The sequence below is a fragment of the Sorangium sp. So ce367 genome (assembly GCF_051520455.1).
Taxonomy (GTDB): Bacteria; Myxococcota_A; Polyangia; order Polyangiales; family Polyangiaceae; genus Sorangium; species Sorangium cellulosum_B.
On sequence record NZ_CP150334.1, the window covers coordinates 5,088,661 to 5,145,471 of the forward strand.

Here is a 56,811-nt window from a genome sequence, read left to right on the forward strand (position 1 = left end):
CACAACTGGAAATCTGCATGTCTCTTCGTTCGCGGGTTCCCGAGGCCGAGCCATCTGGTATTGCCAAGCCATCCGAGGGCGTTCCTCCGGAATCCCAGCTCTTCGACCAGCGCCTGTCGGAGGTCGAAGAGATCCGTCGGAATCGCCGGCTCTTGGACAGCTATTCCGAGGCCGTGATCGTCCAGCATTATGATGGGAGAACCGGTGTATACAAGCCTGACGAATGGCCGGATGACGGCGATGGGTACATCGTCGCGCGCAAGTTGCCCAGCGGACGGCTTGGATTTTATGCAGGGCCAGACGCCGGACCACGCACAGATCCCGACGCATTCCGCCACTGGAATCCTCCGATCCCCCCGCGACCCGTCTGGAAGCGTGATCCGGATGGGACGATCACAATCAATGGAGAGCCTGCGAGCCCTGGCGTGCAGTTCATGTTCGGCGGAAAGATCGAACAACCGTCGAAGCCGCCGCAGTGAGAATGCGCCATGACGAGTTCTCGCACCTTCGGGTTCGTCATCATTGCCGGGGCTGGCATCCTTGGCGTCTTCCTCGGGCGCGCCGTACCACACGATGCGCCGGGTGTCGCAGCGGATGCTAGCAGGTCACCCACCTCTCCGGACGCGACGCCTGCCGACGATGAGTGCGAGGCCGAACGAAGCGCCTTGGCCGCGACCAGGGCAAAACTGGAACTCTGCATGACCATTGGCACGGCGGAACCAGAGGCCGCGCCGTCCAGCGTTCCCGAGACCCCCGAGCCCGAGCCTCCAGCTTCCAACGTCGAACCGACCGTCCAAGAGATCATCGCCGAAGAGATCAGGAGCTATCACGGTCGTCTGGACAGCCTACCCGAGGCTGTGATCGTTCAAGAGGCGGATGGAACGATCGGCATCCATAAGCCCGACGATTGGCCGAGCGACGGTGACGGCCTCATCATCGGACGAAAGCTCCCAAGCGGAGAGATTGGATGGTATGCCGGGCCAGATGCTGGACCACGCTCCGATCCTGCCGCGTTTCGACCAACCAAGTCCACAATCGTCCTTGCGCCCGAATTTGTGCGTGAAGCAGACGGGGCGATCAGAGTACGTCGAGGTGCTCCAGCTTGGATAAAGCGCAGGCTCGGCGAGAGGGTCGATGTGCCTGCGAGTCCGTAGCTCATCGAGATCGGTGCAGAACCGCTCTTCGGTCGCGCCGAGGCGCCGGCACGTTGCGCTCGGGCCAGGGCGGCGTGGGCGCGGAGCGACACCGCGCCGTGACGCGCGCTCACTCCAGCAGAAAGTAGCGTGCGTCTCGCTTGATATCGAAATGGAAGTGGTCCGCGTGCGCATCGTTCGCGTTGGGCGTGAGGACGACGTTGAACAGCCCGCTCGTCGAAATGGAACAGACGATCTCCCGCAGCTCGAGGGCGTGGGGGCTGGGCGCCTTCGGCTCCGACCCGGGGCCGCACGGCGGCGCGCCGATGGCGCCGAGCCAGTCGGTCTTCACGTCGAGTCGAGTCCCGTCGGCCTTCACGAAGGCGGCCACGTCGATGGCGAGCCCGAGGGCGTGCTGGTTGGGGCGCCCGGGCGCCGCCGCCGGCTTCTTCGCGGCGCGCTCGCCCGGCTTCGCCGCCTTGCCGGTGGCCTTCGGGGTCTTCTTGCCTGCCAGCGGCTTCGCGGCCGCCTTCGTCGGCGCGACGGCGCCTGCTGGACCGGGCCGGTGCATGCTGAAGTGCACAACCTCGACGATCCCGCGCGTCGCGAGGAAGGCGGCGAGCTCGTCGAGCGCGAGGGCCAGCCGGCAATCTGCGATGTCGAACGGGGAGGCGGACCTCGGCTTCGCCACGCCGTCGCCGCGGAAGGTGACCCCGTGCAGCGCTCCGGTGAGCCTGATCGGCCGGTCGACCAGCGGAGCGCCGCGCGCCGGGGCGTACGGGATCCCGCGGGCCCTCATCTCCCTGTCGCAAGCGTCCGCCGAGAGCCCTCCGTACGTTGCCGCGCGCGACGCGGCGGACCACGCGGGCAGCTCGAACCGCGCGCCGCCCGCGTCCCCGCCGCCCTCCGCTGCGCCGGCCCCGCCGCCGTCCGCCGGTGAGCGGGCCTCGCCGCCTTCCAGGCCCGCCCCTGCGTCCGAGAGCGCCATCGCGGCGCCGGCGGAGCTGGACGTCGCCGCTGCTGGATCCCCCGCCTGCGCATCGACCCGCTCCGCCCGGGCGCGGCGCAGGGAGGCAATGCCGAGCGGGGTCAGCAGCGCACCGCCGAGGAGCACCGCCCCGAGGGCCAGCGCACGGCGAGAGCGGGAAGGGAGCGCGCTCATCCTCGGCGCAGCTTACCTCCCTCCGGCGTGAGGGAGCACGCCTTGCCGCTCTCCGCGGAATTTGCTCGACTCCCGCGATGTTTCACCCCCGCGCCGCGCTCCTTCATCACGCCGCCGCCCTCGGGATCGCGCTGGCCGCGCTGCTCGCGCCCCGCCAGGCCCCGGCGCGCGGCGCGCCGGCCGGCGGCGGGCCAGCGCCGTCTGCGCGGCCCGAGGCGCCGTCGCTCGTCACCGAGGCCGAGCGGACCGGCTTCCGGCGCACCGGTCGTTATGCCGAGGTCGAGCGGCTATGCCGCGACTTCGAGCAGGCCTATCCGGGCCGCGCACGCTGCGTCCGTTTCGGCACGACGCCCGAGGGCAGGCCCATGCTCGCGATCGCCGCCTCCGACGACGGCACGCTCGACCCCGCGGCGGCGCGCGCGAGGCGGCGCCCGGTGATCCTGTTCCAGGGCGGCATCCACGCCGGCGAGATCGACGGCAAGGACGGCGGCTTCTGGGCGCTCCGCGAGCTGCTCGACGGCGCGATGGCGCCCGGCGCCCTCGCGGCGGCCACGGCGGTGTTCGTGCCGGTGTTCAACGTCGACGGCCACGAGCGGTTCCGTCGAAACCAGCGGCCCAACCAGCGCGGCCCCGAGGAGATGGGCTTCCGCGCCACCGCGCAGAACCTCAACCTGAACCGCGACACCATGAAGGCCGAGGCGCCCGAGATGCGGGCCATGCTGGCGCTGCTCGACGCCTGGGATCCGGTGGTCCAGGTCGACCTGCACACGACCGACGGCGCGAAGTTCCAGCACGACATCGCGGTGGTCGTCGAGCCCTCGGTGCCTCACCCCGGCGGGCTCGACGCCGTGGCGCGCGCCCTCTCGGGGGAGCTCCAGGCGCGCCTCTCGGCGCTCGGTCACCTGCCGCTCCCGTTCTACCCGGCCTTCCGCGAGGACGACGACCCCTCGTCGGGGATCTCCACCGAGCCGGGGCCGCCGCGCTTCTCGCAGTCCTACAGCGCCGCCCGCAACCGCATCGGCGTGCTCGTCGAGACGCACAGCTGGGCCACCCACGCCGAGCGCGTGCGCGCGGTCCACGACCTCCTCGCGGCGCTCTTCGAGCGCGTCTCCTCCGGTTCCGGCGCGGGCGCCCTCCGCGCCGCGGCCGAGCGCGCGGACGCCGCGAGCGCGCGCCTCGCCGGCGTCCCCTTCGCCCTCACGCACCGCGCGGGGCCGGTCTCGCGCATCTTCCCGTTCCGCGGCTTCGCTTACGAGAAGCGCGCCTCGGAGATCTCGGGCGGCACGTGGACCCGTTACGACGAGTCCCGCCCGGAGATCTGGCGCGTGCCGCTGTTCGACCGCCTCCAGCCGGACCTGACGGTCACCGCGCCCGAGGCCGGCTACGTCATCCCGGCGGCGCACGCGGCGTGGGTAGCCGACAAGCTGCGCCTGCACGGCGTGCGTTACCAGATCCTCCCCGGGGCTCGCCCCGGCTTCGCCGTCGAGGCGTTCCGGGCCGACGCGGTGACGTTCGAGCGGCCCTTCGAGGGTCGCACGCGCGTGAAGCTCCAGGGCGCCTTCCGGTCGGAGCGGCAGGATCTTCCGGCAGGCTCGCTGTTCGTTCCCATCGCGCAGCCGCGGGCGCCCCTCGTCCTGCACCTCCTCGAGCCGCTCGCGCCCGACTCCCTCGTCGCCTGGGGCTTCTTCAACGCCTCCTTCGAGCGCAAGGAGTACATGGAAGCCTACGTCGCCGAGGAGGAGGCCCGCCGCATGCTCGCCGCGGATCCGGCGCTGCGCAACGAGTTCAATGCGCGCCTGCGCGATTCTGCGTTTGCGAACGACGCGAAGGCTCGCCTCGATTTCTTCTACAGGCGCCATCCGTCCTGGGACGAGCGCGTGAATCTCGTCCCGGTATTCCGCGTCGCCGCGCCGCCGTGACAGGCCTCTCCTTCGTTTCGTCTGCTTCGTCTGCACTCCGGCTCTGGTCGAATGTCCGTGAGCCCCACAGGCCTCACATCATTCGATGGATTCCGGCCAGTCTGCGGCGCCGCGCCGTGCGAGGGGGCTAGGCGCGGGTTGCGCGGAGCGCGCCGCGATCGCATGCTCGTCACGACATGTCGGCCGGCGTGCGATAGCGGTGACGCGCGCGCCTACGACGACGCACGGCGACGTGATGTCGCCTGACGGCGAAAGGGGGGGACGATGTTCCTGCGATGGGCGTTCGGCTTTTGTTCGGTGTTTTTCTTCGCCTTTCCTGCGCTGGCGCAGAATACGCGGATCGCGAACTTCACCTATGCTGGCAGCGGCTGCCCTGTCGGCTCCGCCGCGGGGGTGATCTCGCCTGATCAGAAGGCGTTGACAGTCATCTTCGACCAGTTCGAGGCGCACGCCGGCCCGGGAATCGGCCGCGCCTCGAACCGCGCGTTCTGCCAGCTGGCCGTGGATCTGCGGTTCGATCCGGGGTGGCAAGTCGCGGTCTTCGACGCCACGTACCGGGGGTTCGCCGACCTGGAGGGCGGCGTCCAGGGGCTCCACGAGACATCGTATTATTTCTCGGGGTCGCCGCTCACCTCGGGGCCGCTCACGTGGAGCATGATCGGGCCGTTCACGAGCGACTTCTCTCGCACGGACACCTTCACGACCACGGTCTGGTCCGAGTGCGGCACCGTGCGGCCGCTCAACATCAAGACGAGCCTCTACGTCACGAACCGGCTTGCGCCGTCGAGCTCCGGGGTGTTGACCAACGACACGACCGACGTCCAGGTCCGGATCGAGTACGGCCTCGTGTTCCGCCCCTGTCCCGGTCCCTGAGGTCGGCAGGGCGCCCGGCGAGCCTGGCGCGGCGGTGCCGCGCCGGGCTCGCTCACGCCATCAGGCAGCCGGCCGACGATCCTTGCATCGGCACGATGGCCAGGATCTCCCCGGTCTCCCCGAAGATCAGGAGCCGCGCGACGATGGCCTCCTTGCCCGTGCCGCACAGGGGCAGGAGCGCGAGCCGGACCGCTGGCCCGTTGCCCCCCTCGAACTTGAGGGCGAGCAGCTGCTTCTCGTCGCACTCCTCGAGGAGCTCCACGTCCGCCTCGATCTGGACCGGCGCCACCCGCGTGCACGCCTTGGCCTCGCCGAAGCTGTCCACCGTGCAGCGGTTGGGATCGAGCGAGATCCGGACCCGAGACGACCCCTGTTCGCCCACCGTGGTGATCTGGATCTGATGAACCGAAATCCCCTTCTGGAGCGGGATGGGCTCCACGAGATAGCCTGTTTCCAGCCGCAGATTCTTGATTTTCATCGGACCCCCGCCTCTCGGCCGTGCGTCCCGCGATCTCCGCCCATCGCGGCGCCGCGGCGGCGCGCCTGCTTCCACGAGAAGCACCGGTTGTGCCGGCGCGCGCGCGCGGAGCCCGCACGCGCGCCCTGCGCCGCCATCGCGCTCGGCGGAGCGCCGCCGCGCCGCCGTCCGCTCGTCCAGGCTCAGACGAGCCCGAATTTGTAGGTATCAAGGAGTCGGGCGAGGAGCGCCGCGTGCGCCGGATCCGCGAGGGAGCCGAGCCGGGTCACCTCGAGCTCCGCGCTGACGCGCTCGAAGAGGGCGGCGCAGACGCGGGTCGGATCGTGGCGCGCGACGTACGCGATGCCGTCGGGTCGCCTCGGGTGGTCGTGGATCGCGCGCGCCCAGCGGTGGGCGGCCCGATAGGACTCCCCCGAGGTCAGGCGGGCGTCGGCACCGAGGCGCGCCAGCCCCTCTCCCGTGAGGTTCACGAGCCGCAGCGGCCGCCGCGGCGCGATGCGCGCGAGCCCCCGCGCGGCGAGCTCGCTCTGCTCCACGAAGCGCACGCCGGTCGCGTGGCCGAACACCTCGATGAACGCGCAGCGCGCGTCCTTCCCGGCGTACAGCACGCCGAACTCGCCGTCCGGCGCGTCGAAGCGGTTGTCGCCCGAGCGACCGAAGTGCAGCGGTTCACGCGAGAGCCAGTGGATCCGGAACCAGCTCCGCCGGTAGATCGCGATGGGGAGCGGCGACGTCGCGAGGTCGAGGGGCGGGTCCGGATGCGCCCCGAGCGTCGTCGTCATCGCGGCGCGTTCTCAGGCCGCGCCTTGCTCACCGAAGGTGCGCGCGGCGAGCCGCACGGCGTCCAGCTCGCCGCGGCGGAGCCAGTCGAGCGGCCGCTCTCCGTCGAGGCGGAGGTTGCCGGAGAGGAAGAAGCGGACCTTCGCCAGCGGGGGGTGCGCTTCGAGGAGGGCCAGGATCTCCTCCATCCCCGGCAGCAGGCCCTCGTCCGCGAACTGCCATGCGGGGTAGAGGTGGCCACGAGCGCCGATGCTCACGGCCAGCAGCCTTCCTGCGGCGCGCCGCGCTTCGATCGCCTGGGGCGGGAGGTGGAGCCCCTCGCCGACCTCCTCGGCGGTGAGCGTGCCCCCTTCGGCCGCGAGGAGCGCGTCCCTCGCCTGCAGGCCGCGGAGGCGGGCCGGCGTGAGCGGATCTGCAGCGGAGAAGAGGCCGACGGCGCTCGGCTGCGTGAGCGCTGTCACCAGCGCGTCTGCGTTGCTGGGCGACGCGACCACCTCGCCAAGCTCGCTCTGATCGAGCCGCTCCGCGACCTGGGTGAGCGCGTCGATGCCGCGCGCCAGGAACTCGACCCGCAGCGGCTCACCGTCGAACTGCTGGTGGAGTCGCTCTGCAATTTCCGAAAGGGCGCTGGAGTCCCGATCCTTGGCCATGGCCGACCCAGGGACGATGCAGCGCGCGCGCAGCACCGTCAACCAAGCGCACGCCGCCCTTCTGCGTCATTACGACCATGCTGAACGGAACGTCAGTGAAAGCCATTCCCGGTGTCGCTGGTGTCGTTCTTCTTCGGTGAGCTCACCGGCTCCGAGTTTGTCGGGGGCGTCGGAAAGAGGGTCAGAGCTCGACCTGTTTCAGCATCGCGCTGGTGATCGACTGGCGCACGCTCGTGAGCTCTGCCCATGGGTCCCGGATCGTGGCGAGGCGCTGCGGCACGGTGTCGATGGTGAACGAGGCGGGATCGAGCGGCGCGTCGAGCTCGTCCCACGAGAGCGGCGTCGCGACGGCCGCGCCGGGGCGAGCCCGCGTCGAGTAGGGCGCCACCGCGGTGGCGCCGCGCCCGTTCCGCAGGTAGTCGACGAAGACCTTGCCGGCGCGCTTCGCCTTCGACATCGTCGCGGTGTACCGCGCCGGATCGGAGCGCACGAGCGCGTCGGCCACGGCCTTCGTGAACGCCTTCACCTCGTCCCAGCCCCTGCGTGGCGCTATCGGGACCACGACGTGCAGGCCTTTGCCGCCGGTCGTCTTGACGAAGCTCTGTAGCCCCAGCGACGAAAGGAGGCGCCGCGTCGTCCTCGCCGCGTCCGCCACGCGCTCCCACGGGAGATCCGGCGCTGGATCGAGGTCGAACACCATCCTGTCGGGCTGCTCGATCCGCTCCACGCGGCTCCCCCAGAGGTGCACCTCGAGCGCCCCCATCTGGACGAGCGACACGAGCCCTTCGGTGGTCTTGATATAAAGATAGGTGCGCTCGCCGTCGTCCTCCTGGACGGCCACCCGCTGGATTGCCTCGGACAGCCCCTCGGCCTCGTGCCTTTGAAAGAAGCATGGCTTGCCCTGGCCTGCGGGGCAGCGGACCAGCGTGAGCAGCCGCTTCTCGGCGTGGGTCAGCATGTGCTCGGCGATCTGCTCGTAATACCGGGCCAGCGCGAGCTTCGTGATCCCCTGCGCGGGATAGAGCACCTTGTCGGGGTTCGTCAGCGGCACCCCGGCGACTTCGACCCGCTCCGCGCCGCCGCTGCTCCGGCCCCCGCGCGGGGCCTTGCCCCCCGTCGTGCTCGCGGCTTTCCTCGGCGCCGCGCCGGCCGCTCTGCTTGGCGCCGCGCCCGCCGCCTCGCCGGGCGGCGATTGCGGCGGCGGCTGTTCGCGCTCGACGGTGACCGACTCCGGGGTGCGGTCCTCGCGGAGCCCTTCGAAGGAGGGGTGTCGCAGCCGTCCGTCGCGCGTCCACTCGGAAAAGCGGACCTCCGCGACGAGCCTGGGCTCGACCCAGCGCGCGCCCCGCATGCGCGGCGCCCCTGAACAGGCCGGCGTGGCGCGTACGATCGGATCGAGGCGGCTGCGCAGGGTCGTCAGCGTCTTGCTCGTGAAGCCCGTGCCCACCTTGCCGGCGTAGGCGAGCTTGCCCGATCTGTTCACGCCGACGAGGATCGCCCCCAGCCCTTTCCGGGCGCCGGACGGCTCGGTGAAGCCGACGATCACGAGCTCCTGGCGCCGGCCGCACTTCACCTTGAGCCAGCTGTCGCCGCGCCCGCTCCGGTAGGGCGCCTCCGGGCGCTTCGCGATGACGCCCTCGATCCCGAGCTCGCACGCGTGCTGGACGACGGCGGAGCCGTCCTCCGCGACGTGCTCCGTGTAGCGCAGGTGCCCGTCCTCGGGCGCTTCCGCGAGCAGCGCCTCGAGCGCCCGCTTGCGGGTGACCTGTGTGCACCCGCGGAGATCGCGGCCGTCGAGGTAGAGCAGGTCGAAGACGAAGTACATCAGGCGCCCCTCGCGCGTGCCATTCCCGTCGCTGAGCGCGTTCTGAAGGGCCTGGAAGTCGGTCACGCCGTCCGGCCTCACGACGACGATCTCGCCGTCCAGCACGGCCTCCCGCGCGGGCAGCTGGGCGAGGTCGTCGCGCACGCCAGCGAACCGCTCGGTCCAGTCCTGGCCGCGGCGGGTCAGGAGCGTCACGCGCCCTCCGCGGAGCTTCGCGAGCATGCGGTAGCCATCGAGCTTGACCTCGTAGAGCCACCCCTCGCCCGGGGGTGGCTCGGTGACGAGCGTCGCGAGCTGGGGCTCGATCTCGCCCGGGAACGGCCCTTTCCGGGCGCCCTCGAGCGCATCCGCGTAGGTCAGCGTCGGGCGCGGGATCGCTGCGGTGGTGTCCGCCTCTCCCGTCGCCGCGGGCGAGCGCTGGCTGTCCACGTCGGCCGCCGTTCCCCCGCGTTTGCGACGGACGGTCAGGGTTGCTTGTCGCACCGCTTGAGTCCGCCGCCCCGTGCCTTGTGCCTGTCTTTGTCCGGCCATCATCATGCCACCGTCTCTTTTGGTGGAAAAAGCAATTCCGATACCGCAATGGCATCTTCACCTGCCGGTGATTTCCCGCTCCCAGGCCGTGGCGCGGCCGGCTGAGCTCGACATGCGCGCCCCAGAATGCGGCGATCTGCCACGCACGCGTCCTCACCCGTGGCGCACCAACCGCGCCTCTGCGCAGCAAAGCTCCTCGGATCCCGGCGCACAGGCTCCCGCGCAACATCCGAGTTCCCACGCCTGCCACGGCGCCTGGAATGAACAGGTGCGCAGGGCCGCGGGGGTAGGTTCAGATCAAGGAAGGACGGACTCGAGGATATCGGCGATAGAACAAACGCTGCAACGCTGGTGCTATGCGTCGCCGCCGCTGTGATCGTCGGATGGTCGTTCCGGACGGCGTGGACAAGTCAAACGCTGCCGTGAGGGGCGAGCGATGCGGGGTACGCCCGGTGCCGGACCGAGCTACTGCAGTGCCTCGGAGGCGGTCGTCGCGGTGATGGCCTGGTCGTGCCACCGCTCCAGGGTCGCCAGCTCGACGCACGCCTCGATGCGAGCGTCGTCCAACGCGCTCAGCGCGAGCTGCCGGCGAGCGAGCACTCGTCGCAGGGCGGCGCGGGCCTCGGCCAGACGTCCCTTGCCGATGCCCTTCTCGATGCCCTTCTCGATGCCCTTCTCGATGAGCCGCTCCTGGACCTGCGGGCTCGCTTCGAGCAGCACCTCGAGGATGCGCTGCCGCCGGGCCTCCACCTCAGGGTCCTCGGCCTTGCCGAACCTCCACAGGAGCTCCTCTCGGGTCGTCGCTGACATCGCCAGGTACTCTAGCATGGCCAGCACCCAATCGATGGGCCGGCGTCCGGCTACCCACCGGCCGAACTCGTCGAGGGCTCGCCCGGAACGGGCGACCAGGAAAGCGATCAGCTCGTCACGCAGGGGGAGCTCGTTCGCTGCGACCCACAGCACCCAGTGCCCGAGCGGCTCCACGCGGTAGCAGCCGGGCGGTGGATCAGGAGCAGGCCATCACACTGCACCTTCTCGAGCCGGATCTCCGGTGGATCCTGCCAGGTGATGGCACCTCCAGTGAGGCGCTCCGTCTCTTCGGCGAACGTTCGCTTGGCGAACAGGTCCGGTTGACCCATCGCGCTGCGCGCTAGCAGAGGACGAGCGCAGGAGCCAGGGTCAATCGCAGATCAGCGAGATCGGCTGACCGCCTTTCTCACCGGCACTCGCAATCTATACACCCAAGGCCGCACCGCGACGAATTCTCAAATGAAGACGCCCCGGTCTCCGTAATACGCTTCTCGGTACGACGGCTCGCGCCCCCACACGCGACCCGTCATTGCGCGGGCGGCTCGCTCCAGTGGCGCACCAGATCAGGCAGCGCGGTCTCCGCCATGCGGGTGAGGTGCCTCACGTGATCTGGCTTCTGGGTGCCCGCATAGCCGCGGACATGGAACGCGCCCCTGTGCGCCTCGGACAGGGGGGCGAACCGGAGCTTCGCCTCGCTCGCCTCTCCGGTCAGGTCGTAGATCGCCTGCTCGTCCGCGCCCGCGCCCGGGGTGCGCTCCGCGCCCGTGAGCTTGAGGAGAGCGTCCGTGCTCTCGTGGGTGCCAGCGTAATCGCCGTTCGGGGTGATCTCCGAATGGGTGATCGACATCATCTTCTTGCCGGCGGCCGCCAGCTCGGCGAAGCGGCTGAACGGCTTGAGGCGCTCCATGTCCAGGCTGTGGTCGAGCGGCATGTAGCCGGTGTGGATGCCGTCCAGGAGAAGCACGGCGTCCACCTTGTCGGTGAACCCCGGCTGGTTCAGGAGCCCGCGAACCGCGGCGTACCCGGCGCTGAACGCCGAGAGCGCGACGCGCCGGAGCCGGGCGCCGCGCAGCCCACGGGCCTCGAGCGCCGTCTGCGCCTTCGCCATCAACGCCGGTAGATAGGAGCGGATCGAGAACTGGGTCTCGTACGCGCCAGAGCTGATGCCCAGATTGATGATCATCACAACCGCGTTGAGCCGGGCGCGATCGAACCCCGCCTGCACAACGTCGTTGACCCCGTGGAAGTGGATGACCAGATCGTACGCCCCATCTGCCGAGGCGAACGACGCGGGGATCGTGATGATCCCGTCAGGGATGGGGATCACCCCCGTTCGATCGAGCGTCGCGTCGGCCCGATCCGCGGCTGCGAGGGCCGGCGCCGCCGTTGCTGGCGTTGCCTGGAGCGGCGCGGCCGCTTCGGCCTTCGCCTCGACCCGCGCCGCCACCCCCGTCGACCGCAGGACGGCCGCGGCGGCCGCGGCAGGCTGGAGCACCGAGCCCGCGCGGAGATCGAAGCCCGCCGCGCCGAGCTGCATCGAGACGAGCCCGCCCACCACCGCCGCGAAGGCCAGGCCGGCACCCGCGCTCAAGGCGATGAGGCGCGACGTGGAACGCCGCGTCGGAGATGCCATGACCGGAGCCGGCGATTCAAACGGCATCGCCATGCCCCCAATCGACGCCGGCGGACGACGGAAAATTAAAGTGGGCTCATCCTCGTCATGCGGCAGTTGGACCTCCGCGCAAGGGGGCTCAGCGGGGAACATGTCAGCGATGATGCGAGGCCTATGCCACTCATGGCAAGAGCTAAAATTCTACATGATAGGTTCGCATGCGCATGCGTCAAGGAAGTGGACCTGGTCCGACGTAGTCCCATGGTGGTTCATCGTTTGCCCAGGGAAGCACCTTGCTTGCGCACGTAGTAGCCCCGTGGTTCCGGGATTCGTGAGCACCTCTGAGCCGCCGGTGCTCCGACGTGGCACGGCGTGGTACGACGTGAATGTTCAAGCGCCAGCAGATCAATAATGACGCGCTCCGGCAAAATCTCTCATGAATTGGCCGCTCTCACCGCCACCTTGGTCGCGCTGCGTCATCCCCTGTGCCTCATGGGAACTCGGGACACCCGAGCGCCCGGCGCGGTGCGATCGAGGCGCTGCCGAAGCAAGCCAGTCCGCCCTCCGAGGAGGATCTGGATGGCTCCTGCGCTTCGCGCAGAGCGCGTAATCGATTTCGCGCCATCCACCGCACGACCGCTCATGGCCGGACTGACCTCCATGCGCCGGGGTGTCTCGCCGGCCCTGCGCGTCGACCGTTGCACGTCCAACGGTTCACCGACGAGGGGACGCGCTGAGCGCGGCGCGCGCCCGCCGGGCGAGCTGGCGCTACAGGCGTCGCCCCGACGTTGGCGACGGACGACGCCCCGCTGCGCTCTGGAAATACGGCGCGACCGAGGCGCGGCGCACGTGGACCTTGACAGCGCGGGGCGCCTCTGGATCTCCTCTTTCCTCCCCACTCACCCGCACGGGCCCCCCATGACCAGCTTCCCCCGCGTCTACGAAGACAACACCCAGAGCATCGGCCGCACGCCGCTCGTGCGCATCCGCCGCGTGATCGAAGGCGCGCGCGCGACGGTGCTGGCGAAGATCGAGGGGCGCAACCCGGCGTACTCGGTCAAGTGCCGCATCGGCGCGGCCATGGTCTGGGACGCCGAGCAGCGGGGCGTGCTCGGCCCCGGCAAGGCGATCGTCGAGGCGACCAGCGGCAACACCGGCATCGCGCTGGCCTTCGCCGCCGCCTCGAGGGGGATCGAGTGCGTGCTCAGCATGCCCGAGACGATGAGCATGGAGCGGCGCAAGGTGCTCATCGCCCTCGGGGCCAAGCTGCTCCTGACGCCGGGCCCCAAGGGGATGAACGGCGCCATCGCCAAGGCCGAGGAGCTGGCCGCCTCCGACCCCGGCCGGTACGTGCTGATGCGGCAGTTCGAGAACCCGGCGAACCCCGCGATCCACGAGACCACCACAGGCCCCGAGATCTGGGACGACACCGCTGGCAACGTCGACGTCCTCGTCTCGGGCGTGGGCACCGGCGGCACGATCACCGGCGTCAGCCGCTACTTCGAGCGCGGCCGCGGCCGCGCCCTCCACTCCGTCGCGGTGGAGCCGGTCCACTCGCCGGTCATCTCGCAGACGCTCGCCGGCCAGCCGCTCACCCCGTCCCCGCACAAGATCCAGGGCATCGGCGCCGGCTTCGTCCCGAAGAACCTCGACCTCTCCTTCGTGGACCAGGTCGAGACGGTCTCGAACGACGAGTCCATCGCCATGTCGCGGCGCCTCGCGTCCGAGGAGGGCATCCTCTGCGGCGTGTCCTGCGGCGCGGCCATGGTCGCGGCGGGCCGGCTCGCGAAGGATCCGAAGTGGGAAGGAAAGACCATCGTGGTCATCCTCCCGGACGCCGGCGAGCGGTACCTCTCGGGGCCCCTCTTCGAAGGAATGTTCTCCGAGGTCGAGGCCATGAAGGCCTCGTGAGGTCGACGTGAGCAAGAAGTGTGATGCTGCCCCCTCCGAGGCGTCGGCCGACCTGCACGGCATCGTCGACGCGCTGATCGCGAGCTACCGGGCGGATGCGCGCGGGCATCACATCAACAAGCGCTTCACCCCGTCGCGCCAGGAGATCACCGAGATCATCGATCTCCTGCTCCAGATCTTCTACCCGGGCTACCACGGGCGGCAGGACCTGTCGGACGAGGACCTGCTCTACCACGTGGGCACCCTGGTCTCGACGCTGCGGGACAAGCTGGAGCGGCAGATCGAGCGCTGTCTGTGCTTCCAGGACGAGACCGTCGACGCGGACCGCCTCGACGTCCCGAGGTGCCGGCAGCGGGGGCGCGACGTGGCGCGGGTGTTCATCTCCCGTCTGCCGGAGGTCCGGCGGCGCCTCCTGCTCGACGTGCAGGCGGCCTACGACGGCGATCCCGCGGCGGCGTCGATGGACGAGATCATCCTGGCCTATCCAGGCCTCCTCGCCGTGACGGTGCACCGGGTCGCGCACGAGCTGTACCTCCTCGGCGTGCCGCTCATGCCCCGGATCATGAGCGAGTGGGCGCACACGAGGACGGGCGCCGACATCCACCCAGGCGCCAACATCGGTGACAGCCTCTTCATCGATCATGCCACCGGCGTCGTGATCGGCGAGACGACCGACATCGGCGAGCACGTCAAGCTCTACCAGGGCGTGACGCTCGGCGCCCTGTCCCTGCCGCAGCACTCGCGGGGCGCGCGCGGCCTGAAGCGCCACCCCACCGTGGAGGACAGCGTCACCATCTACGCGAACGCCACGGTCCTCGGCGGCAAGACGGTGCTGGGGCAGGGGAGCGTGGTGGGCGGCTCGGTGTTCCTCACGAAGAGCGTCGCCGGCGGCCAGCGCGTCGCGCTCGAGGCCCCGAGGCTGCGGGTCGCGTCGCCGCCCCACGGCACGCCCGCCGTCGGCGGCTCCGATCCGGACAGCATCCTCGACTTCGACATCTAGACCGCCGCTCTGCTCTGCATGGCGCAGGGGCGGGCGGAAATCGCTGCAGAGCGCCAGGCGCGCCTCATCGATCGGAGTGGCCGAGAGGGCGCTCCGGGGCGACGCGGTCGCGGATCGCCTGCTTGAGCTCCTTGGGCTCGGGGAAGCGCCCTTCGACGGCGCGCGAGAAGAGCGGCGCGCCGTCGAGCGTGATGTCGAAGATGCCGCTCTCGCCCGGCGAGAGGAGCACGTCGATCTCGTCAGGGAAGGTGATCAGCAGCTCCTGAGCGAGCCAGGCCGCGCGCGTGAGCCAGCGGCACTTGGGGCAATACCGGATCGCGACGAGCGGCCGTTGCGGGGCGGGGGCGGTATCCATGGCTGGATCGTAGCGCGGGCAGCCTCAGACGAGGAGCAGCACCTGTGCGGCGCGGTAGGGCTCGAGCTCAGCCCACACCACAAGGCGATCCGCCTGCGGGAGCACCTCGATGATGTGAGCGAGGTCCGCCGGGTGCAGATCCCTGAGCTTCCTCTGCAGCAGGGCGAGATTTTGCCGGTGGACCGGCGCCTCGACGAGCTCTTTGTTCTTGCTCTCCTGCTTGTGGGTCAGCGTCTCGATGACGCGTTGCTTTTCGAGCAGGGTAGTCACCAGGCTCAGGCTCTCTTGCAGTTTCTCCTGGGACCTGGGCGTGCTCATGGCGGCTCCGGGCGCGGGGGCGCGCCGAGCATAGCCCGGGTCCGCGCGGCCGGTCGTATGCCGCGTGCGGTCGCGCTCGCCGTATTGACCAGACCCCATGGCTCATGGTTCTGTCGGCCCGATGAAGCGCGCGTTCGATTTGTGCGTGGTTGGGCTCTCGCTCGGAGCGATGGCCTGTGGACCGGGCCTGGAACCCGAGGTGGTCGTGCATCCTCCCCGGCCCACTGTCTCGCCGGAGAGCACCGCCAGCACGACCAGCGGCGGGTGTCCGGCCATCGGCCACGCCGAGCCGCTCATCGTCGACTGGCTCACGACACGCCGCTCCGATCTCGGGCTCGCGATGAAAGACGGCATCGCCGTCGTCTCCTACGACTGCACGACGCTGAAGCTCCTCACGCAGTGCAAGCTCCCAGGGAGCTACTCCTTCGCTGGCGTGACCCGGGCAGAAAAAGTAATACAATTAACAAACCCTGCGGAGATGCAGGCGAACGTCCCCTTCGGGGCCCCGGCGCTGAGCACCGCGATCGAGGGCGGCGGCTCGGCCGCGATCGACGTGGCGCTCGTGCCGACGGGGAAGATGGCGACCACGGTGGCCTCCTCCTCCGCGCAGGATCTCTCGGGCAGCTGCGAGGGCGCGACGCACTTCGTGCGCGCCGCGCTCCTCGGGGCCTTCGCGATGACGCCAGGCAGCCGGGGCACGGCGCGGACGGTGGATCAGGTCTTCGGGGCGGTCGGGGCGGCCGCGACGGCGGGCCAGGGCGGCACCACGAGCAAGGAAGGGGAGCTCGAAGCCTGCCGGGCCGCGAAGCCCGACGCGCAGGCGCCGACGGAGCGCTGCCATGCGCCGCTGCGCCTGGAGCTCGTCCCGCTGCTCACGAAGAAGGCGGCGGCGGCCGAGGCTCCCGTGAAGCAGGCGGAAGACGAGTTCCCGAAGCTGTCGAGCCTGTGCCCGCTCGGGACGGTGCCGAGCGGGGCGAAGTGCTCCCCGCCTGCGCTCGCGCCCGCGCACCTGTGCGAGCCCAACGACGCCCGCTCCTGCGCGGCGGAGTGCGGGAAGGGTGATGTCGGCAGCTGCTATCACCTCGGGATTCAGTACCTGGGCGGCAAGGATTTTCCGCGCGATGACGCGAGGGCAGCGGAGCTGTTCGAGAAGGCGTGCGGCGCCGGCGTCACGCAGGCCTGCTATGCGAGGGCGAAGCAGCTCCTGCGCGACATGAAGAGCGCCAAGGTCCCCCCGGACGCCGCGGGGCGGGCCAAGGTGCGAGAGTTCGCCGACAAGGCGTGCGAGATGGGCGACGGCTGGGCGTGCTTCAGCGTGGCCGAGTGGTACCTCAGCGAAGGCCCGCAGGCGGTCCTCCCGAAGGATCCGACGCGCGCGGTCGCGTTCCTCCGGCGCGGCTGCGATCTCGGGCACGGGCCGAGCTGCAGCGCGCTGGGCAAGATGCTGGTCGAGGGGAAGCTCGCGGCGAAGGACGTGGGGGTCGCCGTCGGCGTGCTCCAGCGCGCGTGCCAGGGCGGCCAGTCCGAGGACTGCGTCGATCTCGGCGACATCCTGCGCAAGGGGCAGGGCGCGCCGAAGGACGGGGTGAAGGCGATCGCGGCGTACAGCCACGGTTGCAGCCTGGGGGACATGCGCGCCTGCAACGCCGCCGGCTCGGTCTACGCGCAGGGCGACGGCGTTCCGAAGGACGTCGCGAAGGCATATTCGTTCTTCGAGAAGGGCTGTCCGGAGAAGGGGTTCGGGGCGGATGCGTGCTTGAGCCTCGCCGGCATGTACGAGAAGGGGAACGGCATTCCGAAGGACATGTCGCGCGCCGCGGCGCTCTACGAGAAGGTGTGTGGGACGGGCGGCTGCCTGCGGGCCGCCGAGATCTGGCAGCGCGGCGACGGCGTGACGGCCGATCCGGAGCGGGCCTACTCGCTCTACGAGAAGGCCTGCACGCAGTGGGGCGAGAAGAAGGCGTGCGACGCGTTCGGCCCGCTCCTGGAGCGCAAGGACAAGGAGCGGGCTCGGACCTTCTACGCTGACCAGTGCATGCGGACGCAGGACAAGGCGGCGTGCGCAGCCCAGAAGCGGCTCGGCGGCGCGCCGCGCTAAAAGAGCTTCATCTGACGATCGGCCCCGGCGCGTGATCCCCTCTGCGCCTCGGGCGACGGGCCGGCCCGAAGGAGCAGGCGCTCCTCCACCTCGCGTACGAACGGCGACACCTCGGTCTCAACCACCTTGCCGTGCCGCGCGCGCTGCATGGACCGGGTGAGGAACAACCGCTCTCGCGCCCGCGTCATGCCCACATAAAAGAGCCGGCGCTCCTCGGCGACGTCCGTCTCGTCCCTGCCGGGGAACCGGAGCGGGAGCAGGCCGTCCTCGCACCCCACGAGGAAGACCACCCGGAACTCGAGCCCCTTGGCCGCGTGCAGCGTCAGCAGCGAGATGCGGTCGGCCCGCGAATCCCACGCGTCGATCTCGGAGCACACCGCGAGCTCGATCAAGAAGCGATCGACGTCCCCGCCGCAGCGCTCCGCGAGCGCGAGGTGCAGCTCCAGCGCCGCGTCCACGTCGGCCTCGCGCAGACACGCCGCGTTCGCCGCGCCCTCCTCGGCCGCCCCCGCCGCGGGCGGAGCGCCGGCGAGCCCGGGCTGCGCCACCTCCTCGCGGAGGCGCGCCGCGGCCGCCTTGAGGCGCGCCGTGAGCGGCCCCGGCGGTGTGCCGGCGAGCGCCCGCGCGAGCGCCTCCGAGCCCGCGCGCTCGGCGAGGAGGCGATCCGACCGCCGCTGGAACGGCATCCCCGAGCGGGCGAACGCCTCCCGGAGCCGCTCGGACTGCGCCTCGGTCCGGTAAAGGACCGCGAAATCCGAGAAGGAATGGTCGCCGCTCCCGGCAGGGTCGCCCACCCGCCCGCTATCCATCGAGAAGAACGTGGACCCGCCGAGCATCCGCTCGATCGTGTGGACCACGCGCTCGGCTTCGGCGGCTTCCGTCGGCGACTCGTGGACAGCCACGAGCTCCACGCCGCCCGCGCTCGGCAGGAGCTCCCGCGCGCCGAGCGTCGGTGAGGGCGCGATCACCTGGAGCGCCGCTTCGACGATGGGGCGCGACGAGCGGTAGTTCCGCTTCAACCGCACAACGCGGGCCGCCGGGAAATCTTGCTGGAAACGGAAGAAGAAGCCCACGTCCGCGCCGCGGAATCCGTAGATCGCCTGATCGGGATCGCCGATGGCGCAGACGTTCCCGCCGGGAGCGACGAGCGCGCGCACCAGCCGGTACTGGCGCTCATCGATGTCCTGGTACTCGTCGATCGAGAGATACAGGGCCCGCTCGCGCGCCGCGGCGAGCGCTCCGCTCTGCTGCTCCAGGAGCAGGACGGCGTGCCCGATCAGGTCGTCGAGGTCGAGGAGCCCGCGCGCGGCGAGCTCGTCCTCGTACACCTTCCACGCGCGGTCGACGTGGCGGTCGATCTCGCCGCCTGCGGGCGGCGACCCGTGCGCGTCGGCGTGGCGCGGGCAGCGCCGCTTCAGCGCGGCGATGTCGGCGAGCAACCGGGCCGCCCGCCGGTCCGGGACGCCGAGCGCCGCGGCGAGCAGCGCCGTCCGCTCGCGCTCGCCGGCGATCGCGGGCGGCGCGGCCCCCGCGCCCTGGGCGTGCTCGCGGAGCAGGGAGAGGCCCAGCGCGTGGAAGGTCATGGCGGGCACGCGGCCGCCGGCCTCGCCGAGCAGCGCGCCGAGCCGCTCCCGCAGCTCGTCGGCGGCGCGGCGGGTGAAGGTGATCGCGAGGCACTGCTCCGGCGGCACCCCGAGATCGAGGACGAGGTGCGCGATCCGGTGCGTGAGCGTGCGGGTCTTGCCTGTGCCTGGCCCCGCGAGGAGGAGCAGCGCGCCGTCCGTGATCTCCGCAGCGGCCCGCTGCTCCGGGTCGAGCGCGTCGAGCGGCGCTGCGCCGGGCGGCGCAGGCGGCGCGCCGCGGGACACCTCGCCGGCCGGGGCCGGGCGAGGCGCCGCGTCGGCCCGGCCGCGGCGCGGAGGGGGGCGCGACGCCGCGGGAGCGCGCGCCCCCGAGGGAGGCGGCTGCGGCGCCGCGGCCTCCGGCTGGAAGAGGAGCCCGCCCCCGCGGCGCTGCGCGAGCTCCTCCGGCTGGAAGACCCGGATCGCGCCGTACTCGCCGTCGTAGCCTGCGTCGCGGATCACGCGCCCTTCGCGCATCCGCGCGATCGCCTCGGCGAGCAGGGGCGTGCCGGCGCGCTCGATCTCGTCGAGCGGGGCGTCGCCGAGGAGGAACAGCTCGGGGCCGATGCGCGACAGCACCCCGTCGTAGCTCCGCTGCACCACCTTGCTGGCGGCGCCCACGCCGTGGAGCTCGGCCAGCACCTCGGGCAGCGGCACCAGGTTGCGGAACTCGCTCGCGCCCTCGGGGCGCACGCCCTCGTCGCGATCGGCGAGCTCCTCGACCCGGTGCAGCACGCCCACCGTGACCGGGTGCCCGCACACGGGGCAGGCGAGGGCGAGCGCCCGCGTCTCCGCGGGCGAGAGCACGACATTGCACTTGCGGTGGCCGTCGAGGTGGTATTTGCCCTCTTCCGGGAAGAACTCCACCGTGCCCCCGAAGCCCTCACCGGTCTCCAGGGCACGCCGGATCGCGAAGTAGTCGAGCGGGGCGTCGAAGGCCGTGGCCTCGCGCCCGAGCTTCGCGGGCGAGTGCGCGTCCGAGCTCGAGACGAGCCGGTACCGATCGAGCCCGGAGATCCGCCAGTTCATCGCAGGATCGGACGAGAGCCCGGTCTCGAGCGCGAAGATGTGGGGCGCGAGATCGCCATAACACTCCTCGACCGCGTCGAAGCCCGCCTTGGAGCCCAGCACCGAGAACCAGGGAGTCCAGATGTGCGCCGGCACGAGGTAGGAGCCCTCGCCGGCCTCCAGCACGATCTCGAGAAGGTGGCGCGAATCGAGCCCGAGGATGGGCCGCCCGTCGGCGGTCAGGTTGCCGATCTTGGCGAGCGCGCGGACGATGCGCTCCGCCGCGTCGAAGCTGGGCGCGTAGAGGAGGTGATGGATCTTCCGCGTCCGATCTCCCTTCTTGTAGATCGTCGAGATCTCCACCGAGAGGACGAAGCGCGTCTCTCCGCGGCAGGCCCCGGGGAGCCGATCCGAGACCGCGCGGCCGAGATCGTCCCGCAGGCGGAAGAGCCCGGGCTCGGCGGGCACGAGGTGCTCGCGGAGCTCGGCCATCCACGCTGGATGGGTGAAGTCCCCCGTGCCCAGCACCGCGATGCCCTTGCGCTGAGCCCAGTAGCTCAGATGCGCGAGATCGCAATCGCTGCTCGTCGCGCGGGAGTACTTCGAGTGCACATGGAGGTCTGCATAAAAACGCATGGTGTTCCGCCGTGAGGTGCCGTTTACCTATCGAGCTCCCTCGCGCTGTCAATCGCGGATACCAGCAGCCTTGATGAAATATGGCTGGAAATTGAGGTGGGCTGACCGCAATGCGTCGCGATGCGTGAGAGTCGTTGTCCTGTGGCAAAAGGTGCTCGCGCGATGCAATGCGGTTCGACGGGCTCGACGGGCTCGACGGGCTCGCCCGCGTGGCAAAAGGCGCTCGCTCGATGCAATGCGGTTCGACGGGCTCACCCGGACGACACGTTCATGGCGTGAGGGCCGACCGCGTCGCACGAGGCCGCGCGCACGGCGAGGCGAGGACCGGCCGGCGCGCACCCCGCCCGGCGCCGGCAGCTGCCGCGCCGGGCGCAGCGTTCGGGCTGGCAGGCGTCCGCGAGCCTTCGACGGCGGCGCGCCCCGAGCCTACACGCGCGGGAGCGAGCCCCGGTCCGGAGGGGACCGCCGGCCGCCGCGAGGCATCACGGGGTCGCGGTCGAGGGCGCCGGGGTCTTGCGCGTCAGGTAGAAGAAATCGCGCAGGGAGCGCTTGCGGATGTACTCGTCTTCCGAGAACTCGAAGCCGCTCGCCAGCGCGACCGGCGCGAGGGCGCCGCCCTCACCCGGCTCGTAGAGGAGGAACTTCGGGTACGACCAGTTCACGTCGAGCTGCGCCACCGCCGAGGCGCCGGCGTGCTGCATCCCGAGCGCGATGGCGGGCGCCGTCGTGTGATTGCTGATCCCGACGTAGAGGACCTTGCCGTCGCGGTCGAGCCCCACCGCGGAGCGGCGGATCACCGTGTTGCCGTCCAGCGTGGCGCCCCAGTTGCGGACCTGCGGCGCGCGGAGCAGCGGGTGCAGCTCGCCCTCGTCGACCATGCAGCTCGGCGTCTGCCGCCACCACGGCATGTCGCTCTCTCCCGCCGAAAGCCTGGTCCATGGCGCGATCTGCAGCCGCCCGTCGCCGCGCCGCGCGAGCGTGCAGCCCTGGTCCCGGGGGCGCACAAGCGTCACGCCGTCGACCCGCATCCCCCACTGGCCGTGCTCGGTCATGAAGCCGCCGTTGAACGCCGCGAGCAGCCGCCCGTGGTCCGCCTCCGGGATCTTCGCGGGCCGCTCGTAGGGCTTGCCCTCCTCGGTCGTCGCCGCCGGCTCCCGGGAGCCGGCCATGAGGTGCACATCGACCCGCGCGAGATCCACCGCCACGATGAACAGCTCCGCCCAGGAGCGGTTCGGATCCGGGTGGAGCAGCGTCTTGTGGAGGCGCGGCGCGTCGCTCGGATGGGCGCGATCCGCGATGGGCACCCACCGCCCGTCGCCGGGAGCCGACCAGGCCGCGTGCGAGGGGCCGACGTCCGTCGGCCGGAACGCCGCCGCGCCGGCGCCCCCCGCGGCCGGGCTCGGCGTTGCGGCCGCCGATGGCGAGGCGGTCGCGGCGGGGCCCGGCGGCTCGGGCACCTCCCAGTACGTCTTCGGCGGCTCGTCCTTGCGCCAGAGCTGGTGGACGCGATCCTCCAGGGCGTAGGCGGTCTCCTCGAGCGCCGTCACGTTCTCGGCCCCGATCACCGAACGCAGCCCGTTCGCGACGAGCGGGCCCATCCATGGGATGCGGTGCACCGCGATCCATAACCCGGCCCCGGAGAGCATCGGGACGGCGACGGCACCGAGAACCCAGCGCCGAAGCCGGGATCGGGGCAACCGACGTGCGGGGCGCTCCGGAGCGGAGTGCCCGACCTGAGCCGGCGTTTTCGAGGCTTCGGCGGTTTCGGCCATGGCGTGCTGCTCTGCTTCGAAGGGGCGGGAAGACGCTGGAGGTCGCGGGCGACGCGGGGCGACCTGCGAGCGCGAGCGCACGAGAAGCGGGCCCTCCGCTCGGGCGACGGTCTAGCATGGTGCGCCGCGCGCGCGGAGGGCGCTCCGCGCACCGCGAGCGGAGCGGCTCGACTTCCTCACCACGCCGTACTAGAGTCGCCGCCTCGGACTGACCTGGCACGGGTCGCGGTGCTCGGTCGCTGTCATTGGTCCTCGCAGCCCCCGCTCAAGGGGGCGCGAGGCGGCAGCTCTCCGTGATCGAACCCTCTTCGCAAGGAGGGCGCGGTGCCGCGGCGTACTTTCCGCCCTTGCTCAGGAGGGGCTGTGCTCCAGCCCGATTCCAGCCCGATGTCCATGCAATTTGCCGATCTCAAGCTCATCGAACCGCTTCTCCGCGCCATCGACGCCGAGGGGTACAGCGCCCCGACGCCCATCCAGCAGCAGGCCATCCCGCCCATCCTAGAGGGCAACGACCTCCTCGGTTGCGCGCAGACCGGCACGGGCAAGACCGCCGCGTTCGCGCTGCCGATCCTGCAGCGCCTCGCGCAAAGCGGCGGGCCGAGGCAGGGCGGGCTCCGCGTGCTCGTGCTCACCCCGACGCGCGAGCTCGCGGCGCAGGTCGCCGAGAGCTTCACCACGTACGGCAAGAACCTCGGCCTGCGGACCGCGGTCGTCTTCGGCGGGGTGGGGCAGCGCCCCCAGATCGAGGCGCTGCGCCGCGGCGTCGACGTGCTCGTGGCGACGCCGGGCCGGCTGCTCGATCTCTGCTCGCAGGGCATCGCCCCGTTCGGTCGGCTCGACACGCTCGTCCTCGACGAGGCCGATCGGATGCTGGACATGGGGTTCATCCACGACATCCGGCGCGTGCTCGCGATGCTGCCCGAGCGCCGGCAGACGCTCCTGTTCTCTGCGACGATGCCGCCGGACATCCTGAAGCTCGCGAACAGCATCCTGCGCAGCCCGGTGCGCGTCGAGGTCGCGCGGATCGCCACGACGGCCGAGAACATCGACCAGCGGGTGGTCTTCGTCGAGCGGTCCGACAAGCGCGCGATGCTGGAGCACGTGCTCAAGGATCCCGCGCTCCGCCGGGCGATCGTGTTCACCCGCACCAAGCACGGCGCCAACCGCGTGGTCCAGCAGCTCAGCCGTGCGCGCATCGAGGCGGTCGCCATCCACGGGAACAAGTCCCAGGGCGCGCGCGAGCGGGCGCTCGCGAGCTTCAAGCAGGGGACGACGAGCGTGCTCGTCGCGACCGACATCGCGGCGCGCGGCATCGACATCGACGACATCTCGCACGTGATCAACTACGACCTCCCGAACATCCCGGAGAGCTACGTGCACCGCATCGGCCGCACGGCGCGCGCCGGGGCGTCCGGGGTGGCGCTCTCGTTCTGCGACAGCGAGGAGCGCGCCTATCTTGCCGACATCGAGCGCCTCATCCAGAAGCGCCTCCCCCTCCTCGCCGACCCCGGGGTTCCCGCCTTCCAGATCGATCCCAGGCCCGCACCGCAGGCGCAGGGGCAAGCTCGCCCGCAGGCGCAGGGCCGGCCGCAGGGACAGGGCCGTCCACACCCCCAGGGGCAAGCTCGCCCGCAGGGACAGGGCCGGCCGCAGGGACAGGGCCGTCCACACCCCCAGGGGCAAGCTCGCCCGCAGGCGCAGGGCCGGCCGCAGGGACAGGGCCGCCCGCACCCCCAGGGGCAAGCTCGCCCGCAGGCGCAGGCCTCCGCGCAGGCGCAGCCCCCGGCGCGGCCGCAGCCGCGGCACGACACCCCTCGCGTCGATAACTGATCCTCACCGCGCTGCCCGCCGCGCCCGATCCGTCACGCCGCGCATCGCCTGATGCGCGCGGCGTCGCGAGCCCGGCGCTCGTTGGCGCTCGTCGCGCGCCAGCGAGGGTGAGGGCGCCGCGCCGAGGCGCGCAGGTCATCTGCAAGGCGCCCAGGTCGTCTGCAAGGCGCTCAGGTCGCTTGCGACCCGACCATGCCTGAATGACGCACTTCGACATTATCTCGTCGATGTACGGAAACTCTGGCACGATCGCCCTCATGCGCGTTCCCGTCATCGTTGTAAGTCTGCTCACGATCGCTGCCTGCGATCGCGGTGCTCCTTCTTCGAGCTCGTCCACCACGGGCGCCCAGGCCTCCGCCGATCCGGCGCCGATCGCCTCCGCCGCGCCGGTCGCCTCCGCGAGCAGCGCGCCGGTCGAGGCGCCCGACGCCAGCGCCGCTCCCGCGGCGGCCGACACCGCCGATGCCGCGGCGCCCGCGGCGAGCGCGGCGGCGGCCGACGCCGGGCCGCCCGCGGCCGACGACAGCCGCCTCTCGGTGGAAGGGCGCGCCGTCCAGGGAGGGCTCCTGCGCGCCAAGCTGAACGGCAAGCTGCGCCGCATGGCGTTCCCCGGCCATCGCGTGACCGTCAGCGACGAAGGGGAGTTCCTAATCGCCTTCTCACGCAACGCGCCAGCGCAGGAGAAGCTGACCATCACGTTCGACGACGGGCAGGTGCTCGAGAAGATCTTCGACGTGGAGCCTCGCAAGTTCGAGGTCGACAAGGTCGACCACCTGCCGGAGAACATGGTCAAGCTCGACATGGCGACGCGCGTGAAGCTCACGCAGGCCGAGAAGAAGCTCGACGCGCTCCGGAGCAAGTACACGAAGAGGAACTGCTACAAGAACGGCTTCATCTGGCCGTCCAAGGGCCCCATCACCTCGCGGTACGGCCAGCCGCGCCTGCTCAACGGCACGGACGGCGGGATCCACTGGGGCGTGGACATCGCGGTGCCCGTCGGTACGCCGGTGCGCGCGCCTGCCTGCGGCAAGGTCGTGCTCGTCGAGAAGGACCTCCCGCTGAGCGGTCACACCGTGATCATCGATCACGGGCAGGGACTGACCTCCACGTTCATCCATCTGCACGGCTTCGCCGTGAAGGTGAACGACGAGGTCAAGCAGGGGCAGGTCATCGCGACCGTCGGGATGACCGGCCGCACGAACGGACCGCACCTCGACTGGCGCATGAATCTCTTCGAGACACGCGTCGATCCAGAGCTCCTGATCTCCGCCGCGAAGTGACGCACGGCGGGGCAATGTGCCACACGAAGAGCGTTCGTGGCTGAGCTCCCCCGGGCGGAAACGTGGCTCGGGTTCCGCCCTCGAAGCGCCCGGCGCCTCCAGGCGTACGCCCGCCGTTCTTCCTTTCCCGGCCGATGATTGATCGAATGGCCGCCGAGGTCGCCGGGAGGACAAGCTCTCTCCCGCGAGCCGCTGGGCGGCATATCCCTTGCAATTTTCCGGACCGACGAAGGCACTCAATCCGGATATCGATTTTGCAAGGAGTCGGTCATGAAGATGCTGTCGCCTCGAGCTCATGGGTTTGTGGACTATGCGGTTGCGGCCCTGTTCCTGCTGGCCCCGTCGCTGTTCGGCTTCGGCGGGCTCCCCGAGACGCTCTGCTACATCCTGGGCGCCGCGCATCTCGGGATGACGCTGCTCACCGCGTTCCCGCTGGGCGCCGCGAAGCTCATCCCGTTCCCTGTCCACGGAGCGATCGAGGCCACGGTCGCCGTGCTCCTCGTCGCGGCGCCGTGGCTGTTCGGCTTCGATGAGGAGCCCGCCGCGAGGAGCTTCTATCTCGTGTCGGGCGTGGCCGTCGGCCTGGTCTGGCTCGCGACGGACTACCGTTCTTCCTATGCCACGACGACGGCCAGCGCGCGTTACCGGCCGGAGCACCGGTCGTTCTCGTGAGGGTCGTGCGCGTGCGCCTCGCGACCAACCCGGCGGTCGAGGGGGTGGTGGATCGCGCGGATTTGCGGCAAGCTCATGCGTGGCGGGAGGACAGACGCCGTGAGCGACCCGAAGAAGCCGGATCCGATGAGCCTGCGGGTGGGTGACTTCCTCGTGAAGGTGGTGCCCGTCGGTGAGACGAGCGACGCCCTCGATACCGAGGCGAACCGCGAGCGGGCGCAGCGGGCCGAGGAGGACCAGCGGGCGGCCCAGCTCGGCGCGAGCGGCGAGGGGGCAGGGGAGGCCGCGCAGGAGGCGGCGGAGGCAGCCGTGGACGAGGCGATCGAGGAGGCGCGGGCGCGCTTGAAGGGCGCCGGCGAGGACGTGCCGATCTTGGTGTGCGATCCGGTGACCGGAGCGACGTTCACCCTGGAGTGACCGAGGGCGGTACCGTCCGCCCGGTGTCCCTGCGCGCCACGGTTGCGCCCGGTTCCACGGTCCCGCGCGCACCTCGACGGCGACGAAACGGCCTTCCGGCGCATCTTCTCCGAGACTCCCATCCTGAGCGCGCCCGCCTCAGGGGGCCCTGTTTCGACCAGCACGGCAGCGATGGCTGCCGTTATCGTGGATGTTCCTCTGTTTGGTTCGGCCGTCCATCCGCTCCGTCCGAAGCCCTGTCCGCTCCCGTGGAGGAAAACACGGCGCTCCAAGTCTTCAACATTGCTCCGATCCGGTCAGGGAGTTACTCCACTTCCCGCAACGACTGACGCAGGGGAGAGCCATGATGAACATGCCGATGATGCCGATGATGCCGAACATGATGGGCATGATGCCGATGATGGGCATGACGCCGATGATGAGCGGCATGATGCCGAACATGATGGGCGGCATGATGCCGAACATGATGGGCGGCATGATGCCAAACATGATGGGCATGATGCCGAACATGATGGGCGGCATGATGCCAAACATGATGGGCATGATGCCGAACATGATGGGCGGCATGATGCCGAACATGATGGGCATGATGCCGATGATGGGCGGCACGATGCCGAACATGATGGGCATGATGATGCCCGCGATGATGATGCCGAACATGATGGGCATGATGATGCCCGGCATGAAGATGGCGGCCTGAACCGAGGAACGCCGGCGAGCGGCTCAGCCCCGATGGTCGGGAGCGGGCGCTCCGGACCTGCGCAGCGCGACGCCTCCGCTGCGAGGCGTCGTGCAAGGGCGCTCGCCCCGTCCAGTCACGCGCCGGCTGCTTCCTGCGGCTTCGGGTGCTGATCCCGCGATACGAACACCGCCGCTGCCAGGTCCCCCACCACGTTGATCACCGTCCGGCACATGTCGAGGAACCGATCCACCCCGAGGACCAGGCCGAGCCCCTCGGGCGGGATGCCGAGCATCCCGAGGATCATCGCGATGACGGGCAGCGAGCCGGCCGGGATGCCCGCCGTGCCGATCCCCCCGAGCACCGAGATGAGCATCACGGTCGCCTGCTGCCCGAAGCTCAGCGAGACGCCGTAGACCTGGGCCAGGAAAAGCACGGTCACCCCCTCGAACAGCGCCGTCCCGTTCTGGTTCATCGCGGCGCCGGCGGTCAGCACGAAGCGCGCCACGGACGGCGGCAGCTTCAGCTCCTCCTCGGCCACCTTCAGCGCGGTCGGCAGCGTCGCGTTCGACGAGGCGGTCGAGAACGCCGTCACGATCGCCGTCCGGCTCCCGCGAAAGAACGTGACCGGCGACATCCCGCCAAGGAAGCGGACCGAGAGCGAATAGACAACGAACATGTGCAGGCCGAGGCCGAGCAGCACCGTGAGCACGTACGCCGCCAGCTGCTGCATGATGCCGATGCCCATGCGGGACGTGATCGTGAAGAGCAGCGCGCCCACGCCGATCGCCGCGAACCGGAGCACCCCCTCGATGAGCCGCATCGAGACGTCGAACAGCCCCTGGATGCACTCGCGGAGCCGCGTCGCCGCGTCGGTCTGGGTGAGCGACAGGGCGATGCCGAAGAGCAGCGAGAACGTGATCACCGCGAGCACGTCGCCCCCGGCCGCCGCCTTGAAGATGTTGTCCGGCACCATCCCGATGATCATCCCCACCGGCGAGGTGTCGGCCGGCGCGGTCGCCGCCTTGATCCCCCCGCCGCGCGCGAGGCTCCGGACCGCCTCGGGCAGGCCGTCGCCCGGGCGGATCAGGTTCACCAGGACGAGGCCGATCAACACCGCGATGCTCGAGACGACGGCCGTGTAGCCCAGCGTTCGCAGGCCGAGCCGACCGACGTGCTTCAGATCGAGCTCGCAGACGCCCATCACGAGCGCCGAGAACAGGATCGGGAGCACGAGCATGAACAGCAGGCGCAGGAAGATCTGGCCCACCGGGTAGGTGATGTGATCGACGATCCAGGTGAGCGCCGGGTGCCCTGCCGCGACAGCGTTCGCCGTGAGACCGCCCGCTGCCCCGACCGCGACGCCGAGCAGCATCGTTCGATGCGATGACATGGCGCCACCTTACACAAGCCGCGGCGCCGCGATCCGCGGAGTTGATGCCACGCCCTCGGGCCCTCCACGGCCAACGGGGCGTCCTGCGGCCACGGATTGACCTCCGCGTGCGCCGTTCGCGGGCCAAGGGCCGCCTGTCCAAGCCCACGCGGATCCATTAGGCTCCCGGCCGGCAATGCTGAAGCCGGGCGATTCGTTCGAGCGGTACACGATCGAGGCCGCCATCGGGCAGGGGGGGATGGGCTGCGTCTACCGGGCGCACGACGCGCGGCTCGGGCGGCGCGTCGCGGTCAAGGTGATCGCGGGCGGCGCCGTGGACGAGGACGCCGGCGCGCGCCTGCTCCGCGAGGCGCGCGCCGCCGCAGCGCTCGACCACCCGAACGCCGTCTCGATCTTCGACGTCGGCGAGCTCGAGGGGACGCCGTTCATCGTGATGGAGCTCGTCCCGGGACGCACCCTGCGCAGCGCCATCAGCGGCGCCGACGCGCCGGCCTCGACGCGGGTCGCCTGGCTCTCCGACGTCGCCCGCGCGCTCGCGGCGGCGCACCGGCGGGGGCTCGTCCACCGGGACATCAAGCCGGAGAACGTGATGGTCCGGGACGACGGGGTGATCAAGGTGCTCGACTTCGGCATCGCGCGCCGCGCCGCCGGCGACGCCGATCCGAACGCGTCCACCGAGGCCCCTGCGCTGCCGACGCTGACCGCGCTCGGCGTCAAGCTCGGGACGCCGGTCTACATGGCCCCGGAGCAGATCCGCGGCGCCGAGCTCGACGGGCGCGCGGACCAGTTCGCGTGGGGCGTGCTCGCCTTCGAGCTCCTCACCGGCAGGCTGCCCTGGCGCGGCGCCGGCGACATGCTCGCCGTCGTCGCGTCGATCCTCACCGACGAGGCCGACCGCGCCCTGCTCGACGCCGCCGCCGTTCCGCCGGCGGTGAGCGCGGTCGTGCTGCGCGCGCTGTCGAAGCGCCCCGACGATCGGTTCGCGTCCATGGACGAGCTCCTGCGCGCGCTAGAGGCGGCCGGGAGAGGCGAGGCGCCCGCCGCGCCTGCAGCCGCGACGTCCGCGCCGCCCGCGCAGGCGCCCGGCGTGAAGGGCAGCGAGGCGCCTCGCGGCGGCGAGACCGCGGCGCAGCGGTTCTCGACCGAGGAGGTCCGCGACGTCCTCGCGCAGGCGATCGAGCGCCAGGCATCCGCCGACGGAGGCGAGGCGCGCGCCCAGCGGGGCGACGCGCGCCTCGGCTTCGACGACCTGCTCGCCGCGGCGGAGGAGGTGGGCGTGGGCCCCGAGGCGCTGCGCGAGGCGAGCCGCGCGCTTCGCGCGCGCGAGCGCGACGGCGTGGAGCGGAGGTCGAGCGCGGCGACCGCCGCCGAGCGCGCCGCGTGGCTCCGGCGCAAGCGCCGCGATTTCTACCGGCACCTCGGCGTCTACCTCATCGTCAACGCGGCGCTCCTCACGCTCGCCTTTCTGCTCGGCGTCGTGCTCTGGGCGGCGATCATCCCGCTGGGCTGGGCCATCGGGGTCGCCATCCACGGGCTTGTCGCGTTCACCGCGCACGAGGACGACTGGGCCGAGGAGGCCGAGCGCATGCAGTGGTGGCACGAGCACCATCGCCGCAGGCACGAGGTGGCCATGGCGAGGGCGATCGGCAAGGACTGGCGCCTTGCGGCGGCCCCGCGCCAGCGCATCGGCGCGGCGGAGGAGGGGGACCGTCGGGGCAAGCTGCGCGTCGAGACGGACACCGCGCGCTCCACGGCGGAACGGGCGGAGCGGGCGGAAGAAGAGGCCTCGGTCGCGGTGAACGAGCCCCAGCGGCGGCGGCGCTGACGTGGGAGCCGCGCCGCCCACGGCCTGACAAGGCGCCGGGCCGGCATGCGCTAAGCTCGCGGTCCTTCGGAGGCTCCATGTCCCAGCTGAACTTCATCGCCCGCTCGCTCGCGCCGGTCCAGGCGCTCCCGTCCTTCCTGCGCACGCGCGCGCAGACCGTGCTGTTCCGGCGCCTCGTGCCGTTCACCGGGACCGCCGGGATCCAGTTCGACGAGGTGAGCTCGGATCGGGTGGCACTGCGGCTCGCCAACGGTCCCAGGGTGCGGAACCACATCGGCGGGGTGCACGCCGCCGCGGCGGGGCTCCTGGCCGAGACGGCGACCGGCTTCGTCGTCGCAGTCAACCTGCCGGACGACAAGCTGCCGCTCCTGCGCAGCATGAAGATCGACTACAAACGCCGCGCCCAAGGCGGCCTCCGCGCGGTCGCGACCCTCACGCCCGAGCAGCGCCAGTCCTTCCTGGACCAGCCGAAAGGGGACGTGGCGGTCGCCGTCACGGTAACGGACGAGAGCGGCGCATCGCCGATGGAGTGCGAGTTCGTCTGGGCCTGGGTGACCAAGGGGGTGTGACGCCGCCGCATTCGCGCGGCGCGGGCCCGCGTAGGCCACCTCCAGGACCCGGCCTGCGAGCGCGCGGGCGCAGGCCGCTGCGCGTTGCGCGGCCCTCAGAGCGTCAGGATCTCGCAGCCGCCCCGCGTGACGAGCACGGTGTGCTCGAACTGCGCCGAGAGGCTGCCGTCCTCCGTGACCATGGTCCACCCGTCGTCGAGCGTGCGGATGCGGTGCGAGCCCAGGTTGACCATCGGCTCGATCGTGATGGCCATCCCGGCGCGGAGCCGCATGCCCGACCCGCGCACCCCCGTGTGCGCGACGTGCGGCGGCAGGTGCATCCTCCGTCCGATGCCGTGCCCGCCGACCTCGCGGACCACGCCGCACCCCTCCGCGCGCGCGATCTCCTCGATCGCCGCGCCGATGTCGCCGAGCCGCGCCCCGTCGCGCACGACCGCGATGCCGGCGTCCCGGCAGCGCCTGGCGACGTCCACCACATGCAGCGCCTCGGGGCTCGGCTCCCCGATGAAGAACGTCGCGGAGGTGTCGCCGTGGTAGCCGTCGAGCTCCGTGGTCACGTCGACGTTCACGATGTCGCCCGGCAGGAGCACCTCGTCGCGCCGCGGGATGCCGTGGCACACGACGTGGTTCCGGCTCGTGCACACCGCCGCAGGGAAGCCCTTGTAGCCGAGCTGACTCGGGCGGCCGCCGCGCCGCGCCGTGTCCTCGCGCACCCACTGATCGATGTCCGCCGTCGTCACGAAGGGCTGGAGCCGCGCCCCGACGGCCGAGAGCGTCGCCGCCGCCGCGCGCCCTGCGCGCCGCATCGCCTCCCACGCGTGAGGCCTGAGGATGTCCACGTTCATGCGAGGCGTATGCGCGGGCAGCGAGCGGCCATCCAATACCGTTTTGATCTCGGGCCCTCGCGCGCGGCTCCCCGCGCGCGGGGTTCGGGCTAGAATCGGCCGCGTGAGCCTCTCGCAGATCCGTTACTTCATCGCCGTCGCCGAGGAGGGCCACGTCGGCCGCGCCGCGCGCCGGCTCCACATCGCGCAGCCGCCGCTCAGCCGGCAGATCCGCGGCCTGGAGGACGAGCTCGGCGCGCAGCTGTTCGAGCGCACCGCGCGCGGCATGCGGCTCCTGCCGGCCGGCGCGGCGTTCCTCGACCACGCCCGCACCATCGTCGCCCAGGTCGACGCGGCCGTCGCCGATGTGCGCGGCTACGGCGCCGCGCCTCCCCCCGGCGATCTCGACGCCGGCCACCGCCAGCGCGCCGACCTGGGGTAGGGTGCCTCGCGTGGAACCAGGGGAACGGCATGGGCTACGACGCTGAGCTCGCGCTGGCCGTCGACGCGGCGCGCCGCGCGGGCGCGCTCCTCCGCGCGGAGTTCCACCGCCCGGGCGGCCCACGCGGCGCCGGGACGAGCGCCGACGTCGACGTGGAGGTCGAGCTCCTGCTGCGCGACGCGCTCACCCGGGCCACCCCGTACGCGTTCCTCGGGGAAGAGACCGGCGCCCTGGACGGCGTGGACCCGTCGCACCGCTGGGTCGTCGATCCGCACGACGGCACCGCGTCCTTCCTGCACGGCTACCGCGGCGCCTCGGTCTCCATCGGCCTCCTCCGCGAGGGCACCCCGGTGCTGGGCGTCGTCTTCGCGTACGCCTACCCCGACGACGACGGTGATCTCATCGCCTGGGCCGAGGGCGCCGGGCCGATCCGGCGCAACGGCGCCGCCGTCTCGACGTCGCTCGCCGGCGGCGCGCTCGATCGCTACGCCGTCGTGCTGCTGTCGCAGTCGGCGGACTACCTCCCGGCCCGCAACGCCCGCTGCGTCGCCCCCGCGCGGTTCCTCGCCCTCCCGAGCCTCGCCTACCGGCTCGCCCTGGCCGCGGCCGGCGAGGGCGTCGCCGCGGTCTCGCTCAGCCGGCCCCGCAGCTGGGACTACGCCGCCGGGCACGCGCTCGTGCGCGCCGCGGGCGGCGAGCTCGTCGACGACGACGGCGCGCCCATCGCGTACACGGCGCAGGGCGACGGCGAGGTCTGCCGCCTCTTCGGCGGCGCCCCCGCGGTCGTGCGCGAGCTCGCGCGCCGCCCGTGGAACGCCGTCATCCACGGCCGCATCCCGCCGCCGCAGGGCACGTACGGGCTCCTGCGCCCCTCGCGCAGCCTGCTCGTCGAGGGCGCTGGCACGCTCGCGCGCGCGCAGGGCTGCCTGCTCGGCCAGCTCGCGGGCGACGCGCTCGGCGCGCTCGTCGAGTTCCGCACCGCGGAGGCGATCGCGCCGCTCTACCCGGACGGCGTCCGCGACCTCGCCGACGGCGGGACGTGGGGCACGCTGGCCGGGCAGCCGACGGACGACTCCGAGATGGCGCTCATGCTCGCGCGCTCGATCGTCCGCAAGCGCGGCTTCGTCGCGGAGGCCGCGCTCGACGCCTACGTGCACTGGTACGGCTCCGGCCCGTTCGACATCGGCAACACCACGGCGGCCGCGCTCAGGGCCGCCGCGGGCGCGCCGCTGCCCGGCGCGCGCCGCGAGCGCGCCCGCGCCGCCGCGAGCCTGACCAGCGAGGCGAACGGCTCGGTGATGCGCGCGGCGCCGCTCGGCGTCCTCGGCGCGGGCCGCCCGCGGGAGGCCGCGGCCTGGGCGCGCGACGACAGCGCGCTCACGCACCCCCACCCGGTCTGCTGCACCGCCTCCGCCGCGTTCGTCGCGGCCATCGCCGCGGCGGTGGGCGGCGCCGGCGTCGAGGGCGCCTGCGCCGCCGCCCTCGACGAGGCGGAGCGCAGCGGCGAGCGCGCGGTCGTCGCCGCGCTCACGGCCGCGCGCGACGCCCCGCCCCGGAGCTTCTCGCACCAGGCCGGCTGGGTCCTCATCGCCCTGCAGAACGCCTTCTACCAGCTCCTCCACGCGCCCTCGCTCGAGCGGGGCCTCGTCGACACGGTGATGGCCGGCGGCGACACCGACACGAACGCCGCGATCGCCGGCGCGCTGCTCGGCGCGGCGCACGGCCGGGACGCCATCCCGGACCGTTTCCGCCGCCTCGTGCTCAGCTGCCGCCCGCTCCCCGAGGCAGGGGCGAAGCACCGGCGTCCACCCGAGCTCTGGCCGGTCGACGCGATGCTCCTCGCCGAGGCGCTCCTCGCCTCGGGCCGTTAGGATCGCGCCTCGACCTCGCCGGCGCTTCATCGTTCTTCGGCGCTGCGTGTGGCGCTTCTGACCAAGCGTCCTGCATGAGCATGAGCGGGGGAGGACGGGTCACTCCACGCTGCGCAGCCACCGCCCCGCGAACGCCACCTCATCGGCGACCGCAAGCACGGCCTCCTCCCCTCCGGCCTGGCGAAAGACGCGCGCGAGCTGTGCCACACTTGCCCATCCCTGGAAGACGCCTGCCAGCGACGGAATCCCTGAGGCGTCGAACAGGCTCGTCGAGGCCAGCCGTGCCGCCTCTGCAGGGCTCATCCACGGCGCAGCCTCGCAGAGATCGCCGAGCACATCGGCGTCTGCGCCTGCTGCCTCGAAGGCGAGCACCGCACGTCGGGCCGCCTCGGCGCGCATCGCTTCAGGAAGCGCCTTTACAAGCCGCGCCAGCGCGACGGCCCGAACGTAGCTCCCGGAGGGCTCGACGCAGTCCCCTGCGATGCGCAAAGCCGCTTCCGCCCCCAGGAGCGCGACCGAAGCGGAAGGGTGCTCTTTGATCAAATTGCATCGCTCCTCCGGGGCGAGATCCTCGAAGAGGGCCTGGACCTCCTCCGCCGGCCGCCGCCCCGCAGGGAGCCTCTCGCCGAGGCGAAGCAGCGCGTCCGCCCGGTACCCTGCGCTGCTCGCCGCCCATCGCAGCACGAGCGCGCGGGCGTCGGCCTCTCGCCCGAGCGAGACGAGCCTCGCCCCGAGAGCGTGCACTGGCCAGACCGGGACCTCCTCGAGTGCCCTCTCCAGGAGAGCGTCGGACAGATAAGGCGCCACCGCCTCTGCCTCCTTCTTGCTCTCGAAGCACCAAGGCGTCCAGAGCCGTTCGATCTCCTGGACAGCGTGAACTTTCGCCTCTTTCGGCAGGTCCGCAAGCAACCGGGCGAGGACGCGAATTCGCTGAGGCGCTGGCAGGGAACGCGAAGCTCGCTCCAGCGCGACGGCGGAAGCCTCGCTGACTCCGGGCTCAGGCACGATCGCGGGCGGCACCCCTCCCGCGCGCGCGATGGCTTCCGCGGCGACCTCCTGGGCTTCCTCTTCGGGAAGCAGGCCCGCCGCCACGACGAGCGCCCGGGGCGCATCTTCCCCGTCCGACTGGCGCGCAGCTTCCAGCGCGGCGCGCGCATACCGGGTGCGCCTCTCGCCCTCCGCCGCCTCGGCCATGGCGATCAGCGCCGAGGCGCTCGACCACCGCGCGCCCGTGCGATCGGCGATCTCGAGCGCTCGCTCGCGGACCCCGGCTTGGGCGGACAGTGAGACCTCCGCGGCGAGGGCAAGCAATGCCAGCGCGCGCGCTGCGTCCGCATCGGGCGGTGAAGTCGCGACGTCTGCATCGGGGCTCTCCCACGGCTCCGTGTCTCCCAGCGTCGCCACCGCGCCCTGCGCTGCCGCGCAGCGGACGAGCGCCGCGGCGAGGGGGGGAGGCAGGGACCTGCAATGCTCCACCTCCTCTCCTATTCGATCGCGCAGGCGGCGGAGATCTGTGAGGGCATACGTGAGCGCCTCGGCAGAGTTACCCGCTACCCAACCCGGCTCGGCAAACGCGAGCATCGAAGCGATGGGAGCGCCGCCGAGCGCGAGATGTGCGCTCGCATAGCGGCGGAAGTAGGCCGGCCGACGGCCGGCGGGCTCCGCTGTCCATCGCGCGATCGCGCCGCGGAAACGCGCCTCGATCGCCTCCTCCCGACCGGCGCTCCTCTGCTGCCACGCGACCCGCAGCGCCTCGTGCTGGAATCGCACCGCGCGCACCGGCCCATCCCGGCGCAAGATCCGCTCGAGGATCGATCCGCACACGAGCAGGTGACCGCGCACGGCAAGGTCGTCGATCTTCAGGAGCACCGCGACATCCTCTGCATCGAGCGGCGCGAGCGCGCGGGCCAGCACGGAGAGCATCTCCAGCGCGACCTTTCCTCCCCGGAGGAGTCGGAGCTCACGCTCGACTTGCGTGGCGAGCGCCTCCGGTCCGCCGTTGCCCCCTGCAGCTGCCCAGCTCGGAATGCCTCGGCGCTCCGCTGCCGCGGGGGAAGGCGGCGCAACCTCGACGAAAAACGCATCACCGGCCTTCCATCCGAGCCGCTCCCTCCAGGCGTGCGCGTCGCCCTCGCCGCCGGAGATGGAGACCAGACATCGAACGCGCTTTCCGAGCTCTCGAAGCGTCGATATCCCCGCGGCACGAGGCCAGTCGACGCACTCGTCGAGCCCATCGAGCACGAGGAGCACCTCGGGCTCGTCCTCTTCCTGGCCGTTGGCCAGCCTGTTCCGGAGCTCCGAACGCAACTTCAGGACGTCCCGCGGAGGGCGCAGCACGTCGTCACCGAGCTGCTCCAGGAGCGACGCGAGGATCTCGGGCTCGGAGGCGAAGCGGCTCGCTCGTCCGACCTGCACCGCGGCGGTGCGCACCCCGACACGCTCGCTCGCTTCGGCGACGAGCTGCATACACAGCGCCGTTTTGCCGGCTCCCGGCGGACCGTGCAGCAGGCAGGCGGAGCCCGGAGCAACGCGCCATCGCTCGATCGCTTCACGAGCGCGCTCTTCCCCCTCGGTCCAAGAGACGACCTCGGGCGATCTTTTCTTTTCCTCACGATGCATTCGCACCTCGGTGGGGGACGCTCGCCGCCTGTTCTAGGCCCTGTAGACGCCGTATTGGCCCTTCTTGCCCTTCATCCCGACGACGTGCTCTTGAATGCCGAGCCTTTCGAACATCGCTCCGCATCTCTCGCACGGGTCGACCCGCTTCCGCATCTTCGCGCTGTCGTACGTCTCGATCGAGAGCCCTTCGTCCTGGAACTTCTTTTTGATGCGCCGGTTCACCTCGGCGTCGACCTGTTCGGGGGTCATGCGATCCTGAACGCGCACCTTCTTCTGCTCTTTCACCACGTCTCTTCGGATGTTCTCCCCCATGACCGTCAAGACCTGCGCCTCCGCGCACGGCTTGTCGCTGATGTGGCCGGCGGGCGTCACCTTGCCTCCCTCGCCGGGGTTCCTCCCCACATACGGCTTCGTACTGGTATCTTCATCCACGTACGTAAGGACGTTGCCGTCCTTGTCGAGGATGCGGGAATAGATGAGCCCATCGGGATCGACGATGGTCCACGGCTGGTTGCGCGCGTACCAGTAGGCGTTCAGCTCGCCGTCGATCTCTGCGGGATCGGGCGAGATGTACCTCCCGAGATCTGGATCGTAGTAACGGTGCCTGTTGTAGAAGAGCCCCGTCTCCACGTCCTCGTACTGCCCCAGGAAGCGAACCTGTGTCGGCGCGCTGCCTCCGGCTTCGGACGTCACCTTCCCCCATGCCGTGCGGAACAGCTCGCCCGCGACCTCACCTTTCCCATCGACGAGGCGCTCCGGATAGCCCGTCATGGCTTCGTTCAAATAGAAGAGCCATGGCCCCGCTACCGATGCCTCCCCGGTGTGCCTCGTGTCGCGGTGAGCCCACGGAGCCCCGCTTTCATCGAAGCAGTAGGTGCGCTCCTCGATCTCCCCGTCGGGGATCCCCGCGATCTCGTGGGCGAGGGTCATCGCGTCCCAGCAGAAGCGCGTCGCGCGCAGGAGGCGCACCTCACCGCTCTCTCCCTTCTGCCGCACGGTCTTCTTCATCCTCCGCGCAAACGCGTCGTACATGAACTCAACCGTCGTCCCGTCTGGCCCCTCGATCTTCGAGAGCATTCCGCTCGCCGACCAAGCATAACGTGTCACGTGGTCGTCCCCGGCGGCCCCTCGCGCCCTTTTCTCGATCAGCCGGCCCTGCTCGTCGTAGAGGAAGCGGGTGGAGCCCTTGGTTTCCAGCCGGCCCCCGCTCTCGTAACGGCGCACCTCCGCCCCTTCGGCGTGCTCGTGGAGGTTTCCGGCGGCATCATAGCGGAAGCGCTCGACAGCATGGGGCCGCCTGGCCGCGAGCCCATCGCGCGCTTCCTCGGGGATCACGGCCAGCAGTTGGCCGAGCGCATCGTGTTCGAAGCGCTTGTGTCCGAAGTGCGCATCCCACACGGCTGCGAGATGCCCCGCCGAGGTATATTGAAACGCCTGATCCACGGTCACGTTGGGCATATGGGGCCCCACCCACTCCGGCTCGCCTGGACGCAATGCGAGCGAGCTAGATGAGGACCACACCCGCCGTGCAACGAGCCTGCCGCTCGCATCGTACCGCGCGCCGATGCGGCCTCCGCCCGGCAGGTGGGTCTCGACCGGGAGTCCCAGTTCGTCCTGGCGCGAAAAGATCTCGTCGCGGCCGTCGAGCCGCGTGCGCGTACAGCGCCCGGCCTCATCAAAGGCCCACTCTACCGCATGACCTCGGGACGTCGCCCTCCGAAGTGCAGTCCCGACCCGATCGCAGGTCACCTCAACCTGAAACGCCTCGCCGTCCACGACCTGCTTCTCCCCGATCACCCATCCGACCGCGTTGCGTCGCAGCTCGACCGTACAGCCGCTCCCCTCCGCCAGGATCACCTCGCCACGGCCGTTGTATGAGAAGTGCTCCTCGGCTCCGTCGTCGTAGATTTTCTTCACCACGCGTCCGGCGAGATCGCGCTGGAGCTCTGTCGTTTCGCTTCCACGGCGGATCAGGAGGACGCGCCCGAGCGCGTCGCGTTGATAGCGAATCTCCCGGCCATCGAACGTCCTCTCCGCGATCGGGAGGCCGAGAGCGCCGACCTCGATCGAGTACACCTCGCCTTTTGCATTGCGGATCTCGACGAGGCGTTCCTCGCGGTCGTACCGGAGCTGAATGACGCTCCCGTCTGGCAGGATGGCGTCCGCCAGCGAGCCGGTGCCTCCGCGCACGAGGCGGGTCGTCCGGCCGTCGGCATCTGTCACGCAGATGAGGTTGTCGTCGCCATCGTAGTCGTAGCGCGTGACAGCGCCGTTCGGTTCGCGCACCGCGAGGAGCAGCCCCTTGTTGCTGTAGGAGAACTCGGTGACGCTTCCGCTCTCGTCGCGCTCCGCCGTCCGCCTCCCGAGCTCGTCGTACGCGGCCGTCCAGCGCGTGCCGGAGGCGCGGACTACCTCGACGAGATTGCCGTGTTCATCGTGACGGTAACGCGTCTGATGCCCCGTCGGAGCCACGGTCGCTTCCATGAGGCCGCGAGCGTCGAAGCGGACCTCGAAGGTCGCGCCGATCGGATCGGTCCAGAAGATCGCTCGCTCGGCGTACGCCACCTCCGTCACGCTGCCTTCCGGATCGGTGATCTTGCGGATATCGCCGTTCCGCAGCCGCTCGATCACCGTCACGTTCCCGAGCGGGTCCACGATTCGCGTCTCGTTCCCGAAGACATCGCGCGTCCAGCAGGTCGTCGCTCCGAGTGGATCGGTGAACGAGCGCAGGTGGCCCCGCTCGTCATACGTGCGCGTATACACGCTTCCGGCTGTGATGGCCTTGTCGACCTTTCCGTGCTCATTGCCGAAGTAACGGTGAAATGTGACCGAGTCGGTGGCCTCCGAGTAGCCATCGGGATAGAAGTCGAGTCGAACGTGGTGCATGCCCTTCGCGGGCGTCTTGCCATCTGACAGAAGCGCCGGGACAGAGGCGGTCGAGGCACGGGTCGCCCGCGCCGGGGTAGTCTGCCCATGTCTCGACGCACCGTCCGGCGGGATCGTATCGGTAGTGGAACGTCAGCCCGGTCGGCCTCTGCTGTGAGACGAGCCGGTGCTCGTCGTCGTAGCCGTACTTCGTGGTGTTTCCATCCGCATCGGTCACTGCAACGAGATCGCCTGCTTGGTCATGCTGGTAGCGCACGAAGACGAGCGAACGCCCCACGGACGCGCGGCTCACGAACTCGATCTGGCCGATACGTCCCGCGGACGCCGGTCGAATCCGTAGTACGCGCCCCACGCTGTCGGTGACCTGGGCCAGGCGACCTTCACTATAGGTGAGGGCGATTCGGTTGTTGAATGCATCTACCTGCGCGGCGAGGCGGAAGCGATGCTGCGTATGGTCGCCCGGATCCGGCTCGAACAGCAGGCGATCTCCGTCCGGAAAATCGAGGGAAAAGCCGTCGCCCTCCTTGTGGAGGACCCAGCCATGCGGGCCGAGGACGCCAGCGTCCCGCGGAACGAGTCCGAATTCCTCCTCGTTGCCGTCGGCCGTGACGACGATGGTGGTCCGCCGGCGAAGCTCGATCGCCCATGCGAGGCTGTGGGTCCATCCGAAGCCGAGCCCGACGTCCCGCCCACGCGCCTGGCTGCCGTACGACCGAACGATCTGGAGAGGAAGGGGACCCGGGATGTCGACGTCCGTCTCGGGGACGGTGAACACGCGGCCTGTGACCACATCGACCGGGTCGCCCTGGGCGATCTTTCCGCTTCCGCGGCCGCCATGGTGGTTCGGGCAACCGCCGCCATCTTTCCCTGCACCGCAGGCGTTTTTTCCACCGCCCTTCGCCTTGTCGCCGCCGTTCTTGCCGCTGGCCCCCTGTCCTCGCGCCTTGCCACGGCCTGAGGCTCCGCCGCGCCCACCGACGACGGCGCCTCCTCCCATGATAAATACCCCCGGGTTCATGCCAGGAATCGCCGGAATGTTCGGGACAGGGGCGGTGCGGGCCATGACGGCAACGCTGCCAGAGGTCGGTTCTGACCGTCAACCTCGCCTCAGCCCCCCGTGGGGCGCTCCAGGTGCCCGCCGAACTTGTGCCGCATCGCGGAGAGGACCTTCTCGGCGAAGGTGTGATCGTGGCGTGAGCGGAAGCGCGCGTAGAGCGCCGAGGACAGCACCTCTGCGGGGACGGCCTCCTCGATCGCCGCCATCACGGTCCAGCGGCCCTCGCCGGAGTCCTGCACGAAGCCGCTGTACCCGGCGAGCTCCGGGCTCTCGGCGAGGGCGATCGCGGTGAGGTCGAGCAGCCACGACCCCACCACGCTGCCTCGCCGCCACACCTCGGCGATCTCGCCGAGGTCGAGCGCGTACCGGTGCTCCTCGGGCAGGCGCTCCCCCGCCGCGTTCTTGAGGATGTCGAACCCCTCCGCGTAGGCCTGCATGAGGCCGTACTCGATGCCGTTGTGGACCATCTTCACGAAGTGCCCGGCGCCGACCGGGCCGCAGTGCAGGTAGCCCTCCTCCGACGTGCTCTGCGCGCCGCCCTGGGCCTCCTGCCTGCCCGGCGTGCGCGGGATGTCCCCCGGCCCCGGCGCGAGCGTGCGCAGGATCGGCTGCACCAGGGCGAACGCCTCGGGGGCGCCGCCCACCATGAGGCAGTAGCCGCGCTCGATCCCCCACACGCCGCCGCTCGTGCCCACGTCGACGTAGCGGATGCCCTTCGGGGCGAGCGCCCTGGCGCGGCGGACGTCGTCCTTGAAGTAGGTGTTGCCCCCGTCGATGATCACGTCGCCGGCGCCGAGCAGCTCGCCGAGCTCCTCGACGACCCGCTCGGTGGGCGCGCCCGCGGGGAGCATGACCCAGACCACGCGCGGCGACGCGAGCTGCGCCACCGCATCGCCCAGGGAGGAGGCCGTCGCCGCGCCCTCCTCGCCGAGCCGCTTCACGCTGTCCTGGTTCAGATCGAACGCGACGACCTCGTGGCCGCCGCGCATGAGCCGGCGCGCCATGTTGGCGCCCATCCTGCCGAGTCCGATCATCGCGAGCTTCATCCGTCACGCTCCTGTCTGGGATCGCGGGCGTATCACAGCGGCCGGCGCGCGGCGCGCGGCGCGCGGTTGACGCCGCTCCGGTCCGGGCGCTCCTCCGGCTGCGGCGGCTACCGGCGCGTCGGCTGTGCCTGCTGCCGGATCGCGCCCACCGCGTGCTCGAGCGCGCTCTTCAGCGTGCTGAACACCGGGATCCCGTCGAGGCTGCCGCCGGACTCCAGGATGCGCCCGACCATCGCCGTCGGGACGCCGGAGACGATGCACCGGCTGCCGAGCAGCCTCGTCGCCGCGAAGATCCGCAGCAGGTGATCGATGGTCGAGGCGTCCGTCGCCTGCGCGCCGGTGAGGTCCACGATCATGAAGCGGGCGCCGTGCCGGACGACCGCGTCGAGCACCTCTTCCATCATCCGGGCCGCCCTCGCGCTGTCGATCGTGCCGATCACGGGCAGCGTGAGCACGCCGTCCCACACCTGGATGATCGGCGTCGACATCTCGAGCATCGCCTCGTGCGCCGCGCGGACCCGGTCGAGCTGCAGGCGCAGCTCGATCTGGACCCGCTCGAGCTCGTCGTTCTGCTCGCGCAGCCGCGCGCTCGCGGCGGCGAGGTCGAGCGAGTTCTTGAGCGTCGTGTACGTGGCCCCGACGTACAGCGCGTACGTGGTCGCGCTCGCCAGCGCCTTCCGGTCGATCTGGCGCTGGTCTTCCAGGGCGAAGAGCATCGTGCCGATGGTCTTCTTGTAGACCTGGATCGGCACATGGAAGACGACGTCGGGGTCCTCCGCGAGGAGCCACGCGCGCGCGCGATCCGACTCGCGCGCTTCGTCCCACGGCCCCCTGAACCAGGCGGGGCGCTGCGCCTCCAGCGCCGCGACCATCCAGGCGTCCACGACGACGCCGCCGCCCTCGGGCGCCCCGTACAGGAAGGTGCCGCGCTCGTACCTGGCCGCGATCCTGGCGCCGCCGCCGTCGTTGGCGAGCACGACGCAGAGCCGCTGGGACGGGACGATCCAGCGCGCGCTCGCGCAGACCTCTTCCCACAGCGACCGCAGGTCCGGCTGGTTGGCGAGCTTGAGGAGGATCTCGTTCAGGACGCCGAGGACGATCCATCCACCGCCGCCGGCTTCGAGGGGCTGGCCAGGCTCTGGCGTCAGCATCAGCGATCGGCGTCGAGCGGGCGGCCCGCGGCGTAGGTCCGTGGTTCGATGGCGCGCGCGGAGGCCGCTGTCATGACGCTCTCCCCGGGTCGCTCCCGCGCCGTCGTCGACGCGAGCAACGGGCTCGGGACCAGATCGAATCTCGGCACGGTGAACACTCCTCGCGCTCAGCGCGCAGCCGCATCCTACCGCGCAATCCGCCCGCGGTGGAGGGGCTCTTGCCCGAGGCGGCCTGCCGTGGAGCTGCCGCGCGGGGGAACGCGCTCGGCGCTCGTGCGTGCTACCGCTAGGACATGAAGATCAAGGCACGCGACGGCAAGGTCTACGAGGTTGCCCCTGCTCCGCCCGGCGGGAGCCACGAGGTGCGGCTCGACGGCAAGGTGGTCGGCTCGTTCGTGCTCCTGCCGGACGAGACGCAGGTCACCGTGAAGAGCAAGCCCGCCACCGACGCGCTCCTCGTGGACATCGCCGATCGGTTCGTCGCCGAGGGCGGCGCGCCCATGGGGATCAGCTGACCCGAAGCTGAGCGACTTGACATCGGTGAGCCCCCTTGCGCAGGATGCCGCGTCTCCACAGGCTCGGCGCACCCCGCGCCGGCGCCCTTCCACGCGACGATCCGCACCTGATTCTGGCTGTCATAGCGCTGCTGGCGTCGCGGGATCCATCGGAGCAGGGCAGCCTGTTGCGACCACGGAGGTAACGATGTCGGGCGATCACGGCGAGATGTGTCCGAAGCCCAAGAGGGCGCCGCACAAGGACGAAGATCTGGTCATCGCGGCGGATGACGGAAAGATCTACTACCTCCGGCGAGAGCATTTCATGAGGCCGGAGTTCGAGATCACGCAGGAGAAGTGCGCGCCTTGTTACGATCGGACGACGGAGCTACTCCGGCAGGGCGTCTCGCTCGCCTGGATCAAGCCTCGTCCGGGCAATCAGGCCTGTTATCTCGTCAATCTGTCGAGCCTGCGCCGGGTCACGCCGTTCGAAAAGCCGACGCCCAGGTCCGAGAGCGAGGACCCGATCGAGGACGTGCTGATGGCCGCCGAGGGCGCCGATCTGGCGGCCTCCCAGGCCACGGCCTCGGCGCTGGCCATGGATCTCGACGATCCCGACGAGGCGCTGCGCAGGGCAGTCAAGGTGCTCGAGAGCTCCGAGCAGGCGGCCAAATACGCGCGCACTGCGATCCAGGGCCTGACGGAGCGCCGCAAGACCAAGTGAGCGCGCGGCGCCCGCATCGCGCGGCGCCCGCGTTCGCGCTCCTCTGCAGAGGCAGCAGACCGCCCGCATGACCCAGCGCGTGCTGAAGGCGTTCCGAGAAGGCACTCACCGCCTCGTCCCTCCCGCGGAGACCCTCGCGCGACTCGCGCCGCACCTCGCCGCGTTCGGTATCACCCGGGTGGCCGATGTGACGGGCCTGGATGTCATAGGGCTCCCGGTCGTCATGGTCTGTCGCCCCAACGCCGCCTCTCTGGCGGTGTCCCAGGGCAAAGGGCTCACCCTGGATGCCGCGCGGGCGTCCGGCCTCATGGAGTCGATCGAGTCGTTCCACGCGGAGACCATGGACCTGCCGCTCAAGCTCGCCAGCTACCGCGAGCTCTCGAGGTCCCACCGCGTCGTCGACGTCGCCGCGTTGCCACGCTTCTCGGTGAGCGCCTTCCACGAGCACCACCGGCTCCTCTGGGTCGAGGGCCGCGACCTCCTCCACGAGGAGCCGGTCTGGGTCCCTCACGAGATGGTGCACACGAACTACACCCTGCCGCTCCCGGCAGGCAGCGGCTCCTTCGTCATGAGCTCCAACGGGCTCGCCTCTGGCAATCACCTGCTCGAGGCGATCAGCCACGGCATCTGCGAGGTGGTGGAGCGCGACGCGACGACGCTCTGGCGGGCCGGCGGCGAGGCCGAGGTGCCCGGCTCCCGCGTCGATCTCGACACCATCGAGGACGTCGCTTGCCGCCGTGTCCTCGCTCTTTACGAGGCGGCAGGCGTCGCCGTCGGCGTCTGGGAGACGACCACCGAGGTCGGGCTGCCCTCCTTCCTCTGCCTCATCGCTGACAGGGAGCCGGACCCATTCCGCCTCCTCTACGCGACCGAGGGGATGGGCTGCCACCCGGATCCTGGGATCGCCCTGCTGCGGGCGCTGACCGAGGCGGCCCAGAGCCGGCTGACCTTCATCGCCGGCTCCCGCGACGACGGCGACCGTGATCGATTCGAGCGTGTTCGCCACCCCGATCACGTTCGGCGGGGGCGCGAGCAGATCGCGGACCTTCGCGGGCCGCTCCGCGATTTCCGCGACATCCCTTCTCGCGCGGGTGGCAGCTTCGACGAGGACATCGCGCGAGCGCTCGATGGCCTCCGCGCGGCCGGGATCGAGCGAGTCATCGTGGTGGACCTGAGCAAGGCCGGGCTCGACATCCGTGTCGTCCGGGTGATCATCCCGGGGCTCGAGTCGGTCGACGACGTCCCCGGCTTCGTCCCTGGGCCTCGGGCCCGCGCGCGCAGGGCCGCGCGGGAAGCGGGGAGGACATGAGCGTCATCGTCTTCACGGGACCCACGTTCGCGGCGGCAGACGGCGCTGCGGTCCTTGAGGATGCCGTCTTCCTGCCGCCGGTCGCTCAGGGCGACGTGTACCGGGCCACGCTGGAGAGGCCCTGGGCCATCGGCATCATCGACGGCTACTTCGAGCGCATGCCCGCGGTCTGGCACAAGGAGATCCTCTGCGCGATGTCGCAAGGCATCCACGTCTTCGGCAGCGCCAGCATGGGGGCGCTGCGGGCGGCGGAGCTCCACGCGTTCGGCATGGTGGGCGTCGGCGTCATCTTCGAGGCGTACCACCAAGGCGCGCTGACCGACGACGATGAGGTCGCGATCGTGCACGGCCCTGCGGAAGACGGGTATCGCGCGCTCTCGGACGCGATGGTGAACCTCCGCGCGACGCTGGACGCTGCTGTGGAGGGGGCCGTCCTCCGCGCGGAGACGGGGCGCGCGCTCGCGGCGATCGCCAAGCGGACGTTCTACGCCCAGCGGAGCTTCCAGCGGCTCCTCGTGGACGGCGCGCGGGAGGGCCTGCCGGAGGACGAGCTCGGTGCCTTCCAGAGATGGCTGCCGGAGGGTCGCGTCGACCAGAAGCGGCGCGACGCCGTCGCGATGCTGGAGGCGATGGCAGCGCAGCGCGCGCGTGCGCCCGCTGCGTTGCGGGTGGCCTATCATTTTTCCTACACCGACGTCTGGGATCAGGTCTCGCGGCGTGCCGGCCGCAGCAAGCTCTCGGCGCAGCCCGACGGGGCGGCGCGCCGCCCGGCGGAAGCGCGGTCTCCCGATCCTGCTCGCGCGCCCGTGCAGCCCGAGGTGCTCCTCGACGAGCTCCGGATCGAGGGGTCGAGGTCCTATGGCCACGCCGTGCTCGGCGCGCTGGCGCGGGCGCTCGCCGTCGAGGAGGCGCGGCGCCAGGCGCTCGAGATCCCTGTCGAGCTGTTCGAGGAGGTGTTGGCCCAGGTCCGCCGGGAGAAGGGCCTGCTCACCTCGGAGAGCATCCGCGCGTGGGTGGGGGAGCAGCGGCTCGACGTCGACGATCTCACCGCGCTGATCCAGCGGGAGGCCCGCCTGCGCTGGGTGCAGACCATGTTCGGCCCCGAGATCGAGCGCCTCCTTCCCGACCAGCTGCGCATGATGGGCCGTTACGGCGAGCTCCACGCCCGGGCGCAGCACAAGCAGCAGGTGCTGACCGAGCACGGCCTCGACGCACCTTCTCTGGATGGCCTCGGCATCGCGCGGCAGGATCTCGTGGCCTGGTACTTCGCCGAGCTCGGCCGTCCTGTCCCGTCCTACCTCGATGGTTATGCGGTTTCGCTGGGCCTCGATGACGGGGACGAGCTGCTCCTCGTGCTCGCCCGGGAGCGCTGGTACCGGCACCTCACCGCGCAGTCGGGCTGAGCTGGCCCTGCAGTCCCCACCCGCCCGCGCGCTTCCCGGAGCGCCGCGGTCGGTCAGGCTACAGAGGGCGGACGCGATGAAGCCTGGCTCCAGCGGCGTTGGCCACCCGTTCAAGGCGCGCTCGCCAGCCTCACCTCGCGGAGGACCTCTGCAGGGCTGAAGCAGGCGACGGCGGGCGACGCCCCCTTGACGCGCTCCCGCAGTCTCGCCGCGAGCGCCTCGGCGCGGGCCGCGTCCGGCGCGCTCGCGCCCAGCATGCGCTGGCCGCGATGGCTGTACTCGATGAAGCGGTATTTCGAGCCGTCGGCCCACCCCGAGAGCGCGTCGCGGGTCGCGGGATAGTCGTAGTCCGGGGGCGCTGACTTGCTCACGGCGAAGAGGATCACGAACGGCGACGCGCAGCTCGAGGAGAGCGCGGCCGGCGGCGCGCTCGCGGCCCCGGCGTCCTGCGCCCCGGCGTCCTGCGCCGCCGGAGCGCCCGCGTCGGGGCCTGCCGCGCCCGGCGCATCCGAGGGAAAGGAGAGCTTCCCCGGACGAGACGACAGGATCACGGAGCGCACGTTGGACGTCGATCCCGCGAGGTACACCACGTCGGCGCTCGCGGCGGCCATCCCGGTGGAGGAGAGCCCCTGGCCTTTGGGGAACGTCGCGCGCGTATAGACCCCCTCCTTGTTCCGGCGGAACAGCTCCACCCCATCGCCTTCACCGAGCAGGATCCAGAGCGAACCATCGGCGGCGAGCGAGGCGTCCGTGACCGGCTTGCTCGAGGGGAGCGAGAGCGGCACGGCGGTCGCCCCGGCCTCCGCCACGTCGATGCGCGCGAGGGCGCTCGCCGCCTCGAAGCGCGCGACGACGTAGCGATCGCGCTCGGTGGCGAGCACCATGGCGTGGAGCAGCTTGCCGTCCCAGGCGGGCAGGGGGATCACCGCGGAGTCGGCGCGACCGGGCGCCCAGCGCTCGACCGCGAGCCGGTCGCTCTGGTCGCAATCGCGGCCGACCACGAGCACCTCGCCGTCCGGCAGGGCCGCCATCGCCTCGGCCCGGACGCGGACGGGGCACTTCGCTCCCGCGGCCCGCCGCGGCAGATCTGCCCCGCCGGGCTGGGCGAGCGAGAACTGGTCGCCCGAGAGCACGAGCGTGCGGCCCTGCGTCCAGGCCGTGGCCGCGACGGGGAGCGGCGACTCGACGAACCGATCGCCCTGCTTCCGGTAGAGCGGGCTGGCGAGGTTGTTCAGGCGCGCCCCGTCCGAGAACAACCCGTCCACGCGGATCCACACGTCGGAGGGCCACCGGCCCACGATGGACACGATATCGACGTCCGAGGCGATGAAAGGCAGCTCGGACGTGGAGGCGCCGAGGCGCAGGCTATACGGCGGAATGCCGTCTTCCTCCGTCAGCTTGCCGTCCGCGAGCGCGTAGATCGAGGTGCCTTTGAACGTGACGAGCACGCGATCGCGCAGCGGGTGCAGATAGAACGGGCGGGGACCGTCGGACGGCAGCTGATTCCACGGCACGATCTCGGCGACCTCTCGGACGTCCTCCGCGACGACGTGCAGCGCGACGGTGGTGTCGGCGATGCGCGCGGGCGGCGGGGCGGCGACCGCGGCTGAGCCGGGCTGCGATGACGCCGGAGCGGACGCCGACGGGGCCTGTGCCGAAGGCGGCGCGGACGCCGGCGCAGGAGGCGCTGGATCGCGGTGCGCCTCGGTCTCGCCCCGCTTGCACGCCGCGAGGGCGAGCGGGAGGAGGAGGAGCGGCAGGGCGAGCGTCTTCATGGGGTGTCCCTCGGCAAGCTACCTCGAACGAGCGAGACTTCGCTCTCGATGATCGCGTCTTCCTCGCGGCCGTCGCTCGCGTGCGCGACGCGCTGATAGACGACCTCGTACTGGATGGGGAGCTGCGCTGCCGCGGGGCCGAGCTCCAGCTCGACGACGACCGGTGCCCCGGCGAGCGCGGGTGCGCCGGGGCGATCGTCGGACACCGTGGTGCGCGCGCGGGCGCCGAGCGGTCCGGGCGTCTCTGCGAAGCGGCGCGCCAGGAAGCGGCGCGCCGACGCGATGACGGCGTAGTCCTCCCCGAGGACCTCGGCGCGCACCAAGAGCCGCCGGAAGAGGTCTCCTGTCGGGAAGGCATGGCCCACGCGCGCCGTGCGGAGCGTGAAGCGCGCGGCGGTCGACGAGGCGCGCTCGGCCTGCACGCGGAGCGCGCGCCGCGCGGCCTCGGGGTCGCGCGACGAAGCGAACGCGTGAGAGCGGTGGGCCGAGGGCCCGTCGCCCGCAAGCGGCATATGGCAGCGCGCGCAGGGCACGTCGGCGTAGGCCGACGCGGCGTGTTCGGTCAGCGTGAGCTGCATCGGCTCTGGCGCGCGGCGGGCGGCGTGGTCTGGAAAGGCAAACTCGTGGCACCCTCCGCACGCCGCGGCCGTCGCGAAGCGCGGATCGCGCAGCACCGGGTGGGGAACAGACGGGGAAGACGGGGAGGGGGAGCCCTGGTCGCCGCTGGCCTGCGCGGGAGAGGCCAGCGGCGCGCCGTCCACCACGTGGCAGGTGACGCACGCGACGCCGAGCTCGGCCCGCTCCGGTGGAGGAGGCCGTGAAGAGTGCGCCTCGGGCGCGTGGCAGCCGCGGCAGAACGGCAGCGGCTCCTTCGCGAGCGCCGCCTGGAAGGGCGCGTCGACGTAGGCGCGCTGGTGCTTCGACCCGCGCCACTCGCGGGCGATCTCCGCGTGGCACCGCTCGCAATCGCGGTTCACGGAGACGGAATCGAGGCTCCGGGGCGGCTCGGGTCCGGGCATGCGCGGCGGGGCGCGGCGGCTGCTCGTCGTGCTCGGCGCGAGCGTCAGGGCGGCGGCGAGGAGCAGCGCGGCGGGGAGCTTGGCCGGCCGGCGTGCCTCGTCGTGCATCGATCGGAACGTCTACTGCAGCATCTTCCACGTGGCGAGCGGAGATGCTGCCCTGCTTCTGCGCGCTAGCGATCCGATCGCCCATGCAAGTTGGGTGGGCGTCGTGGGCTATCCAGCGCACCGCGACACCGGTAAGCTCGCCGGAGCAGAATGCAGCCCTGCGCACGAATCTCGGAGCCCGTTCATCTCTTCATCTCATGTGCATCTGTCCCGGAGGACGCTGCACTGCTTGCAAAGCTCGAGGTGCACCTGAAGCCCCTCGAGAGCAGCGGGCGGATCGAGGTCTGGCACGAGGGCCGGGTCCGCGGCGGGGGAGAGCCCGCGGCGGAGGCGCGCGCGCGGCTCGAGGCAGCGGACATTGTGGTGCTGATGGTGAGCCCTGCTCTCCTCGCATCGGATCGCCATCTCCACGAGGAGGCGGCGCGCGCACTCGCACGGCGCGCTGCGGGCGAGGTGGTGGTCGTGCCCGTGCCTATCCGCCATTGCGACTGGGGTTGGACCGAGTTCGGTGGGCTTGCGCCGCTCCCAAAGGACGGGCTGCCTGTTCATGCCTGGCCGGATCGGGACCAGGCCTGGACCCAGGTCGTAGGCGGCCTGCGGGGTGTGGCGGACGGCGTGGTGCAGCGGCGAGGGGGCGGCGGAAGCCAGCGCCCGCGGGCGGCGGGGCTGCCTCCCATAGAGCGGTGCATCGGCCGGGACGCTGTGGTCGCTTCGCTCGCTGCGGCGCTCTCTCATGAGCCGCCCGGGCGCGCGCTGCTCCTCGGCGCGGCGGGGATTGGCAAGAGCACCGTCAGCCTGGCGGTCCTGCACCGGCCCGAGGTCGTGGCCCATTTCGGGGAGCGGCGCTTCTTCGTGCGGCTCGACGCCGCACCGGACGCGGCGTCCGCCGCTGCAGCGCTGGCCGACGCGCTGCGCGTCGCGCCGGGGCCGGATCTGCGGCAGCGGACGCTGTCGTTTCTCGCCGCAGAGCCCGCGGTGCTCGTGCTGGACAACCTGGAGACGCCCTGGAATAGCGACGAACAAGCCGGGACCGAAGCGCTGCTCGCGGAGCTCGCGGCGATTCCGCGGCTGGCCCTCGTCGCCTCGGTGCGAGGCGCAGGGCGGCCGGGGCGCGTGGCCTGGAGCTCGCCGGTCGAGCTCTGGCCGCTCGGGCCTGCCGAGGCGGAGGCGATGTTCTGCGCGATCGCGGGCGAAGAACACCGGGGCAAGCCCGCGCTGTCCGCGCTCCTATCCCTACAGGATGGCGTTCCGCTGGCGATCGAGCTGCTGGCGCACGCAGCGCAGGGCAACGATATCAGCAACCTGAAAGAGGAGTGAGAGGCGCGCCGGACGGCGGTGCTGGAGCGTGAGGGGGGAGCGCGCCATCGGCTCCGAAGCTGGAAGGCCTCGCTAGAGCTGTCGATCGGGTCGCCGCGGATGACGGCGGACGCGTGCCGGTTGCTCGTGGTGCTCGCGGTGCTCCCGGACGGGGTCGCGCAGCGGGATCTCGCTGCGATCCTGCCGGACGCAGGGCCTGCGGCGGCACGCGTGCTGGCGCACATGAGGCTGGCCTACTTCGAGGGTGGACGGCTGAAGATGCTCTCGCCTGTGCGCGAGTACGTCAAGGCAGCGCACCTGCCGGCGCCCGACGATCTCGGGCGGACGATGGATCACTACGGCGAGGTCGCGCGCACGTTCGGACCGATGCCGGGGAGACGGGGCGGCACCGAGGCAGCGGCGCGGCTCGCGCCGGAGACGGCGAACCTCGACGCAGTGATCCGGCGCGGGCTGGATGGCGGCGAGGCCACGCGATGGGTCGATATCGCGGTGGCGCTGACGGACTTCGCGCGGTTTTCCGGGCATGCAGCTTCATTGCCCCTTCGTCGAGCGCTGGAGGTGGCGCAGCGCGCCGGGGACAGGCGGCGAGAGGCGCTGTGCATCGAGCGCCTTGGAGACATCGCGCTGGAGCGTTCGCAGCACGACGAGGCGAGCGCGCGCTATCAAGAGGCGCTGCCGCTCTACCGAAAGGTGGGGGATGTGCGCGGTGGGGCCAACTGCATCCTGCGTCTTGGCGACATCGCGCTGGAGTGTTCGCAGCACGATCAGGCGAGAGCGCGCTACCAAGAAGCATTGCCGCTCTATCGAGAGGTGGGGGATGTGCGCGGTGGGGCCAACTGCATCCTGCGCCTTGGCGACATCGCGTTGGAGTGTTCGCAGCACGATCAGGCGGGATCATACTATCAAGAAGCACTGCCGCCCTACCGGCAGGTGGGGGATGTGCTCGGCGAAGCCAACTGCATCCTGCGCCTTGGCGACGTCGCACGAGCCCACTGTGATGCGAGCGCTGCCCGGGCTCGCTACCAAGAGGCCCTCGCTCTGTACCAGCGCATCCAGGAGCCCTACTCCATAGGCTGCACCCATAGCAGCCTCACCGCCATCGCCTCCGACTCCGCCACCCGGCGCTGGCATGTCGAGGCTGCACGCAGCGCATGGCAAAGCATCGATCGAGCCGACCTGATCGCCGGCCTGGACCAGGACTTCCCCTCCTGAGCTCGCACGACGCCGCGCGGTCCTCCAGGCTCGCGCGAGCAGCGCGACCAAGGAGCCTGTGGGACCTGTTGCCCCGAGCAGCAAATGGCGGGGCTGTCACCCGAGCAGGTGCTGCTCGCGCTGCCCGATGACGTGCTTCGAGCACTCTCCGATGCCTACCTTGACACGCTCTCGAACGAGACCCGCGCCGCCATCCGCGCGCGCATCGGCCAGTAGCGCGCCGCTCAGCCCCCTGGTCCGAACGACCCTCTAGCCGACCCGCACGTCGCACCCGCCTGGCCCGGACCACCTCGGCCGACCCGGACGTCGCGCGCCCTCGTCGACCTACGGCGCGTCGGGCTCCGCGCCGGCATCCACCGGGCTCGGCTCCGCCACGCCTCCGCTGGGGCCGGCGCCTCGGCCGCCTTGCCCCGCGCCGCCGCCGGCCGCCAGGTCTCGATGGGCGCGAGCAGCTGCAGGGCGATCTCCGTCTTCCTCGCATCTCGCTTGAAGATCATGCCCGACACGCGGACCACATAGGTCCGCAGCGCCTCCACGCCCCTGTCCAGGGCCGCGAGGACGTTCGCCGCCTCGACCTCGGCGCTCTCTCGTAGAGACCGCCCCAGATGGCGTCCACCGCGACGTCGACCGCCCTCGCGTGCGCCGTGTCCTCGCCTGGACGGGAGGGAAGGAGCGTCGCGACCGCCTTGTGCAAAGGTCGCCAGCGCGGACGCCAGATCCTCGTGCGCCTCGATTACCCCCTCGGGGATCTTCCGGGCTGCGCCCTTGTCCCCCAGCAAGGCCCTCGCGGCGGTCAGCACTTCCGTGCCCAGCGCCTGGGCGGACGGCGCGTCTAGCTTCCCAGCTTCTGGAGCTGTACCAGATCAACGGCGGTGAAGTTCCTGCTCCTGCCTGCCTCCTCTCCTGGCCATATCTGGGCGAACGCCGATGTTTGCCCGATCATAACGCTATATCCCGGCCGCCGGTCGCTCGCCAGCGTCCCGGCCGTACGCGCGCCCGCCGCTCGCAGCGGAGCGCCGCAAGAAATCGTCAATGCCGCAAGCCGCCTGAACGCCCGCAACGTCCCATCGAAACCGGCACCACCACCGCCACCACCGGCGTCACCACGAATGCGGACGGCGATGGTGTCGAGGCGCTGCCCGGCCGCCCGCCCCCGACGAGTTGACCGCCCGATGCGTAACCCGCGTCGCGTACCCCGCCGTTCACCCCACGGCGCGTATCCCGCTGTTCACTGCGCGTCGTGTACCCAGCTGTTCACCCCACGGCGCGTACCCCGCCGTTCACCCCACGGCGCGTATCCCGCTGTTCACTGCGCGTCGTGTACCCCGCTGTTCACCCCACGGCGCGTATCCCGCTGTTCACTGCGCGTCGTGTACCCCGCTGTTCACTGTGCCTCGCGCCACACGCGACACGGCGACACGCGACAGCTGCACGCGCGCACACCAGCGAACCAAAAACCTCTCAGGATCATTGTATGTTGTCCAAACTAAGAATATAAGAAGAATCATGCGATACTTCCATACGAGCGCTGCTAGCGCATGCCTCTCTCTTCTCGTGCTCGCAGGGATCCCCGGGACGGCGTTGGGGGCACCGACAGCGATCACGTTCACCGTCAACCACGCCGATTGCGGCGCCGGCGCGTTCTCGCTGTACCTGAATGGGGTCCACCTGGACACGGTCGCGAGCACCAACGGCTGCGATTGCAATTCAGAGACGCTCCAGAGGACGTTCACCGAGCCCGACGTCCTCGCCCTCTACAATCCCGCAGCGTGCAATGACCTCCAGGTCGATGTCGTGGGCGGCGGGTCGATGGCCGTCGGCTTCGCCCGCGTGTACGTCGAGGCGACCGAAGGCGCCTCGCTCCTCTGCCTGTACGATGCGGTCTCCGGCCCCATCCCCTGCGCGGATCGCGACGTCTGCGACGGCTACGAGCTCGGGCTGTCGTCGCTCGCGAGCGACGACGGCGACGACATCGCGCCGGGCCTGGGCGCGGGCTGCGACAACTGCGCCAACCACGACAACCCGGACCAGGCCGACGCGGACGGAGACGGCATCGGCGACGCCTGCGATCCGTGTCCGCTCGGCGATGGCGACGGCGATACGTTCTGTGATGCGGCCGACAATTGCGCGAGCGTCGCCAACTGGGACCAGACCGACAGCGACCTCGACGGGATCGGCGACGCTTGCGACAACTGCCCCGCCGCCGCGAATCCAGACCAGCTCGACAGCGACGCTGACGGCCTCGGAGACGCGTGCAAAGACGTGTGCGTCACCCTGCAGCGAGGCGCCTTCGGCGCGGTCGAGGACGCCGATATCTGGGAAGCCTTCCCCCGCTACAGCGACGGCCACATCCCTTACAACTACTCGGGCGACTCCAACGGCGCGCGCAAGCAGGCGCTCTACCGGTTCGGGCTCGACGGCATCCCCGCCGGGGCCACCGTCACGTCGGCAGAGTTCGGCGTCGTCGCCTTCGGATCGAGCGACCAGACCGTCCGCGCTCACCGGATCACCGCGCCGTGGCGCGAAGACACCGTGACCTGGCAGAGCTTCGCCGCGGGCTACGACAAAACCACCGCGGCGGAGCTCACCTATGTCAGCCCCTATGCCATGAGCGCCGATCTGACCGGGCTCGTCCAGGCGTGGGTCGACGGCACGACACCGAACTACGGCTTCCTCGTCGAGGAAGGGCCGAAGGGGCGCACGTCGTACCGCTCGAGCGATCACCCCTTCCAGAGCGACCGCCCCTGGCTCGAGGTCTGTTATCTCGCCCGCTGATCCATTCCGCCCCTCCGCCCCTCCGCCCCATCCCCCACACCCCACGACCGCTCCTCGGCGCTCTGATCCACCCCGCGCGGCCGCTCCTCCGCCCCGTCGTCCGCCGGGTAGGGCTGCCCGAGCGCCGCGGGAGGCGTCGCGTCGAACGCGCGCAGGAGCGGGCGGCGCGCGGCCTTCGGCAGCAGCGCGGAGGCGCGCTCCAGGAGCCCGCTCGAGGTGAGCCCGAGGACCGCGATCATCAGCGCGAACGGCGCCACGCTGAAGACCTGCGTCGGCACCGATGGCAGAGCGCTCTGGCCGAGGCTCGCCGCCGACGAGAGCACGCCGAAGAGGTACGCGCCGAGGGCCGCCCGCACCGGGTGGAAGCCGCCGAAGATCACGATCGCCAGCGCGATCCAGCCGTAACCTGCCGTGTGGCGGTGGCTCCATCCCGCCTTGAAATCGAGCGAGTACGCCGCGCCGGCGATGCCCACGAGCGCCCCGCCCACGAGCGTCGCCGCCGTGCGCACCCGCGTCACATGCGCCCCGCGCGCGTGCGCCGCCGCCGGCTGCTCGCCCACCGCGCGGAGGAGGAGCCCCGCGCGCGTGCGATACAGGAAGAGCCACGCGCAGGCGACGAGGACGTAGCTGCCATACACCAGGGGATCGCTCTGGAACAGCAGCGGCCCCACGAGCGGCACGTCCCGCAGCACCGGGATCGACGCCGCCGGCACCGTCGGCCCGGGGACGCGCACGTACGGGCCGCCGAGCACCGACGAGAGATCCGCGCAGAGCATCGCCAGGACGAAGCCGACCGCGATCTGGGAGCGGCCGAGGTAGACCCCGCCGATCGCCACGACGAGCGCGACGAGCGCCCCGGTCGCGGCCGCGGCGGCGAAGCCGGCGAGGACGCTCCCGGTCGACAGCGCGGCCGCGAAGCCGACCATCGCCGAGAGCATCATCGCGCCCTCGGCCGAGAGGTTGATGACCCCGGCCCGCTCGGTCAGCGTCTCGCCGACCGCCGCGTAGACGAGCGGCGTCGACGCCGCGAGCGCGGTCGCGAGCAGCGAGAGGAGCTCGGCGCCGCCGTCGCTCATGAGGGCTGCTCCTTCCATCCGAGGCGTCCTTCCATCAGGCCTGCCCCCATCGGCCTCGTCCTCTTCGGGCCTCGTGCCATCACGCCACCTCCGGCCGGCCGCCGCCGCGCGCCGCCCGGGGGGAGAGGAGCGCGAACAGGACGAGCGCGCCCTGGAGCACGCCCGACAGCGAGGACTCCAGCCCGAGGGTCATCGGGAGCTCCAGGCTGCCGACGTTGAGCGCGCTGAAGAACAGGGCGATCGGCGCGACGAGCGCGGCGCGCCGCCCGGCGAGCATCACCACGAGCAGCGAGAGGAAGCCGAGGTTGCTCGAGATGCTCGGGATGAGCCGGTGGAACGTGCCGAGCACCTGCAGCGCGCCGGCGACGCCGGCGAGCGCGCCGGAGACCGCGAACGCGAGGAGCACCTGCCGCGCCGCGAGCACGCCGAGCACCTCCGCGGCCGGCGGGCTCAGCCCCACCGCCCGCAGCCGGAGCCCGAGGTGGGTCCGCCCGAGCACGACGGCGGTCCCGAGGAGCGAGAGGACCCCGAGCAGGAGCGCCACG

The 56,811-nt window shown here is 71.1% G+C and carries 48 protein-coding genes (2 of these 48 cut by a window edge); 24 read left to right on the forward strand and 24 right to left on the reverse strand.

Annotated features, from left to right (window positions below):
* On the forward strand, positions 1-479 hold the 3' portion of the coding sequence (locus WME97_RS19370) for a hypothetical protein (RefSeq protein WP_437553750.1). It extends 187 nt beyond the left edge of the window; 479 of the gene's 666 nt are visible here — the last part of the coding sequence; its start codon lies beyond the left edge, outside the window; its stop codon occupies positions 477-479.
* 9 nt (positions 480-488) lie between these two features.
* The gene (locus tag WME97_RS19375; RefSeq protein ID WP_437553752.1) at positions 489-1,154 is read left to right on the forward strand and encodes a hypothetical protein; all 666 of its coding nucleotides are present in this window, start codon (positions 489-491) and stop codon (positions 1,152-1,154) included.
* 109 nt (positions 1,155-1,263) lie between these two features.
* Here WME97_RS19375 and WME97_RS19380 read toward each other — a convergent pair whose 3' ends face one another.
* Complete coding sequence (locus WME97_RS19380) at positions 1,264-2,295, reverse strand: extensin family protein (RefSeq protein ID WP_437553755.1); 1,032 nt, start codon at positions 2,293-2,295, stop codon at positions 1,264-1,266.
* A 77-nt stretch (positions 2,296-2,372) separates the two neighbouring features.
* On the opposite strand from WME97_RS19380, the gene WME97_RS19385 reads away from it, so the two are divergent.
* Positions 2,373-4,214 (forward strand): M14 family zinc carboxypeptidase, encoded by a 1,842-nt coding sequence (locus WME97_RS19385; RefSeq protein ID WP_437553757.1) that lies wholly within the window; start codon positions 2,373-2,375, stop codon positions 4,212-4,214.
* 264 nt (positions 4,215-4,478) lie between these two features.
* Positions 4,479-5,087, forward strand: a complete 609-nt coding sequence (locus tag WME97_RS19390) for a DUF4360 domain-containing protein (protein WP_437553759.1) — start codon at positions 4,479-4,481, stop codon at positions 5,085-5,087.
* A gap of 52 nt (positions 5,088-5,139) precedes the next feature.
* Here WME97_RS19390 and WME97_RS19395 read toward each other — a convergent pair whose 3' ends face one another.
* From WME97_RS19395 to WME97_RS19425, 7 genes are all read right to left on the reverse strand, one after another.
* Positions 5,140-5,565 carry a hypothetical protein gene (locus WME97_RS19395; protein ID WP_437553760.1) on the reverse strand — a complete coding sequence of 142 codons (426 nt, stop codon included), beginning with the start codon at positions 5,563-5,565 and terminating at the stop codon, positions 5,140-5,142.
* A gap of 182 nt (positions 5,566-5,747) precedes the next feature.
* Entirely contained in the window at positions 5,748-6,347 is a 600-nt protein-coding gene (locus tag WME97_RS19400; protein WP_437553762.1) for an RES family NAD+ phosphorylase, read from the reverse strand.
* A 12-nt stretch (positions 6,348-6,359) separates the two neighbouring features.
* Positions 6,360-6,995, reverse strand: a complete 636-nt coding sequence (locus WME97_RS19405; protein WP_437553764.1) for a hypothetical protein — start codon at positions 6,993-6,995, stop codon at positions 6,360-6,362.
* Between the two features lie 181 nt (positions 6,996-7,176).
* Positions 7,177-9,303 (reverse strand): DNA ligase D, encoded by a 2,127-nt coding sequence (gene ligD / locus WME97_RS19410; protein WP_437553766.1) that lies wholly within the window; start codon positions 9,301-9,303, stop codon positions 7,177-7,179.
* A 513-nt stretch (positions 9,304-9,816) separates the two neighbouring features.
* Positions 9,817-10,161 carry a hypothetical protein gene (locus WME97_RS19415; protein WP_437553768.1) on the reverse strand — a complete coding sequence of 115 codons (345 nt, stop codon included), beginning with the start codon at positions 10,159-10,161 and terminating at the stop codon, positions 9,817-9,819.
* A 107-nt stretch (positions 10,162-10,268) separates the two neighbouring features.
* Complete coding sequence (locus WME97_RS19420) at positions 10,269-10,490, reverse strand: hypothetical protein (protein WP_437553770.1); 222 nt, start codon at positions 10,488-10,490, stop codon at positions 10,269-10,271.
* 197 nt (positions 10,491-10,687) lie between these two features.
* Positions 10,688-11,926 (reverse strand): hypothetical protein, encoded by a 1,239-nt coding sequence (locus WME97_RS19425; RefSeq protein WP_437553772.1) that lies wholly within the window; start codon positions 11,924-11,926, stop codon positions 10,688-10,690.
* 765 nt (positions 11,927-12,691) lie between these two features.
* Here WME97_RS19425 and cysK point away from each other — a divergent pair.
* Both cysK and WME97_RS19435 read left to right on the forward strand, forming a co-directional pair.
* The gene (gene cysK / locus WME97_RS19430; RefSeq protein ID WP_437553774.1) at positions 12,692-13,684 is read left to right on the forward strand and encodes a cysteine synthase A; all 993 of its coding nucleotides are present in this window, start codon (positions 12,692-12,694) and stop codon (positions 13,682-13,684) included.
* Positions 13,685-13,691: 7 nt separating this feature from the next.
* On the forward strand, positions 13,692-14,684 hold the full coding sequence (locus WME97_RS19435; protein ID WP_437553776.1) for a serine O-acetyltransferase: 993 nt from the start codon (positions 13,692-13,694) through the stop codon (positions 14,682-14,684).
* 64 nt (positions 14,685-14,748) lie between these two features.
* On the opposite strand, the gene WME97_RS19440 is transcribed toward WME97_RS19435, so the two are convergent.
* A complete protein-coding gene (locus WME97_RS19440) occupies positions 14,749-15,039 on the reverse strand; it encodes a SelT/SelW/SelH family protein (protein ID WP_437553778.1) in 291 nt (96 codons plus the stop codon).
* 24 nt (positions 15,040-15,063) lie between these two features.
* Positions 15,064-15,357: a magnesium transporter MgtE N-terminal domain-containing protein gene (locus tag WME97_RS19445; protein WP_437553780.1), complete on the reverse strand. Its 294-nt coding sequence runs from the start codon at positions 15,355-15,357 to the stop codon at positions 15,064-15,066.
* Positions 15,358-15,835: 478 nt separating this feature from the next.
* Between WME97_RS19445 and WME97_RS19450 the strand changes: the two genes are divergently transcribed.
* On the forward strand, positions 15,836-17,455 hold the full coding sequence (locus WME97_RS19450; RefSeq protein WP_437553782.1) for an SEL1-like repeat protein: 1,620 nt from the start codon (positions 15,836-15,838) through the stop codon (positions 17,453-17,455).
* On the opposite strand, the gene WME97_RS19455 is transcribed toward WME97_RS19450, so the two are convergent.
* Positions 17,452-20,721, reverse strand: coding sequence for a UvrD-helicase domain-containing protein (locus WME97_RS19455; RefSeq protein WP_437553784.1), 3,270 nt, complete (start codon positions 20,719-20,721; stop codon positions 17,452-17,454). The two genes, WME97_RS19450 and WME97_RS19455, sit on opposite strands and share 4 nt — an antisense overlap.
* A 482-nt stretch (positions 20,722-21,203) precedes the next feature.
* The gene (locus WME97_RS19460) at positions 21,204-22,337 is read right to left on the reverse strand and encodes a hypothetical protein (protein ID WP_437553786.1); all 1,134 of its coding nucleotides are present in this window, start codon (positions 22,335-22,337) and stop codon (positions 21,204-21,206) included.
* Positions 22,338-22,886: 549 nt separating this feature from the next.
* Here WME97_RS19460 and WME97_RS19465 point away from each other — a divergent pair.
* The 5 genes from WME97_RS19465 (at position 22,887) to WME97_RS19485 (ending at position 27,392) form a co-directional block, all read left to right on the forward strand.
* Positions 22,887-24,323, forward strand: coding sequence for a DEAD/DEAH box helicase (locus WME97_RS19465; RefSeq protein WP_437553788.1), 1,437 nt, complete (start codon positions 22,887-22,889; stop codon positions 24,321-24,323).
* Positions 24,324-24,580: 257 nt separating this feature from the next.
* Entirely contained in the window at positions 24,581-25,603 is a 1,023-nt protein-coding gene (locus tag WME97_RS19470; RefSeq protein ID WP_437553790.1) for a M23 family metallopeptidase, read from the forward strand.
* A 270-nt stretch (positions 25,604-25,873) separates the two neighbouring features.
* A complete protein-coding gene (locus WME97_RS19475) occupies positions 25,874-26,275 on the forward strand; it encodes an SPW repeat domain-containing protein (protein WP_012236164.1) in 402 nt (133 codons plus the stop codon).
* Between the two features lie 99 nt (positions 26,276-26,374).
* Positions 26,375-26,692, forward strand: a complete 318-nt coding sequence (locus tag WME97_RS19480; RefSeq protein ID WP_437553792.1) for a hypothetical protein — start codon at positions 26,375-26,377, stop codon at positions 26,690-26,692.
* 343 nt (positions 26,693-27,035) lie between these two features.
* Positions 27,036-27,392 carry a hypothetical protein gene (locus WME97_RS19485; RefSeq protein ID WP_437553794.1) on the forward strand — a complete coding sequence of 119 codons (357 nt, stop codon included), beginning with the start codon at positions 27,036-27,038 and terminating at the stop codon, positions 27,390-27,392.
* Positions 27,393-27,507: 115 nt separating this feature from the next.
* Here WME97_RS19485 and WME97_RS19490 read toward each other — a convergent pair whose 3' ends face one another.
* Positions 27,508-28,764 carry a dicarboxylate/amino acid:cation symporter gene (locus tag WME97_RS19490; RefSeq protein WP_437553795.1) on the reverse strand — a complete coding sequence of 419 codons (1,257 nt, stop codon included), beginning with the start codon at positions 28,762-28,764 and terminating at the stop codon, positions 27,508-27,510.
* 175 nt (positions 28,765-28,939) lie between these two features.
* Between WME97_RS19490 and WME97_RS19495 the strand changes: the two genes are divergently transcribed.
* Positions 28,940-30,589 carry a protein kinase domain-containing protein gene (locus WME97_RS19495; RefSeq protein ID WP_437553797.1) on the forward strand — a complete coding sequence of 550 codons (1,650 nt, stop codon included), beginning with the start codon at positions 28,940-28,942 and terminating at the stop codon, positions 30,587-30,589.
* A gap of 77 nt (positions 30,590-30,666) precedes the next feature.
* Positions 30,667-31,158 (forward strand): hotdog fold domain-containing protein, encoded by a 492-nt coding sequence (locus WME97_RS19500; RefSeq protein WP_437553799.1) that lies wholly within the window; start codon positions 30,667-30,669, stop codon positions 31,156-31,158.
* Positions 31,159-31,253: 95 nt separating this feature from the next.
* Here the strand turns inward: WME97_RS19500 and map are convergent, their stop codons facing one another.
* Entirely contained in the window at positions 31,254-32,003 is a 750-nt protein-coding gene (gene map / locus WME97_RS19505) for a type I methionyl aminopeptidase (protein WP_437553801.1), read from the reverse strand.
* A 103-nt stretch (positions 32,004-32,106) separates the two neighbouring features.
* Here map and WME97_RS19510 point away from each other — a divergent pair, with 103 nt between their 5' ends.
* Positions 32,107-32,424 carry a LysR family transcriptional regulator gene (locus WME97_RS19510; protein WP_012236172.1) on the forward strand — a complete coding sequence of 106 codons (318 nt, stop codon included), beginning with the start codon at positions 32,107-32,109 and terminating at the stop codon, positions 32,422-32,424.
* Between the two features lie 29 nt (positions 32,425-32,453).
* On the forward strand, positions 32,454-34,295 hold the full coding sequence (locus tag WME97_RS19515; RefSeq protein WP_437553803.1) for an inositol monophosphatase family protein: 1,842 nt from the start codon (positions 32,454-32,456) through the stop codon (positions 34,293-34,295).
* 99 nt (positions 34,296-34,394) lie between these two features.
* On the opposite strand, the gene WME97_RS19520 is transcribed toward WME97_RS19515, so the two are convergent.
* The 6 genes from WME97_RS19520 to WME97_RS19545 all read right to left on the reverse strand — a co-directional run bounded on the left by WME97_RS19520 (position 34,395) and on the right by WME97_RS19545 (position 43,203).
* Positions 34,395-36,914 carry an AAA family ATPase gene (locus WME97_RS19520; RefSeq protein ID WP_437553805.1) on the reverse strand — a complete coding sequence of 840 codons (2,520 nt, stop codon included), beginning with the start codon at positions 36,912-36,914 and terminating at the stop codon, positions 34,395-34,397.
* A gap of 33 nt (positions 36,915-36,947) precedes the next feature.
* On the reverse strand, positions 36,948-39,800 hold the full coding sequence (locus tag WME97_RS19525) for an RHS repeat-associated core domain-containing protein (protein WP_437553806.1): 2,853 nt from the start codon (positions 39,798-39,800) through the stop codon (positions 36,948-36,950).
* Positions 39,715-40,863 carry a DUF6531 domain-containing protein gene (locus tag WME97_RS19530; RefSeq protein WP_437553808.1) on the reverse strand — a complete coding sequence of 383 codons (1,149 nt, stop codon included), beginning with the start codon at positions 40,861-40,863 and terminating at the stop codon, positions 39,715-39,717. Before WME97_RS19530 ends, WME97_RS19525 begins: the two co-directional genes overlap by 86 nt.
* 44 nt (positions 40,864-40,907) lie before the next feature.
* Complete coding sequence (gnd, locus tag WME97_RS19535) at positions 40,908-41,903, reverse strand: phosphogluconate dehydrogenase (NAD(+)-dependent, decarboxylating) (RefSeq protein ID WP_437553810.1); 996 nt, start codon at positions 41,901-41,903, stop codon at positions 40,908-40,910.
* 107 nt (positions 41,904-42,010) lie between these two features.
* The gene (locus tag WME97_RS19540) at positions 42,011-43,054 is read right to left on the reverse strand and encodes an STAS domain-containing protein (protein ID WP_437553812.1); all 1,044 of its coding nucleotides are present in this window, start codon (positions 43,052-43,054) and stop codon (positions 42,011-42,013) included.
* Positions 43,054-43,203, reverse strand: a complete 150-nt coding sequence (locus WME97_RS19545) for a hypothetical protein (protein ID WP_437553814.1) — start codon at positions 43,201-43,203, stop codon at positions 43,054-43,056. The genes WME97_RS19540 and WME97_RS19545 overlap by 1 nt, the downstream gene beginning before the upstream one ends.
* Positions 43,204-43,347: 144 nt before the next feature.
* On the opposite strand from WME97_RS19545, the gene WME97_RS19550 reads away from it, so the two are divergent.
* From WME97_RS19550 to WME97_RS19565, 4 genes are all read left to right on the forward strand, one after another.
* The gene (locus WME97_RS19550; protein ID WP_012236178.1) at positions 43,348-43,569 is read left to right on the forward strand and encodes a hypothetical protein; all 222 of its coding nucleotides are present in this window, start codon (positions 43,348-43,350) and stop codon (positions 43,567-43,569) included.
* Between the two features lie 187 nt (positions 43,570-43,756).
* Positions 43,757-44,272: a hypothetical protein gene (locus tag WME97_RS19555; RefSeq protein ID WP_437553816.1), complete on the forward strand. Its 516-nt coding sequence runs from the start codon at positions 43,757-43,759 to the stop codon at positions 44,270-44,272.
* Between the two features lie 67 nt (positions 44,273-44,339).
* Entirely contained in the window at positions 44,340-45,581 is a 1,242-nt protein-coding gene (locus WME97_RS19560; protein WP_437553818.1) for a YcaO-like family protein, read from the forward strand.
* The gene (locus WME97_RS19565; RefSeq protein WP_437553820.1) at positions 45,578-46,984 is read left to right on the forward strand and encodes a TfuA-like protein; all 1,407 of its coding nucleotides are present in this window, start codon (positions 45,578-45,580) and stop codon (positions 46,982-46,984) included. The genes WME97_RS19560 and WME97_RS19565 overlap by 4 nt, the downstream gene beginning before the upstream one ends.
* A 110-nt stretch (positions 46,985-47,094) precedes the next feature.
* On the opposite strand, the gene WME97_RS19570 is transcribed toward WME97_RS19565, so the two are convergent.
* Together WME97_RS19570 and WME97_RS19575 are read right to left on the reverse strand one after the other, a co-directional pair.
* Positions 47,095-48,759 (reverse strand): hypothetical protein, encoded by a 1,665-nt coding sequence (locus WME97_RS19570; RefSeq protein WP_437553822.1) that lies wholly within the window; start codon positions 48,757-48,759, stop codon positions 47,095-47,097.
* Entirely contained in the window at positions 48,756-49,886 is a 1,131-nt protein-coding gene (locus tag WME97_RS19575; protein WP_437553823.1) for a multiheme c-type cytochrome, read from the reverse strand. Before WME97_RS19575 ends, WME97_RS19570 begins: the two co-directional genes overlap by 4 nt.
* Before the next feature lie 150 nt (positions 49,887-50,036).
* Between WME97_RS19575 and WME97_RS19580 the strand changes: the two genes are divergently transcribed.
* The 4 genes from WME97_RS19580 (at position 50,037) to WME97_RS19595 (ending at position 55,190) form a co-directional block, all read left to right on the forward strand.
* Complete coding sequence (locus WME97_RS19580) at positions 50,037-51,203, forward strand: TIR domain-containing protein (protein ID WP_437553825.1); 1,167 nt, start codon at positions 50,037-50,039, stop codon at positions 51,201-51,203.
* Positions 51,204-51,302: 99 nt separating this feature from the next.
* A complete protein-coding gene (locus WME97_RS19585; RefSeq protein WP_437553827.1) occupies positions 51,303-52,415 on the forward strand; it encodes a tetratricopeptide repeat protein in 1,113 nt (370 codons plus the stop codon).
* A gap of 84 nt (positions 52,416-52,499) precedes the next feature.
* Positions 52,500-52,631, forward strand: coding sequence for a hypothetical protein (locus WME97_RS19590; protein WP_437553829.1), 132 nt, complete (start codon positions 52,500-52,502; stop codon positions 52,629-52,631).
* 1,365 nt (positions 52,632-53,996) lie between these two features.
* Positions 53,997-55,190, forward strand: coding sequence for a DNRLRE domain-containing protein (locus tag WME97_RS19595; protein WP_437553831.1), 1,194 nt, complete (start codon positions 53,997-53,999; stop codon positions 55,188-55,190).
* On the opposite strand, the gene WME97_RS19600 is transcribed toward WME97_RS19595, so the two are convergent.
* Positions 55,175-56,266: an ABC transporter permease gene (locus WME97_RS19600; protein WP_437553833.1), complete on the reverse strand. Its 1,092-nt coding sequence runs from the start codon at positions 56,264-56,266 to the stop codon at positions 55,175-55,177. The two genes, WME97_RS19595 and WME97_RS19600, sit on opposite strands and share 16 nt — an antisense overlap.
* Before the next feature lie 79 nt (positions 56,267-56,345).
* Positions 56,346-56,811: the 3' end of an ABC transporter permease gene (locus tag WME97_RS19605; RefSeq protein ID WP_437553835.1), read on the reverse strand. It continues 620 nt past the right edge of the window; the window shows 466 of its 1,086 coding nt (coding positions 621-1,086); its start codon lies beyond the right edge, outside the window; its stop codon occupies positions 56,346-56,348.

Bases quoted from the DNA above. Each gene is read 5' to 3' on its own strand.
- WME97_RS19375 (WP_437553752.1), top strand. From the start codon at position 489: ATGACGAGTTCTCGCACCTTCGGGTTCGTCATCATTGCCGGGGCTGGC.
- WME97_RS19380 (WP_437553755.1), bottom strand. From the start codon at position 2,295: ATGAGCGCGCTCCCTTCCCGCTCTCGCCGTGCGCTGGCCCTCGGGGCG.
- WME97_RS19385 (WP_437553757.1), top strand. From the start codon at position 2,373: ATGTTTCACCCCCGCGCCGCGCTCCTTCATCACGCCGCCGCCCTCGGG.
- WME97_RS19390 (WP_437553759.1), top strand. From the start codon at position 4,479: ATGTTCCTGCGATGGGCGTTCGGCTTTTGTTCGGTGTTTTTCTTCGCC.
- WME97_RS19395 (WP_437553760.1), bottom strand. From the start codon at position 5,565: ATGAAAATCAAGAATCTGCGGCTGGAAACAGGCTATCTCGTGGAGCCC.
- WME97_RS19400 (WP_437553762.1), bottom strand. From the start codon at position 6,347: ATGACGACGACGCTCGGGGCGCATCCGGACCCGCCCCTCGACCTCGCG.
- WME97_RS19405 (WP_437553764.1), bottom strand. From the start codon at position 6,995: ATGGCCAAGGATCGGGACTCCAGCGCCCTTTCGGAAATTGCAGAGCGA.
- WME97_RS19415 (WP_437553768.1), bottom strand. From the start codon at position 10,161: ATGTCAGCGACGACCCGAGAGGAGCTCCTGTGGAGGTTCGGCAAGGCC.
- WME97_RS19420 (WP_437553770.1), bottom strand. From the start codon at position 10,490: ATGGGTCAACCGGACCTGTTCGCCAAGCGAACGTTCGCCGAAGAGACG.
- WME97_RS19425 (WP_437553772.1), bottom strand. From the start codon at position 11,926: ATGTTCCCCGCTGAGCCCCCTTGCGCGGAGGTCCAACTGCCGCATGAC.
- cysK (WP_437553774.1), top strand. From the start codon at position 12,692: ATGACCAGCTTCCCCCGCGTCTACGAAGACAACACCCAGAGCATCGGC.
- WME97_RS19440 (WP_437553778.1), bottom strand. From the start codon at position 15,039: ATGGATACCGCCCCCGCCCCGCAACGGCCGCTCGTCGCGATCCGGTAT.
- WME97_RS19445 (WP_437553780.1), bottom strand. From the start codon at position 15,357: ATGAGCACGCCCAGGTCCCAGGAGAAACTGCAAGAGAGCCTGAGCCTG.
- WME97_RS19450 (WP_437553782.1), top strand. From the start codon at position 15,836: ATGCAGGCGAACGTCCCCTTCGGGGCCCCGGCGCTGAGCACCGCGATC.
- WME97_RS19455 (WP_437553784.1), bottom strand. From the start codon at position 20,721: ATGCGTTTTTATGCAGACCTCCATGTGCACTCGAAGTACTCCCGCGCG.
- WME97_RS19465 (WP_437553788.1), top strand. From the start codon at position 22,887: ATGCAATTTGCCGATCTCAAGCTCATCGAACCGCTTCTCCGCGCCATC.
- WME97_RS19470 (WP_437553790.1), top strand. From the start codon at position 24,581: ATGCGCGTTCCCGTCATCGTTGTAAGTCTGCTCACGATCGCTGCCTGC.
- WME97_RS19475 (WP_012236164.1), top strand. From the start codon at position 25,874: ATGAAGATGCTGTCGCCTCGAGCTCATGGGTTTGTGGACTATGCGGTT.
- WME97_RS19485 (WP_437553794.1), top strand. From the start codon at position 27,036: ATGATGAACATGCCGATGATGCCGATGATGCCGAACATGATGGGCATG.
- WME97_RS19490 (WP_437553795.1), bottom strand. From the start codon at position 28,764: ATGTCATCGCATCGAACGATGCTGCTCGGCGTCGCGGTCGGGGCAGCG.
- WME97_RS19495 (WP_437553797.1), top strand. From the start codon at position 28,940: ATGCTGAAGCCGGGCGATTCGTTCGAGCGGTACACGATCGAGGCCGCC.
- WME97_RS19500 (WP_437553799.1), top strand. From the start codon at position 30,667: ATGTCCCAGCTGAACTTCATCGCCCGCTCGCTCGCGCCGGTCCAGGCG.
- map (WP_437553801.1), bottom strand. From the start codon at position 32,003: ATGAACGTGGACATCCTCAGGCCTCACGCGTGGGAGGCGATGCGGCGC.
- WME97_RS19515 (WP_437553803.1), top strand. From the start codon at position 32,454: ATGGGCTACGACGCTGAGCTCGCGCTGGCCGTCGACGCGGCGCGCCGC.
- WME97_RS19520 (WP_437553805.1), bottom strand. From the start codon at position 36,914: ATGCATCGTGAGGAAAAGAAAAGATCGCCCGAGGTCGTCTCTTGGACC.
- WME97_RS19525 (WP_437553806.1), bottom strand. From the start codon at position 39,800: ATGCACCACGTTCGACTCGACTTCTATCCCGATGGCTACTCGGAGGCC.
- WME97_RS19530 (WP_437553808.1), bottom strand. From the start codon at position 40,863: ATGGCCCGCACCGCCCCTGTCCCGAACATTCCGGCGATTCCTGGCATG.
- gnd (WP_437553810.1), bottom strand. From the start codon at position 41,903: ATGAAGCTCGCGATGATCGGACTCGGCAGGATGGGCGCCAACATGGCG.
- WME97_RS19540 (WP_437553812.1), bottom strand. From the start codon at position 43,054: ATGCTGACGCCAGAGCCTGGCCAGCCCCTCGAAGCCGGCGGCGGTGGA.
- WME97_RS19550 (WP_012236178.1), top strand. From the start codon at position 43,348: ATGAAGATCAAGGCACGCGACGGCAAGGTCTACGAGGTTGCCCCTGCT.
- WME97_RS19555 (WP_437553816.1), top strand. From the start codon at position 43,757: ATGTCGGGCGATCACGGCGAGATGTGTCCGAAGCCCAAGAGGGCGCCG.
- WME97_RS19560 (WP_437553818.1), top strand. From the start codon at position 44,340: ATGACCCAGCGCGTGCTGAAGGCGTTCCGAGAAGGCACTCACCGCCTC.
- WME97_RS19565 (WP_437553820.1), top strand. From the start codon at position 45,578: ATGAGCGTCATCGTCTTCACGGGACCCACGTTCGCGGCGGCAGACGGC.
- WME97_RS19570 (WP_437553822.1), bottom strand. From the start codon at position 48,759: ATGAAGACGCTCGCCCTGCCGCTCCTCCTCCTCCCGCTCGCCCTCGCG.
- WME97_RS19575 (WP_437553823.1), bottom strand. From the start codon at position 49,886: ATGCACGACGAGGCACGCCGGCCGGCCAAGCTCCCCGCCGCGCTGCTC.
- WME97_RS19580 (WP_437553825.1), top strand. From the start codon at position 50,037: ATGCAGCCCTGCGCACGAATCTCGGAGCCCGTTCATCTCTTCATCTCA.
- WME97_RS19585 (WP_437553827.1), top strand. From the start codon at position 51,303: ATGACGGCGGACGCGTGCCGGTTGCTCGTGGTGCTCGCGGTGCTCCCG.
- WME97_RS19590 (WP_437553829.1), top strand. From the start codon at position 52,500: ATGGCGGGGCTGTCACCCGAGCAGGTGCTGCTCGCGCTGCCCGATGAC.
- WME97_RS19600 (WP_437553833.1), bottom strand. From the start codon at position 56,266: ATGAGCGACGGCGGCGCCGAGCTCCTCTCGCTGCTCGCGACCGCGCTC.